This window comes from Hoeflea sp. CAU 1731, assembly GCF_039888615.1.
In the GTDB taxonomy this organism is placed as follows: Bacteria; Pseudomonadota; Alphaproteobacteria; order Rhizobiales; family Rhizobiaceae; genus Flavimaribacter.
In genome coordinates, this window is the sequence record NZ_JBDQQS010000002.1 from 398760 (window position 1) to 454574 (window position 55815).

59 protein-coding genes, 1 tRNA gene and 2 pseudogenes (2 of these 62 running past the window's edge) are annotated in these 55815 nt (G+C 57.3%); 32 read left to right on the forward strand and 30 right to left on the reverse strand.

Features of this window, described 5'->3' with window-relative positions; translation table 11 throughout:
* A protein-coding gene (locus AAFN47_RS05960) for an AEC family transporter (RefSeq protein WP_499808285.1) crosses the window boundary here: on the reverse strand, positions 1-852 show its 5' portion. It extends 84 nt beyond the left edge of the window; only the first 852 of its 936 coding nucleotides appear in the window; the start codon lies at positions 850-852; the stop codon falls past the left edge of the window.
* A gap of 197 nt (positions 853-1049) precedes the next feature.
* Between AAFN47_RS05960 and AAFN47_RS05965 the strand changes: the two genes are divergently transcribed.
* Positions 1050-1379 carry a DUF6105 family protein gene (locus AAFN47_RS05965; protein WP_499808385.1) on the forward strand — a complete coding sequence of 110 codons (330 nt, stop codon included), beginning with the start codon at positions 1050-1052 and terminating at the stop codon, positions 1377-1379.
* Here the strand turns inward: AAFN47_RS05965 and ruvX are convergent.
* A complete protein-coding gene (gene ruvX / locus AAFN47_RS05970) occupies positions 1337-1810 on the reverse strand; it encodes a Holliday junction resolvase RuvX (RefSeq protein ID WP_499808286.1) in 474 nt (157 codons plus the stop codon). The genes AAFN47_RS05965 and ruvX overlap by 43 nt on opposite strands.
* A 108-nt stretch (positions 1811-1918) precedes the next feature.
* Here ruvX and AAFN47_RS05975 point away from each other — a divergent pair, with 108 nt between their 5' ends.
* The 5 genes and pseudogenes from AAFN47_RS05975 to AAFN47_RS05995 all read left to right on the forward strand — a co-directional run bounded on the left by AAFN47_RS05975 (position 1919) and on the right by AAFN47_RS05995 (position 5994).
* Positions 1919-2626: a metal-dependent hydrolase gene (locus AAFN47_RS05975; RefSeq protein WP_499808287.1), complete on the forward strand. Its 708-nt coding sequence runs from the start codon at positions 1919-1921 to the stop codon at positions 2624-2626.
* A 77-nt stretch (positions 2627-2703) separates the two neighbouring features.
* Positions 2704-3577 (forward strand): annotated as a pseudogene (locus AAFN47_RS05980) (IS630 family transposase); the annotation flags it as partial.
* Positions 3578-3865: 288 nt separating this feature from the next.
* Positions 3866-4069 (forward strand): ParD-like family protein, encoded by a 204-nt coding sequence (locus AAFN47_RS05985; RefSeq protein WP_119808568.1) that lies wholly within the window; start codon positions 3866-3868, stop codon positions 4067-4069.
* The gene (locus AAFN47_RS05990) at positions 4070-4510 is read left to right on the forward strand and encodes a DUF6841 family protein (RefSeq protein WP_499808288.1); all 441 of its coding nucleotides are present in this window, start codon (positions 4070-4072) and stop codon (positions 4508-4510) included.
* Positions 4511-4632: 122 nt separating this feature from the next.
* On the forward strand, positions 4633-5994 hold the full coding sequence (locus AAFN47_RS05995; protein ID WP_499808289.1) for a transposase: 1362 nt from the start codon (positions 4633-4635) through the stop codon (positions 5992-5994).
* Positions 5995-6175: 181 nt separating this feature from the next.
* On the opposite strand, the gene AAFN47_RS06000 is transcribed toward AAFN47_RS05995, so the two are convergent.
* Both AAFN47_RS06000 and AAFN47_RS06005 read right to left on the reverse strand, forming a co-directional pair.
* Entirely contained in the window at positions 6176-6772 is a 597-nt protein-coding gene (locus tag AAFN47_RS06000; RefSeq protein ID WP_499808290.1) for a DUF922 domain-containing protein, read from the reverse strand.
* A gap of 46 nt (positions 6773-6818) precedes the next feature.
* Positions 6819-7256, reverse strand: coding sequence for a VOC family protein (locus AAFN47_RS06005; RefSeq protein WP_499808291.1), 438 nt, complete (start codon positions 7254-7256; stop codon positions 6819-6821).
* Between the two features lie 138 nt (positions 7257-7394).
* Between AAFN47_RS06005 and AAFN47_RS06010 the strand changes: the two genes are divergently transcribed.
* From AAFN47_RS06010 to AAFN47_RS06035, 6 genes are all read left to right on the forward strand, one after another.
* The gene (locus AAFN47_RS06010; RefSeq protein WP_499808292.1) at positions 7395-8561 is read left to right on the forward strand and encodes a DNA cytosine methyltransferase; all 1167 of its coding nucleotides are present in this window, start codon (positions 7395-7397) and stop codon (positions 8559-8561) included.
* On the forward strand, positions 8558-8974 hold the full coding sequence (locus AAFN47_RS06015) for a very short patch repair endonuclease (RefSeq protein WP_499808293.1): 417 nt from the start codon (positions 8558-8560) through the stop codon (positions 8972-8974). Before AAFN47_RS06010 ends, AAFN47_RS06015 begins: the two co-directional genes overlap by 4 nt.
* 177 nt (positions 8975-9151) lie before the next feature.
* Positions 9152-9478 carry a hypothetical protein gene (locus AAFN47_RS06020; RefSeq protein ID WP_499808294.1) on the forward strand — a complete coding sequence of 109 codons (327 nt, stop codon included), beginning with the start codon at positions 9152-9154 and terminating at the stop codon, positions 9476-9478.
* 214 nt (positions 9479-9692) lie between these two features.
* Positions 9693-12137, forward strand: a complete 2445-nt coding sequence (locus AAFN47_RS06025) for an ATP-binding protein (RefSeq protein WP_499808295.1) — start codon at positions 9693-9695, stop codon at positions 12135-12137.
* Positions 12134-12844 (forward strand): response regulator, encoded by a 711-nt coding sequence (locus AAFN47_RS06030; RefSeq protein ID WP_499808296.1) that lies wholly within the window; start codon positions 12134-12136, stop codon positions 12842-12844. The genes AAFN47_RS06025 and AAFN47_RS06030 overlap by 4 nt, the downstream gene beginning before the upstream one ends.
* Positions 12845-12911: 67 nt before the next feature.
* The gene (locus AAFN47_RS06035) at positions 12912-13733 is read left to right on the forward strand and encodes an MBL fold metallo-hydrolase (protein WP_499808297.1); all 822 of its coding nucleotides are present in this window, start codon (positions 12912-12914) and stop codon (positions 13731-13733) included.
* Between the two features lie 128 nt (positions 13734-13861).
* Here AAFN47_RS06035 and AAFN47_RS06040 read toward each other — a convergent pair whose 3' ends face one another.
* A complete protein-coding gene (locus AAFN47_RS06040) occupies positions 13862-15619 on the reverse strand; it encodes an adenylate/guanylate cyclase domain-containing protein (protein ID WP_499808298.1) in 1758 nt (585 codons plus the stop codon).
* A 331-nt stretch (positions 15620-15950) separates the two neighbouring features.
* Here AAFN47_RS06040 and AAFN47_RS06045 point away from each other — a divergent pair, with 331 nt between their 5' ends.
* Positions 15951-16493 (forward strand): hypothetical protein, encoded by a 543-nt coding sequence (locus tag AAFN47_RS06045; protein WP_499808299.1) that lies wholly within the window; start codon positions 15951-15953, stop codon positions 16491-16493.
* A gap of 81 nt (positions 16494-16574) precedes the next feature.
* Here AAFN47_RS06045 and AAFN47_RS06050 read toward each other — a convergent pair whose 3' ends face one another.
* The gene (locus AAFN47_RS06050) at positions 16575-16697 is read right to left on the reverse strand and encodes a hypothetical protein (protein ID WP_499808300.1); all 123 of its coding nucleotides are present in this window, start codon (positions 16695-16697) and stop codon (positions 16575-16577) included.
* Positions 16698-17054: 357 nt separating this feature from the next.
* On the opposite strand from AAFN47_RS06050, the gene AAFN47_RS06055 reads away from it, so the two are divergent.
* The 3 genes from AAFN47_RS06055 to AAFN47_RS06065 all read left to right on the forward strand — a co-directional run bounded on the left by AAFN47_RS06055 (position 17055) and on the right by AAFN47_RS06065 (position 20245).
* Positions 17055-18137, forward strand: coding sequence for a Shedu anti-phage system protein SduA domain-containing protein (locus AAFN47_RS06055; protein ID WP_499808301.1), 1083 nt, complete (start codon positions 17055-17057; stop codon positions 18135-18137).
* A gap of 75 nt (positions 18138-18212) precedes the next feature.
* Complete coding sequence (locus tag AAFN47_RS06060) at positions 18213-19310, forward strand: thymidylate synthase (RefSeq protein WP_499808302.1); 1098 nt, start codon at positions 18213-18215, stop codon at positions 19308-19310.
* Positions 19307-20245 (forward strand): alpha-glutamyl/putrescinyl thymine pyrophosphorylase clade 3 protein, encoded by a 939-nt coding sequence (locus AAFN47_RS06065; RefSeq protein ID WP_499808303.1) that lies wholly within the window; start codon positions 19307-19309, stop codon positions 20243-20245. Before AAFN47_RS06060 ends, AAFN47_RS06065 begins: the two co-directional genes overlap by 4 nt.
* On the opposite strand, the gene AAFN47_RS06070 is transcribed toward AAFN47_RS06065, so the two are convergent.
* Positions 20230-21348: an ImmA/IrrE family metallo-endopeptidase gene (locus tag AAFN47_RS06070; RefSeq protein ID WP_499808304.1), complete on the reverse strand. Its 1119-nt coding sequence runs from the start codon at positions 21346-21348 to the stop codon at positions 20230-20232. The two genes, AAFN47_RS06065 and AAFN47_RS06070, sit on opposite strands and share 16 nt — an antisense overlap.
* Before the next feature lie 583 nt (positions 21349-21931).
* Here AAFN47_RS06070 and gatC point away from each other — a divergent pair.
* The 3 genes from gatC (at position 21932) to AAFN47_RS06085 (ending at position 24663) form a co-directional block, all read left to right on the forward strand.
* Entirely contained in the window at positions 21932-22219 is a 288-nt protein-coding gene (gene gatC / locus AAFN47_RS06075) for an Asp-tRNA(Asn)/Glu-tRNA(Gln) amidotransferase subunit GatC (protein WP_499808305.1), read from the forward strand.
* A gap of 45 nt (positions 22220-22264) precedes the next feature.
* Positions 22265-23749, forward strand: a complete 1485-nt coding sequence (gatA, locus tag AAFN47_RS06080) for an Asp-tRNA(Asn)/Glu-tRNA(Gln) amidotransferase subunit GatA (RefSeq protein ID WP_499808306.1) — start codon at positions 22265-22267, stop codon at positions 23747-23749.
* Between the two features lie 197 nt (positions 23750-23946).
* Entirely contained in the window at positions 23947-24663 is a 717-nt protein-coding gene (locus tag AAFN47_RS06085) for a carbonic anhydrase (protein WP_499808307.1), read from the forward strand.
* A 712-nt stretch (positions 24664-25375) separates the two neighbouring features.
* On the opposite strand, the gene cysK is transcribed toward AAFN47_RS06085, so the two are convergent.
* Positions 25376-26365 (reverse strand): cysteine synthase A, encoded by a 990-nt coding sequence (gene cysK, locus AAFN47_RS06090; RefSeq protein ID WP_499808308.1) that lies wholly within the window; start codon positions 26363-26365, stop codon positions 25376-25378.
* Between the two features lie 100 nt (positions 26366-26465).
* Here cysK and AAFN47_RS06095 point away from each other — a divergent pair, with 100 nt between their 5' ends.
* Positions 26466-26939: a hypothetical protein gene (locus AAFN47_RS06095; protein ID WP_499808309.1), complete on the forward strand. Its 474-nt coding sequence runs from the start codon at positions 26466-26468 to the stop codon at positions 26937-26939.
* 57 nt (positions 26940-26996) lie between these two features.
* Here AAFN47_RS06095 and AAFN47_RS06100 read toward each other — a convergent pair whose 3' ends face one another.
* Together AAFN47_RS06100 and AAFN47_RS06105 are read right to left on the reverse strand one after the other, a co-directional pair.
* On the reverse strand, positions 26997-30758 hold the full coding sequence (locus AAFN47_RS06100) for a vitamin B12-dependent ribonucleotide reductase (protein WP_499808310.1): 3762 nt from the start codon (positions 30756-30758) through the stop codon (positions 26997-26999).
* A 617-nt stretch (positions 30759-31375) separates the two neighbouring features.
* Positions 31376-32290 carry a haloalkane dehalogenase gene (locus AAFN47_RS06105; RefSeq protein ID WP_499808311.1) on the reverse strand — a complete coding sequence of 305 codons (915 nt, stop codon included), beginning with the start codon at positions 32288-32290 and terminating at the stop codon, positions 31376-31378.
* A 199-nt stretch (positions 32291-32489) separates the two neighbouring features.
* Here AAFN47_RS06105 and AAFN47_RS06110 point away from each other — a divergent pair, with 199 nt between their 5' ends.
* Positions 32490-33035, forward strand: coding sequence for a class I SAM-dependent methyltransferase (locus AAFN47_RS06110; protein ID WP_499808312.1), 546 nt, complete (start codon positions 32490-32492; stop codon positions 33033-33035).
* Positions 33036-33038: 3 nt separating this feature from the next.
* Here the strand turns inward: AAFN47_RS06110 and gpt are convergent, their stop codons facing one another.
* From gpt to AAFN47_RS06130, 4 genes are all read right to left on the reverse strand, one after another.
* Positions 33039-33530: a xanthine phosphoribosyltransferase gene (gene gpt, locus AAFN47_RS06115; protein ID WP_499808313.1), complete on the reverse strand. Its 492-nt coding sequence runs from the start codon at positions 33528-33530 to the stop codon at positions 33039-33041.
* Between the two features lie 127 nt (positions 33531-33657).
* Positions 33658-34497: a universal stress protein gene (locus AAFN47_RS06120; RefSeq protein WP_499808314.1), complete on the reverse strand. Its 840-nt coding sequence runs from the start codon at positions 34495-34497 to the stop codon at positions 33658-33660.
* A 108-nt stretch (positions 34498-34605) separates the two neighbouring features.
* On the reverse strand, positions 34606-35364 hold the full coding sequence (locus tag AAFN47_RS06125) for a competence/damage-inducible protein A (protein WP_499808315.1): 759 nt from the start codon (positions 35362-35364) through the stop codon (positions 34606-34608).
* A 177-nt stretch (positions 35365-35541) separates the two neighbouring features.
* A complete protein-coding gene (locus AAFN47_RS06130) occupies positions 35542-35814 on the reverse strand; it encodes a hypothetical protein (protein WP_499808316.1) in 273 nt (90 codons plus the stop codon).
* Positions 35815-36389: 575 nt separating this feature from the next.
* Here AAFN47_RS06130 and AAFN47_RS06135 point away from each other — a divergent pair.
* The 6 genes from AAFN47_RS06135 to AAFN47_RS06160 all read left to right on the forward strand — a co-directional run bounded on the left by AAFN47_RS06135 (position 36390) and on the right by AAFN47_RS06160 (position 41728).
* Positions 36390-36977, forward strand: a complete 588-nt coding sequence (locus tag AAFN47_RS06135) for a Dps family protein (RefSeq protein ID WP_499808317.1) — start codon at positions 36390-36392, stop codon at positions 36975-36977.
* 272 nt (positions 36978-37249) lie between these two features.
* A complete protein-coding gene (locus AAFN47_RS06140) occupies positions 37250-38284 on the forward strand; it encodes a PRC-barrel domain-containing protein (protein WP_499808318.1) in 1035 nt (344 codons plus the stop codon).
* Between the two features lie 191 nt (positions 38285-38475).
* Entirely contained in the window at positions 38476-39579 is a 1104-nt protein-coding gene (locus AAFN47_RS06145) for an AI-2E family transporter (RefSeq protein ID WP_499808386.1), read from the forward strand.
* A gap of 139 nt (positions 39580-39718) precedes the next feature.
* Positions 39719-40255, forward strand: a complete 537-nt coding sequence (locus tag AAFN47_RS06150; protein WP_499808319.1) for a histone-like protein — start codon at positions 39719-39721, stop codon at positions 40253-40255.
* Between the two features lie 43 nt (positions 40256-40298).
* Complete coding sequence (locus AAFN47_RS06155; RefSeq protein WP_499808320.1) at positions 40299-40685, forward strand: phage holin family protein; 387 nt, start codon at positions 40299-40301, stop codon at positions 40683-40685.
* The gene (locus AAFN47_RS06160; protein WP_499808321.1) at positions 40682-41728 is read left to right on the forward strand and encodes a hypothetical protein; all 1047 of its coding nucleotides are present in this window, start codon (positions 40682-40684) and stop codon (positions 41726-41728) included. Before AAFN47_RS06155 ends, AAFN47_RS06160 begins: the two co-directional genes overlap by 4 nt.
* Positions 41729-42332: 604 nt before the next feature.
* Here AAFN47_RS06160 and AAFN47_RS06165 read toward each other — a convergent pair.
* Complete coding sequence (locus tag AAFN47_RS06165; protein ID WP_499808322.1) at positions 42333-43421, reverse strand: endonuclease/exonuclease/phosphatase family protein; 1089 nt, start codon at positions 43419-43421, stop codon at positions 42333-42335.
* Between the two features lie 176 nt (positions 43422-43597).
* Between AAFN47_RS06165 and AAFN47_RS06170 the strand changes: the two genes are divergently transcribed.
* The gene (locus AAFN47_RS06170; protein WP_499808323.1) at positions 43598-43846 is read left to right on the forward strand and encodes a hypothetical protein; all 249 of its coding nucleotides are present in this window, start codon (positions 43598-43600) and stop codon (positions 43844-43846) included.
* A gap of 58 nt (positions 43847-43904) precedes the next feature.
* Here the strand turns inward: AAFN47_RS06170 and AAFN47_RS06175 are convergent, their stop codons facing one another.
* The 5 genes from AAFN47_RS06175 to AAFN47_RS06195 are packed head-to-tail and all read right to left on the reverse strand — an operon-like array spanning position 43905 to position 47820.
* Entirely contained in the window at positions 43905-45188 is a 1284-nt protein-coding gene (locus tag AAFN47_RS06175; RefSeq protein WP_499808324.1) for a DUF2254 domain-containing protein, read from the reverse strand.
* The gene (locus tag AAFN47_RS06180) at positions 45185-46123 is read right to left on the reverse strand and encodes a diacylglycerol/lipid kinase family protein (protein WP_499808325.1); all 939 of its coding nucleotides are present in this window, start codon (positions 46121-46123) and stop codon (positions 45185-45187) included. The genes AAFN47_RS06175 and AAFN47_RS06180 overlap by 4 nt, the downstream gene beginning before the upstream one ends.
* A 26-nt stretch (positions 46124-46149) precedes the next feature.
* Positions 46150-46911: a Crp/Fnr family transcriptional regulator gene (locus tag AAFN47_RS06185; RefSeq protein WP_499808326.1), complete on the reverse strand. Its 762-nt coding sequence runs from the start codon at positions 46909-46911 to the stop codon at positions 46150-46152.
* A 25-nt stretch (positions 46912-46936) separates the two neighbouring features.
* Positions 46937-47503, reverse strand: a complete 567-nt coding sequence (locus AAFN47_RS06190; RefSeq protein ID WP_499808327.1) for an RNA polymerase sigma factor — start codon at positions 47501-47503, stop codon at positions 46937-46939.
* Positions 47500-47820: a NepR family anti-sigma factor gene (locus AAFN47_RS06195; protein WP_499808328.1), complete on the reverse strand. Its 321-nt coding sequence runs from the start codon at positions 47818-47820 to the stop codon at positions 47500-47502. The genes AAFN47_RS06190 and AAFN47_RS06195 overlap by 4 nt, the downstream gene beginning before the upstream one ends.
* 37 nt (positions 47821-47857) lie before the next feature.
* Here AAFN47_RS06195 and AAFN47_RS06200 point away from each other — a divergent pair, with 37 nt between their 5' ends.
* A complete protein-coding gene (locus AAFN47_RS06200; RefSeq protein ID WP_499808329.1) occupies positions 47858-48652 on the forward strand; it encodes a response regulator in 795 nt (264 codons plus the stop codon).
* A gap of 213 nt (positions 48653-48865) precedes the next feature.
* Entirely contained in the window at positions 48866-49873 is a 1008-nt protein-coding gene (locus AAFN47_RS06205) for a sensor histidine kinase (RefSeq protein WP_499808330.1), read from the forward strand.
* A 51-nt stretch (positions 49874-49924) separates the two neighbouring features.
* Here AAFN47_RS06205 and AAFN47_RS06210 read toward each other — a convergent pair whose 3' ends face one another.
* Both AAFN47_RS06210 and AAFN47_RS06215 read right to left on the reverse strand, forming a co-directional pair.
* Positions 49925-50122, reverse strand: coding sequence for a CsbD family protein (locus AAFN47_RS06210; protein WP_220227351.1), 198 nt, complete (start codon positions 50120-50122; stop codon positions 49925-49927).
* A gap of 283 nt (positions 50123-50405) precedes the next feature.
* The gene (locus tag AAFN47_RS06215; RefSeq protein WP_499808331.1) at positions 50406-50594 is read right to left on the reverse strand and encodes a hypothetical protein; all 189 of its coding nucleotides are present in this window, start codon (positions 50592-50594) and stop codon (positions 50406-50408) included.
* Between the two features lie 217 nt (positions 50595-50811).
* Here AAFN47_RS06215 and AAFN47_RS06220 point away from each other — a divergent pair, with 217 nt between their 5' ends.
* The gene (locus AAFN47_RS06220) at positions 50812-51060 is read left to right on the forward strand and encodes a hypothetical protein (RefSeq protein ID WP_499808332.1); all 249 of its coding nucleotides are present in this window, start codon (positions 50812-50814) and stop codon (positions 51058-51060) included.
* A gap of 81 nt (positions 51061-51141) precedes the next feature.
* Here the strand turns inward: AAFN47_RS06220 and AAFN47_RS06225 are convergent, their stop codons facing one another.
* From AAFN47_RS06225 to AAFN47_RS06240, 4 genes are all read right to left on the reverse strand, one after another.
* A complete protein-coding gene (locus tag AAFN47_RS06225; RefSeq protein ID WP_499808333.1) occupies positions 51142-51654 on the reverse strand; it encodes an MgtC/SapB family protein in 513 nt (170 codons plus the stop codon).
* A gap of 52 nt (positions 51655-51706) precedes the next feature.
* Positions 51707-51991 carry a hypothetical protein gene (locus tag AAFN47_RS06230; RefSeq protein WP_499808334.1) on the reverse strand — a complete coding sequence of 95 codons (285 nt, stop codon included), beginning with the start codon at positions 51989-51991 and terminating at the stop codon, positions 51707-51709.
* Positions 51992-52043: 52 nt separating this feature from the next.
* Entirely contained in the window at positions 52044-52559 is a 516-nt protein-coding gene (locus AAFN47_RS06235; protein WP_499808335.1) for an HdeD family acid-resistance protein, read from the reverse strand.
* A gap of 75 nt (positions 52560-52634) precedes the next feature.
* Positions 52635-52997 carry a hypothetical protein gene (locus AAFN47_RS06240; protein ID WP_499808391.1) on the reverse strand — a complete coding sequence of 121 codons (363 nt, stop codon included), beginning with the start codon at positions 52995-52997 and terminating at the stop codon, positions 52635-52637.
* A 112-nt stretch (positions 52998-53109) separates the two neighbouring features.
* Between AAFN47_RS06240 and AAFN47_RS06245 the strand changes: the two are divergent.
* Positions 53110-53508: pseudogene (locus AAFN47_RS06245) on the forward strand (hypothetical protein).
* 495 nt (positions 53509-54003) lie between these two features.
* On the opposite strand, the gene AAFN47_RS06250 reads toward AAFN47_RS06245, so the two are convergent.
* From AAFN47_RS06250 to AAFN47_RS06265, 4 genes are all read right to left on the reverse strand, one after another.
* Positions 54004-54195, reverse strand: coding sequence for a hypothetical protein (locus AAFN47_RS06250; protein ID WP_499808336.1), 192 nt, complete (start codon positions 54193-54195; stop codon positions 54004-54006).
* 162 nt (positions 54196-54357) lie between these two features.
* Positions 54358-54444 (reverse strand) — tRNA-Leu (locus AAFN47_RS06255).
* 45 nt (positions 54445-54489) lie between these two features.
* Positions 54490-54807 (reverse strand): nitrate reductase, encoded by a 318-nt coding sequence (locus AAFN47_RS06260; RefSeq protein ID WP_499808337.1) that lies wholly within the window; start codon positions 54805-54807, stop codon positions 54490-54492.
* On the reverse strand, positions 54800-55815 hold the 3' portion of the coding sequence (locus AAFN47_RS06265; RefSeq protein WP_499808338.1) for a CobW family GTP-binding protein. Its footprint extends 427 nt past the window's final position; the window shows 1016 of its 1443 coding nt (coding positions 428-1443); the start codon falls outside the window, past its right edge; it ends in the stop codon at positions 54800-54802. The genes AAFN47_RS06260 and AAFN47_RS06265 overlap by 8 nt, the downstream gene beginning before the upstream one ends.

Genomic DNA, 55815 nt, shown 5'->3' on the forward strand with positions numbered 1-55815 from the left:
GGCGTAGAGTTGGGCGTCGCTGCCCATCTGTTTGGCCAAAAGATAGCCGTTCATCGCCGTCGGCACGCTGCCTATCAGCGTCAGTATTATCAGTTCGTTGCCGCGTAATCCGGCCACGAGGCAAGTTGCGAACATCACCAAGGGATAAATCAGCAGCTTGGCTGCGACCGCGATCAGCGTGATCGGTCGGGGCCGCACCGTGTCGCGAATGCGCAGCGCCGCGCCCACCAGGATCAGGCCTATGCCGAGCGCGGAGGAGGCGACCATTTCCATCGACTTTTCAAATGGCTCATAAATGCGCAGCCCTACATATTGCAGCGTCACTCCCGCAAGGGCTGCGATAATCAGCGGATTGGTCATGAGCCGGCGAAGGAAAGTCAGGAAACTGCGATTGGACGCGTTGAACCAGACGAGCATCGCCACGTTGACGCAGTTGATGGGCAGGATGATCAGCGCCATCACCAGCGCCGTTACCGCCAATCCTTCCTCGCCGAACAGCTTGCCTGAAATCGCGAGCGCCACGAAGCTGTTCCACCGTGTCGCGGTCTGGAAGATCGCCGTATATTCCGCGGCTGACACTCCACTGGCCTTCAGCAAAGGCCACAGCGCGTAGGCCAGCGCGAACATCACAGTCACGCAGGACAGCGCGCCGATGGCGACCCTGGTCAGTTCCATGCCGCTGAAATCGGCGCGATAGAGCGTCAGAAAAAGCAGGCACGGAAACAGCACGAAATAGCCGATTTCTTCCAGTCCGTGCCACACGCCGCGGTCGACCAGCGGCGTGCGCTTGAGCACGATGCCGAGGACGATCAGCAGAAATATGGGCAGGCTGCTTTCGAAAATCGCAATCATGACGGAACGTCAGTTTGAAGACCTTTTGGTGATAGACCCTCGGTGAACCGGCGGCAAGCGGACGCGCTCGCAGATCTGAATCCGCGGCGCGGCCATGTGGATATTAACCTTAACAAATGGTTTACATTGCTTTCGCCACCGAAAATTCCGAGGTTGTCGATGACGAGACAAGGGAAGGGTGCGGACCGGCGATTGCGATGAAGTGGTTTCTGATATTGTGGTTTGTGCCAGTGTCGCTGATTTCGGCCTGGTACGGATTATCCTACTACGATCTGAATTTTGGCGTGTTCATGTTGACGCGGGACGTGCATGACCTCGTTTTCAAGATTTATGGCGATCTTCTTGGCATTCCGCCAACAGATATTCCGCCGCTCCTGTTGCGCGCGCTGATCGTCGACTCGATGATCGTCATGGCGATCGTCGCGTTTCGTTACCGCAAGAAAATCATCGCCTGGTTTCGCGCGCGCCGCGCCGCCTGGGCCGATCAGTCGCGTGAAGCGGAAGAAAGCCTGTCCAGCGCTCCCTGAAGGATGAAAGCTGCGGCGGCGGAATCGATCCGCTCGCTGCGTTTTCGCCGCGATACATCCATCTCGATAAGCGCACGTTCGGCGGCCACCGTCGACAGCCGCTCGTCCCAGAAGGCGAAGGGCGTGTCGGTCACCCCGGCCATGTTGCGCACGAAGGCGCGGGTCGCCTGGGCGCGCGGCCCTTCTGATCCATCCATGTTGACAGGCAGGCCGATCACGCAGCCGCCGACATTTTCCCTTGTCAGGCGCTCCATCAGCACGCCGGCGTCGATAGTGAATTTTTTGCGCCGCAGCACGTCGCGCGGGGTCGCGAGCGTCAGGCCGAGATCGCTGATCGCGACGCCGATGGTCTTCGTTCCCAGGTCGAGACCGGCGAGCACCTTGCCTTTTTCAAGGCCTGCGGCCAGTTCTTCCAGTGCTACAACGGGCATGTCCGCGCCGATCAAAAACTTTTGTAAACGGTCCTTTTCAGGACGCGGGACAATCCATAAGCTGCTTCGCAGAATAATGCGACCAAAACTCTTCGGGAGGCGACAGTTATGAAACTGCAATGGTTCGGACATTCCGCGTTTCGCATCGAAATCGGCGGCGCAACGATCCTCATCGATCCGTTCTTCACCGGCAATCCATCCTTCGAGGGACAGAGCGCGGCGGCCGCCGCCGAAGGCGTTACCCATATCGTGCTGACCCATGGCCATGGCGACCATATCGGCGATACGCCGTCAATCGCACGGGAAACCGGCGCGACCGTGATCGCCAACTACGATCTGTGCATGTGGCTCGGCAAGCATCACGGGCTTGAGAAGATCGATCCGACCAACACCGGCGGAACGGTCCACCATGACGGATTCAGCGTCACCTATGTCAACGCGCTGCATTCGTCCGCCATGATCACCGAAGACGGCGTTTCTCATGCGCTCGGCAATCCCAACGGCGTCGTGCTGCATTTGGACGACGCGCCCACCCTCTATCACATGGGCGACACGGACATTTTCTCCGACATGGCGCTCATCAATGAAATGCACCAGCCGGAGATCGGCATTGTGCCGATCGGCGACCGCTTCACCATGGGCGGCGCCGTGGCGGCGCTCGCCTGCCGGCGCTATTTCGACTTTTCCACGATCATTCCCTGCCACTACGGCACGTTTCCGATCCTGGACCAGAATGCAAAGAAGCTTCTCGCGGCGATGGAAGGGGACGCGGACAAGGTCAAGACGCCGGCGGTCGGCGACATTCTCGATCTCTAGTGGATTGACCCAAACGGAAGAGTCCGATTTGGGATTCCCGTCTGATTGCTTTTGTGCGAATCTGCGGCTTGTGTACGGGGATCGAGGGCCTGCTGAGCGACAAGACCCGGCCGCCGGGCAAGGCGCGGATCTCCATCAGCAAGACTGCCAAGGTGGTCCGGCTGACCCAGGCGCCGCCGCCGCACGACGCCACCCACTGGACAGCGCGGGTGATGGCGAAGGTGGTGGGGTCGGCGTCGCCACTGTGCAGCGGATCTGGGCTGCGCATGGGTTCTCGCCGCATCTCTGGCGTATCTTCAAACTGTCGAAGGGCTCCTCCTTTGTCGTGAAGTTGCGTGACATCGTGGGCTTGTATGTTTCTCCCCCGCACATGCCGTGGTGCTCAGTTTCGATGAGAATTCCCAGATACAGGCGCTGGACCGCACCCAGCCCGGGATGCCGATGAAGAAGGGCCGCGGCGCAACCATGACCCACGACTACAAACGGCATGGAACCACGACGCTGTTCTGGGTGTTGAATCTCCTGACCGGCGAAGTCATTGGACAGGACATGGAGCGCCACCGGCATCAGGAATTCCTCCGCTTCCTCAATGCCATCATCCGCGACACGCCAGCGGGCAAGGACATCCATGTGATCTTGGACAACTACGCCGCCCCACAAGTACGCGAAGGTTCGGGCATGGCTTGAGCGCCATCCACGCTGGACCTTCCACTTCACGCCGACATCGAGTTCATGGCTGAACGCCGTCGAGGGTTTCTTTTCCAAGCTCACCCGCCGACGCCTAAGCATGGCGTCTTTCACTCGGTCGTCGATCTGCAGGCGGCAATCAACCGCTTCGTCGCCGAACACAATGAGGTCGAGGCAAAGCCCTTTGTCTGGCGCGCAGAACAGGAAGCCATCATTGCCAGCCGCAATCGAGGCTTTCAGGCGCTGGAGGTGGTCGACAAATAGTCACGCCGTGCATTTTGGGCTGCCAGTCGGGGCGCGTCTAAGGGCAGCTTCGAGCGTTTCTTGAAACCTTCAGCCTTTCGGGGCAAGCGTCACTCACGGCCCTTAGTTGACCTTTGTGGACGGCGCAGCGAATGGCAGCAAGGAGCCCAGAGTCACCGATGCTGCACCGGCTACGAAGGTCGGCATTCGGTGACATCCTGAAACCCTTGCAGTCATACGATCTAATCAACATTGACAAGTCGCTATATGAAACATATACGTTTCGTATATAGCAAGCGAGGCAAGCTTATGGGACTGGTGAAAATCGACGACGGCCTGCACGAAGATGTTAGGCGCGCGAGCGCTGTCATGTGCCGATCCATCAATGCTCAGGCTGAGTTCTGGATGAAAATCGGTATGCTAGCCGAGGCTAATCCGACACTCGCATTCACCGATATTGTGAAGATGCAGCTTCAGACCGTTGCCATCGAAACCGACGTGGAAGTCGCTTGAATGACTGATAAAGCGACTGACGAAAACTCGACCTTTGAGAGCGAGATTGCAGAGTTTTTTTCTGCCTACCTAAGCGCTTTTCGCCGAGAGGATGCTTCAGCAGTAAGTGAGTTGTGGGACGAGGTCGGCTTGTTCCCCACACCCACAGGGAACTTCTCGATGGATCGCGAGGCGTTTCGCAATCACTGTGTGACGCTGCTGAACTTCTACCGAAACCATGGTGTTGCTGAACCCACTGGTGAACTGCTTTCCGCAGTGGAATTATTCCCGGGCGTTGCCCAGGCACGCATGGCATACTCAATGCTTAGCTCAGATGGAACGCCTATCGCCGATTGGGAGCACGTCTACATCCTACGCAAGGCAGACGGCCAATGGCGAGTGTCGCTGACAATCGCGGATGACGAGATGGCCGCCTGGGGCGCCGCCGCGGCGGAGCTCTAGAAGCCGACCTTCGCAATTTGAAATCGAACGGCGGCAAAGTCCGGATACCGTTGAAAAACTCGCCTTGATTGCAGGCTTGGTTGCTGATTCAGTTTTCCCGTTGATTTGGGAGCTTGATCGCGATGATGGGTCCGAAGAAGGAAGCACAGGCAGCGCTTTTCTATGAGTTCGATCTGGATCGGCACGTGCCAGCTGATCATGTGCTGCGCCAGATAGACCGGTTTGTGGATTTGTCCGGCATTCGCTCGTTGCTGGCTCCGTACTACAGCTCAACAGGCCGACCGTCGATTGATCCCGAACTGATGATTCGCATGCTGCTGGTCGGCTACTGCATGGGTATCCGGTCTGAGCGGCGCTTGTGCGATGAGGTTCACTTGAACCTCGCCTATCGCTGGTTTTGCCGTCTGGATTTGAACGATGCCGTTCCCGATCATTCGACCTTTTCCAAGAACAGGCATGGACGGTTCCGTCAGAGCGACCTGTTCCGCCACCTGTTCAACACGGTTCTGAAGCGCTGTATTGCCGTGGGTCTGGTTGGCGGCGATGACTTCGGCGTCGATGCATCGCTCATCAAAGCCTACGCCAGCCGCTACACGAAGGTGGAGTTGGCCGACTGGAACCTGCCTGATCAGGTCTCTCGGGCCACCCAGGAATATCTCGACACGCTGGACGATGCGGCCTTCGGTGGCGCAACCCCGGTGCAGCCCAAGTCCATCTCTCCGGCTGATCCGGCAGCCCGCTATACCGGAGCCAATGGCGACAGGCCCTTCCTTGCCTATTCCACCAACTATCTGGTCGATCTGGACAACGCCGTCATTGTGGATGTGGATGCGACGGCTCCGATCAGGCAAGCGGAAGTCGAGATCACCAGGGAGATGATCCCGCGAACCAGAGAACGGTTCGGACTGTATCCCGAGAAGCTTGTCGCCGACACGGCCTATGGCTCAGCGCCCATGCTTGGGTGGCTTGTCGAGGAAGAAGGCATCGAACCCTTCATTCCGGTCATCGATAAGTCGCAACGCAGCGACGGCACATTCTCGCGTGATGACTTCACGTACGATAACGACAGCGACAGCTATACCTGTCCCGCTGGCAAGCAGCTTGTCCAGTTCAGGCGCACATACAAGACGCTCCGATTGGGTGTCGATAAGGAAGGCTTGATGCGCTTCCGCGCCAGCAAGAAAGACTGTGAAGTCTGCCCGTTAAGGCAGCGCTGTTGCCCAAAGGAGCCGGCTCGCAAAATCCTGCGATCAATCCATGAAGGCGCGCGCAACATGGCGCGCGACATCACCAAAACCGATGCCTATGTGACAGCCAGCTATGCCCGCAAGAAGGTGGAAATGCTGTTTGCCCACCTCAAACGCATCCTCAGGTTCGACCGCCTGCGTCTCAGGGGACCAAACGGCGCGAAAGACGAGTTCATCATGGCAGCGACAGTCCAAAATCTCCGCAAACTTGCGAAGCTCGTACCAAACCCGGCCTGAAAACCAAAAACAGGCAAATGTGAACCCTGTTGAACGACCGTCAGTCATCCCAGTTTTTCAACGGTATCTGTCGCAAGCCGACGGCGACGAGGTCGATCGCCTGCTCGACAGCGGGCAGGCCTGGCTGATGAATTTCTGCTTCTTCGTCACCCACGCCCGCAAGCCGGGGTAGGCGTTCTCATCAAGGCCCGTTGACGAGCGCGAGGATGAGCTGCTGGATATTGCCGCCGTTGGCCATTTCAGCCTCCTCGAAGGCGCGGTTTCGCGTTTTGTAGCGGATGAAAGCGGCTTTGAGCGGCGTCTGGATCGCCTGACGGATCGCCTTGCAGTTTGGATCGTTCGGCTGGCGGAAACCGACAGTCGTGTCGTAGATCTCCTGCGCCATCTCGGCCACGTATTGGCCGTGAACGGCCTCGTGCGCGCGTATGCCGTCGATGAAGACGCGCCAGCGCGCGGCCACGTCCGCCGGCAGTTTCTGCGACGGCTTCGGCAGGGTGTATGTGATCGTCAGGAACGAGCGCGCGGCTTCAAGCACGCAGTCGTTTCCGTTGCGCACATAGTCGCGTCCCCACTTGAGATCGAAATCGGTCTTGGCGATCGCGCTCGACGCGCCGCCGCGCAACAGCGGTCCGTTCGAGCCCATCGACTGGTAGAGCGCAATGCCGGTCGCGCCCGAAACCGCATAGGCCTTCTCCACGAATTTCGGCTTCACCTCGCCGGCGAGCGACGGCGCGGCGAGAACCAAAAGCGCTGCGGCGAGCGCAAAAAGACGCATCATATCCGTTTCCTTGCTGGCGCCATGTCTCAATGTCGCGTTGCCCGCCTTATTCGAGTTCCTCGGCAAGCCCGATCAGAAGCCCGCCTGGCCCGCGTATATAGCAGAGCCGGTAGGCGTTTTCATAGCGAACGACATCGCCGACCGGCGCAGCGCCGCGTTTTTCGAGTTTCTCAAGCGTTGCGTCGATATCGTCAACGGTGAACATTACGCGCAGATAGCCCAGAGCGTTTACCGGAGCGTTTCGATGATCATCGACGGCGATCGGCGTGATGTAGCGGCACAGTTCCAGCCGGCCTTGACCGTCCGGCGCACGCATCATGGCGATCTCCACGCGCTGGCCGGACAATCCGGTCACCCGTCCGGCCCATTCGCCTTCGACTACGCCGCGTCCTTCGAGTTCGAGGCCCAACTCGGTGAAAAAGTCGATCGACTCTTCGAGGTCTTCGACGACGATGCCCGTATTGTCTATTCGTTTGAGCGCCATGGCGCGTTACCCCCGCGTGTTGTCAGCATTCGCCGCGCAATTCCAACGTTTGGGCCGCCCCTGTCAATCCGGCGCAACAGTGGTAGAGTTCGGGCGAATCCTCACTTTCCCATATCCAACAAGGCACGGAGCACCGGAGTGACCGACGCCGAAAGGCCCACCTTCTACGAATTTTTCGCCGGCGGCGGCATGGTCCGCGCGGGTCTGGGCGAAGGCTGGCAGTGTCTCTTCGCCAATGATTTCGACGCCAGGAAGGCGGCGGCCTACCGCGCCAACTGGGAAAGCGTCGCGCCGTCCGTGCTTGAGGTCATCGACATCCGCGCCGTCGAAACGAACCGGTTGCCGGGCGTCGCCGATCTCGCCTGGGCGTCCTTTCCCTGCCAGGATCTGTCGCTTGCCGGCGGCGGCGCCGGTCTCGGCGGCGCGCGCTCTGGCGCGTTCTATCCGTTCTGGGACATCGTGAAACGGCTGGCGACGGAAGGCCGCGCGCCGCGCATTATCGCGCTCGAAAACGTCACCGGCGCGCTTACCAGCCATGGCGGCGCGGATTTCGAAGCCATTTGCCGGGCTTTTGCCGACAACGGCTATCGCTACGGCGCTTTGATCATCGACGCAGCGCTTTTCGTGCCGCAGTCCCGACCGCGTCTGTTCGTCGTCGGCGTTCGCGATGATATCCCGCTGGAGGTGACGTCTCTCTCGGCAAGCCCCATGGAGCCGTTCCACACCCGCGCCCTGCAGACGGCGCACGCCCGTATCGGCGCGACTGCCCGGGCACGCTGGCTGTGGTGGAACCTGCCTGCGCCTCCGCGCCGCAACACCGTCTTTGCCGATCTCATTGAAGACGATCCGCAAAGCGTGCGCTGGCACGACCCGTCCGAAACGACGAAGATCCTCGGCCAGATGTCGCCGTCAAACCGCGCAAAGGTGGACGCCGCACGGCGGGCAGGGCGGCGCATGGTCGGCGCGGTCTACCGGCGCACCCGCGTCGAGAACGGCGAAAAGCGCCAGCGCGCCGAGGTGCGTTTCGATGATCTGGCGGGTTGCCTGCGCACGCCGGCCGGCGGCTCGTCGCGCCAGCTCATTCTGGTGGTCGACGGCGATCGCATCCGCTCGCGTCTGATTTCCGCGCGTGAGACCGCGCGCCTCATGGGGCTCGACGAGACTTACCAGCTGCCGCAAAACTACAACGCGGCCTATCACCTCACCGGCGACGGCGTTGCAGCCCCCGTGGTGCGGCATCTGGCGCAGCATCTCTTCGAGCCGATCCTCAAGCGCCGCATGCCCGGCGCCGTTGAAGCCGCGTGAAAACGGCGCAGACCACGGATCCCGCGCGCAGCGCCGTCATGCGCGCCGTCAAGTCCCGCGACACCGCGCCGGAAATGGTCGTGCGCCGGCTCGTCCATGCGCTGGGCTACCGTTACCGCCTCCACAGGCGCGATCTGCCCGGCGCTCCTGATCTCGTCTTCCCCGGTCGCCGCAAGGTGGTGTTCGTGCATGGCTGCTTCTGGCACGGCCACGATTGCCCGCGCGGCGCGCGCGCGCCCAAGACCAACGCCGACTACTGGCGCGCCAAGATCGCCCGCAACACAGCCCGCGACGCCCGCAACGCGCAGGCGCTCGCCGACGCCGGCTGGCGCGTGCTCACCGTCTGGGAATGCGAAACCCCGAAAGCCAAACGCGCCGCGCTGGAGGTGAAGCTGAAGGCGTTTCTGGGGTAATAGGGCCAGGCTCGGACAGTGTTTCGATTGTTTCCGACCTTCGGCGGATCCGAAACAATTGAGACATTCGGCGACATCATACCCATACATGCCCCAGTCAGATTTCCCTCCATAGGAAACAGCCGGCCGAGGTGGTCGGACACTCCGCTAAATCCTGATTGGAAAGGAAACCTGACAATGAGTAACTTGACACGCAGCGCCGGCGTCGCCGGCTTATTCGCCGTAGCCGCCATCGCCGTAACGGCGCTGGGCGCCGCCCCGGCTTCGGCCTATGAGTGCAAGAACAGTCACCACTACCAGACCGGCGCAGGCAATCATCCCCAGGTGACTGTCGCCCAGATGATTGCCAAGAAGAGCTGGCAGGGCAAAATCAAGAGTGAGTACGGCCTGCCATGGTCGGTATGGGATATTGCCAAGGGCAAGCAGGTCAACTGTACACCTGCTGGAGGCGGACAGACGATCTGCGTCGCCCGCGCGCGGCCCTGCAAATACGTCACCGGCTAACAGATTATCCGTGGCTGAAAGCAATGACAAGGCGCATACTGCCGGCGGCCGGAACACATCCGGTTCGCCGGCGAAGCCCGTTTGCAAGCGCGGGGATGCGCCGGCCTGATACAATTGATACATTTGGCGATACCGAACAGATATGCTTGCAATGCATTATGGAATGCGCCGCGGCGTAGCGCCTGCGGACGTCGGAGATGAAGGGAGCCATCCATTGTCCGCGAAGCTGCACGATCGGGACAACTTCCTTTCGGCCGACGAAAAGACCCAACTTGTGCTTGAGGGTCTGCGTTCTCCCGAAAGCGCCGATCGACTATGCAAAGAGGCCGGGCTTTCGAAAAGCGCTTTCGAGAAGTGGCGTGACGCATTCATCGCGGGAGGCCGGAGCCGGCTGGCGCGCGAAGCGGATGCTCCGTCCGGCGCGGTCGGGTTGGATGACGCCTTGCTGAGAAAAGTCGTCGAGTCCTTTCCCGCAAATCTCCTCATATCAAGACTGGACGACGGCGAAATCATTTTCCGGTCCGCCTCGACCGAAGCTGTTTTCGGCCGCAGGGATCGTACGCGCGAGCACTGGATCGACCAGGACGAACGGCGCAAATTCGTCGAGGAAATGCAGACAACGGGCCGGGTCGACAAGATGCTGTTCAGAGGGCGCGGTTTTGACGGGGCGGAGTTTCCCGCTCAGTTGTCGGGCCGGCTGATCGAACATGGCGATGAAAACATCAGCGTGACGAGCTCCACGGACCTGGGCGCCTTTTACGAGATAAGCGAGCGACTGGAGCAGAACATCGCCCGTTTCCAGGATGCGCTTGAGGCGCTGGACGAGGGGATCATGCTTTATGATTCCGATCTGAAGCTCGAACTTTTCAACGGACGAGCGAACGAGATGTTCTTCCAGGGTGAGGGCCGGTTCGAGCTCGGCAAGACGTTCTATGAACTGTGCGAATATTTTGCCGTTACGGGATTGCTCGTCATGCCTCCCATGCTTGCAAAAGAGGACTGGGCGCGGTTTGCCGAGGAGGACGTGCGCGGCCTTGCGAAGAATTCGGAAATCACCACGGCCAACGGGCGTCTCCTGCTCGGATCGTCTCACCGCACCGATCAGGGCGGCTACCTTCTCACGTTCAGGGACATCACCGGGCAGCGCCAGGCGGAAAACGCACAGCAGGAATCGGATGCGCTTCTCAGGCTGATCGTGGAGACATGTCCCGTCAATTTCATGGTGTCGCGTCTGGACGACGGAAAAATCATCTACTCCTCGCAAGCCATGAAGGCCCGCTTCGGAGAAGTGGATTCGACGCATTCGTACTTTCTCAACCCGGAAGACCGACTGAAATACCTCGACAGGCTGCTGCCGACGGGCGCGGTGGACGACTATCCCGTCAAGCTGCGCCAGGGCGACGGCGCGGTCATGGACGGCCTGACGTCCGCGCGCATGACGGTCTACAAGGGTGAGGACGTGATCGTCTCCTCGACCCGCGACGTCACGGATTTCCTGAACCTGCAGGAAGAACTTCGCCACCAGCGGGAGATCGCCCATCAGAACGAGAAGCTTTCAGCCCTTGGCGAACTCCTCGCAGGCGTCGCCCATGAGCTGAACAATCCGCTGTCCGTGGTGGTCGGCTACTCTCTCATGCTGAAGGAAAAGGTTGAGAATCCCGTGCACCGGGAGCGGATCGACCGGATCGGACAGGCGGCCGAACGCTGCGCCCGCATCGTGAAGGTGTTTCTGGCGATGGCCCGGCAGAGGCCCGTCAATCCGCAGCCCCTGTCTCTCAACGACATCGTCGAGGCGGCCGCCGATGGCGCCGCCATTTCCGTGCGCTCCAAGGGCGCCCGCATCGTCTTCGACCTGGACGCGACCCTGCCGCTGGTCGACGCCGACGAGGACCAGCTCATCCAGGTCTTCACCAATCTCATCTCCAACGCCGGGCACGCGCTCGCCGGCAAGAAGAAGGACGGCGTGCTGACGCTGAGAACCTATTTCGACGACAGGCTGGACCGGGTCGTGGCCGAGGTCATAGACAACGGGCCGGGTGTCCCCAAAGAACTCCAGTCGCGCATCTTCGAGCCGTTCTTCACGACCAAGGAAGCGGGCGAGGGCACCGGGATCGGTCTGGCATTCTGTCACCGCATCATCGCGACCTATGGCGGGCGGTTGTCCCTGAAATCCTCTCTCTCGAAAGGCGCGCGCTTCATCGTGCGGCTGCCTGAATCCGCGCAGCGGACCGGCTATCGATCGCTGTCGGTCGACATTCGCGAAAAGGCGCGCGACGCGTGCAGGGTTCTGGTGGTGGACGACGAGATCAACGTCACCGACATGCTGGTCGATCTTCTCGAGGAACGCGGATGCGAAGTCGTCGCCAGAAACGACGTCGAATCCGCCCTTCAACTGCTCGAACGCAAGACCTTCGACGTCATTGTCAGCGACATCCGGATGCCCGGGCTCGGCGGCGAGGCGTTTCTGGAAAGGCTGAAAACGTCGTTTCCCGCCTATGCCGGCCGGCTCGCCTTCGTCACCGGTGACATGCTGAGCCCGGACGTGGCGGATTTCCTGGCCCGCGCCAATGTTCCCTTCCTTGAAAAACCGGTCGTTCCGGAAGATCTGCAGTCCCTGATCATGGATATCTGCAAAGCCAACAGAGACGTCTCGTCATGAGTTCCACGCCGTTCCACATTCTTGTCTGCGACGACGAAATCCACCTGCGGGAGATGGTCGGCGAATATCTGTCCGACCGCGGCTACCGAGTCACGGAGGCGCAAGACGCCTCCTGCCTGCACGAGGCCATGAAGAAAGACCCCGCGGACCTCATCGTGCTGGACATCAACATGCCTGGCGAGGACGGGCTAACGGCCCTGCGCACGCTGCGCAGGGAATCGACCGTCCCGGTCATCATGCTCACCGCCGCTGCCGACGTCGTCGACCGCGTGGTCGGCCTCGAATTGGGCGCGGACGACTATGTCGGCAAGCCCGTGGATCTGCGCGAGTTGGAGGCGCGCATCAAGGCCACCCTGCGCCGCCAGGTCGTCAATGAGGAAGCCGCCAAACGCCGCGACATCATGACCGGCACGGTGCCGTTCGGCGATTGCCGCCTCGATCTCGACGCAGCGAAGCTCTACGGTTCCGGCGGCGACGAGATCGCGCTCACGGCCATGGAGTTCAGCCTGCTGCGGGTCTTCGCCTCCAATCGCGGCCGCATCCTCAACCGGGATCAGCTGCTGGAACAGGCGCATGACAAGGGATGGGAGCCTTTCGACCGGTCGATCGACTTGCGCATTTCCCGCATTCGAAAAAAAGTGGAAAAGAACCCGGCCAAGCCGGAATATATCCGCACCATCAGGGGCATCGGCTACATCTTCGACTGAGCGACTGTCGCGGCGCCGCGCCTCCACCCGAATCTGCTAAAAGCCCCACCCAAACAGGAGATCTCCCATGCCTGACGATTTCAAGATTTGCCGCGCCTGCGGCGTCGAGCATCCTCTGTCCGCCGTCGTCTGTGACATCTGCCTGGACGAGCGGCAATATGTGCCGCGCGGCGGCCAGGCCTGGGCGACGCATGCGGAGCTGGCGGCGGAAGGCGTGTGCACGCAGATCCGGGAGGTCGAGGAAAACCTCTTTGAAATCTCCACGGCGCCGTCCATCGCCATCGGCCATCGCGCGCTTCTGGCGGTGACGCCGGAAGGCAACCTGTTGTGGGAGCCCATCGGCTTTCTCGACGAGGCCGCGGTGAGCCGCATCCAGGCGCTCGGCGGCGTGCGCTTCATCGCCGCCAGCCACCCGCACATGTTCGGCGCGCAGGTCGCCTGGAGCCGCGCTCTGGGTGACGCGGCCGTGCTGGTCGCAAGCCTCGACCGCGAATGGCTGGCGCGGCCCGATCCTGTGATCGAATTCTGGGAGGACGACGTCGAACTGCTGCCCGGCGTCACGCTCGCGCGCGTCGGCGGGCATTTCCCGGGCAGCGCGGTCGTCCACGTCGCGGCCGGCGCCGGCGGAAAAGGCGTGCTGCTCGCGGGCGATTCCATCATGGCGAACCCGGACGGCAAGACCGTCTCCTTCATGCGCAGCTTTCCAAACCGCATTCCGCTGTCGGTCAAGGCGGTGGAGACGATCCTGCAGCGGATCGATCGCTTCGCCTACGACCGGCTTTATTCCAATGTCGCGACGGCGGTGGAGGAGGGCGCGGACGCCGCGGTGCGCGCCTCGGCCAGGCGCCATATCGACTGGATCACCGGCGCGCACGACGACCTGATCTGAGGCGACGTCCGCCGGGCGATACTGACAACGCCTCCGACATCTGCGATCCTGTCAGCGGCAACTGACATTCGGGGAACGGAAATGCTGACGCGCGTCGGGAATGTCAGGTCGGAAAAAGCCGGCGCCGCTCAGTCTTCAAGCCCCGCCCGGGCGTATCCTTCCCTGATCCTTTCCCTGTCCGCCGGATTTTCGAACGGCAGGCGTCCAATATGGGCGGTGAAGGAATAGGCGGGATTGATCTTCCGCAGATCCTCGCGGACCTGCCGCGCCTCGTCCGCGCGGCCGAGCATTCCGAGCGCCGCGATCATCAATCCGCGGCTCAGATCCGTGTTTGGCGAGGCCGTGATGCGCTCCTTGAAGCTCGCGACCGCATTGTCATAGTCGCCCGCCATCAGATAGGCGGTGCCGATGAAATGCCGGAACTGGTGCCCCATGATCGGTTCGAGGCGCAGCGCCAGCTTCAGGTCCGGCACGCCCTCGAGCGGCCTGCCGCGGTAGATCTTGTCGAGCGCCCGCATGCCGATCGCCGGCGCGAAGTTCGGATTGAGCGAAAGCGCCCGCTCGATCGACGCGGCCGACGCCGCCATGTCCCCCGCCCAGAAATGGTTCAGGCCGGCCACGTAATGGGCGTAGGGAAGGTCCGGATCCTTTTCCAGCGCCATGCCGCAATAGCGTTGCGACAGCGCCATGCTGTCGTCCCGCCCCAGCCAGTTGTTCTGGAAGTCGCGGTTGTAGGCGTGCGCGAGACCCGCATAGGGCTCGGCGTAGTCCGGGTCGAGTTCGATCGCCCGGTGGAAAGACTGCAGCGCCACGTCGAACATGTCGCGGGTGTTGGCGCTGCTCAGGAGCGCTTCCCGGCCGCGCAGAAACAGGTCGTGCGCCTCGATGTTGCGGGTCGGAGCCTGGCCGATGCGGCCGTCTTCCGCCGGCGTCAGCTTCACCTTCAGCGCGTCCACGATGCGCCGCGTCACGTCGTCCTGAACGGCGAAGATGTCGGTCAGCTCGCGGTCGTAGCGCTCCGCCCACACATGCGCGCCGTCGCCGGCGTCGATCAGCTGCGCGGTGATGCGCAGGCGGGCGCCGGCCCGGCGGACGGAGCCTTCCAGCACATGCGCCACGCCCAGCTCGCGGCCGACCACCCGGATGTCCGGCGTCTTGCCCTTGTAGGCGAAACTCGAGTTGCGGGCGATCACCAGCAGGCCGCCGATCTTCGACAGGTCGGTGATGATGTCCTCGGTCATGCCGTCGGAAAAATACTCCTGTTCGGGGTCGCCGGACAGGTTGTCGAAGGCGAGCACGGCGATCGACGCCTTCTCGGCCCGGCGCGGCTGTTCGTCGGGCGCCGCGCGGGGCGGCGGCGCGTCGTCAGCCGGGCGCCATTTCCATATCCTGATCGGTTGATCGATATTCTTCACCGTCACGTCGCCGCCGTCCGTGAAGACAATGTCGGCCCGCGCGCCCACGCTGTCGTTGACGATCGACGACACGCACACGCCGCCGGGCTCGGCCACGGCTTCCAGGCGCGCGGCGATATTCACCCCGTCGCCGTAGATGTCGTCGCCGTCTATGATGACGTCGCCTATGTTGACGCCGATCCGCAGCGTCAGGCCGGGGCCGTCGGCGGCCGCCTCATGCGTCATGCGCTGCACGGCGACCGCGCAGTTCACGGCGTCGACAGCGCTTGCGAACTCCACCAGCGCGCCGTCGCCCATCAGTTTCACGATCCTGCCGCGATGCGCTTCCACCGCCGGGTCGAAGATCTCCCGCCGGTGCCGCTTCAGCGCCGACAGCGTGCCGGACTCGTCATCGCGCATCATGCGGGAGTAACCCACCACATCCGCGGCCAGAATGGCTGCCAGTCGTCTTGTGTCTGCGGGCGCGGCCATGGGTGTCCTCGGGGCGTGATGGTGCGTCGCGGCGGACCTTACAGCGTTTCGCCTCGCAAGAGGAGATGAAAGCCGGGCGCGCGGAGAAGATATCCTCACCACGGCGCCGCACGCCGCCGCCGCCGCGTACCCAATTCCCTCTCTCCCTCATTGCGGGCTCGACCCGCAATCCAGCAGCGCCGCTTCGGCGGCGCGCAAGAAGGAGAGGCTGCGCAAACCGCCCGCTACTACGCCCTGATCCGCCCGCGACCATTCCCCTCTCTCCCGCATCCCGGGCTTGACCCGGGATCCATACGGCGGCACATCCCGGAAGGAAGGAGATGAGTTGCGCATGACAGAAATCTTCATGCAGACAACCGTCGAAACGCAACTGGGCCGCGTCGCTGCTTCAGCGCAGCTCATATCGCCTGATCTTGCCGAGGAGGCTGTTTCCCTGAAGGTCGTTCCGTTCAAACCGAAACTGCCACCCGGTATGAGCGTGCGCACATGCACGGCGATCCTGCTGGTGATCGACGGCTCCGTGGAGATCGAACGCCTGTCCTTCGGCCTGACGCTCGAAAGCCCCTTACAAGGTGATCTCAACCCCGGACAGCATCTCGTCGCCGAGAAATGGGCGGATGGCGCAAATCTGGTGATGATCGGCACGGAAGACGGCGAAGCCCTCGACCTTCGATTTCCGATCCTGGGTTTTACCGAAGACACACCTGTTATCACCTGCACGGCGCATGCCATGACTCTTGAACTCACCGGTTTGCCGAAACTCGACAATCCGTCCTTCCACTTCGTGATCGCGGAAAAAGAAGACCCGAAGCCGTTTGACGCATCCGCCTGGTTCGCGGTCGACCAGAACCACCGGTTCCTTCTGGGGCAATGACGCACGGCACTGCCCTTCGATAACGGTTCGCAGATCGGCATGAGACGTGGTTGACTATGCGGAAACCTTTCCCCCAATCCCTCATTGCGGGCTCGACCCGCAATCCAGCAGCGCCGCGTCGGCGGCGCGCAAGGAGAAGAAGCTGCGCAAACCGCCCGCTGCAACGCCCTGATCCGCTAGCGCCCATTTCCCTCTCTCCCTCATTCCGGCTCCGAGCCGGAATCCATACGGCGGCGCGCTACGGCAACCGCCTTTGCGGTGTGCGCAAACTAGAGGTTATCCATTCGGGCTTTGGACCCGAGATATCCGCCGTGATGGCGCAGACGATATTACTGTCGTGAAGATCCGCGTCGCTCCATGATGATCAGCGCAGTCGCGTATGCGATCGCTGACATAACCGCAATACTATCATTCAAGCGAACTGCAGAAAGCGCTATAGTGCTGATCTAAACAAGTACAATCTAGTGAGCAAGTATTGCACAAAATTGCTGTTCCACTGATGCCCTGGTCACGTTAGCATTGCCAATGCTCTGTTCAGCAATAGAGCAGGGAGAAAACAGATTGTTAGAAGAAGCGATCAAGAAATTCTATTCTTCGAGTATGAACTTGAGTGTGCTTCACGAGTTTCTGAGCGTTTGCATTCAAGACCGTGGGTTAACCGCTCGAGATCATGTTCGAAACTTATTTTCTAACAACTACGGCGGCCATACGTTCAAGTGGGAGTTCAAGCAACCAGCAGGCTTGGCGCTTCTGGCATGGGGAGATGCTGGAATAGCTGAAATGAAGCGCGTCTTCCTTGAGGATGATAACTTTTCCAATCGGAGACTTGTATTCGAAATTCTCTCTGCTTTGGCGGCAGGAGAGAGTCCTATCCAATTCAATAGTGCATCCTCTGAAGTCTGGGCGCAGGTTACTGATTGCGGTAGGCTACCACCTGCGATTCAAGTGTCTGCGAGAAGAACACTGGTTGACTTAGTACTATCCATCGAGGCTACTGATGATGTTGCTGGCCTGATTGGTGGCGCGCTTCAACAACAGCAGTTCAGAAAAGATGGAGCTGCAGTTGAACTCATTCGGGCGGCATCAAGTAGATGGCTGGCTATTGGAGATTCCGTACTAAACGATTTTCAGAAGCTCATTGTTGCCAATGCGGATGATGAGCCTTCATTCCAAAATTTCTTCGAAGCCAACCCGCAACTTTTAGACCCGATGGCGATTGAAGTCTGGCCGCAACCAAACCTGTTCGGCTCAAAAAAACCAGACTTTGTGGTTAAACGTTCTGACGGCAGCTATCTTATTGTGGAGATCGAATGCCCAGGAAAAAGCCTGATAACAAAAGCCGGACACCCTTCGGCAGCCGTTACCCACGCTGAACACCAAGCTATTGATTATAGGAACTATATGTTAAAACACGTTGGAAATGCAAAAACTGTATTTCCTGGCTTTTCTGACCCAGATTGTTTGGTCGTTGTAGGTTTGGAAAGCACATTGTCTGATGACAATAAGATTGCTCTTGCGTCACTTAATGGCAATCGTCATCGATTTAGGGTGGTGGGGTTTGATTGGCTACTGGAACGCGCTCAAAGGGTTTCCCAAAACGTTACCGAACACGGTGTTATTGTAAGCGTGCAGCGTATGACTTGAATTGCAGAGATATCCTCAACTTTCACTTGAAAATATAATTTGGAGTACAGAGATTCAACCAAAAGAAGAGGTTGAATGAAAGTGTTCCATGCAAGTGAAGAGAGTTTAGATGACCTTCTGCGGACCGTATTCAAGCAATTGCTCACAGGGCGAGGAAATTTTCAGGTTGAGTCTGGCAAAGGTAAAAGCACTGAAATTTTCAGCGCTCTTCTAGAACTGAAGAATCCTCGAGCTCGGCTTAGTCGGTCTTTTTCGAAGTCTAAAGCCTTCAGCCCACTTGGCGAGTTGTTCTGGTATCTCTCCGGAAGTGATCGCGTTGAGTTCATCAAACACTATATCCCGAACTACCCGAAGCTGATTAAAGATGAGGTCAAAGCCAATGGTGCCTATGGACCGAGAATCTTTGGAATCAATGCGCAGGCAAAGAGTGAGGGTAAAAGTGAATGGGACAGAGTGATACATACTTTGCGAGAGCGGGAGGGTTCAAGAAACGCTCTAATTCAGATTTACGACAACTCCGACGCAAATCCTGAAAACGGGGATAAGCCATGCACATGTACGATTCAATTTGCGGTCAGGAACGGGCAGTTATTGATGCATACCCATATGCGCTCAAACGATGCGTTCTTTGGTCTTCCACATGACGTCTTCACTTTTACAATGCTGCAAGAGATTGCCGCTCGTGAACTAGGTTTTGGATTAGGCCGATATACTCATTCTGTGACAAGCTTACATCTGTACCATGACTGGGAAGCAACACAGGATCGTCCTGCGAACAAATCTATGTCTGGTGCTAAAATCTACTTTGATGAAGGGCTTCACGATTTCTCGCCAATGCCCAAAATGCCTTCTGGCGATCCTTGGTCAAGCATTGAAAAAGTAAAGGTCGCCGAGAAAGAAATTCGTACAGGAAATGTCGATTATTCTCCACCAACCAACTTGGACCCCTACTGGTGCGACTTCATTGAGATATTCAGGATTCATAAAATTTTTGAAGAGATGAAAAATCGCGACAATGCTTTGAAAGAAGATATACCGGAGTTGAGGAGAGTTGTGCATTTGATGCGCGGAATATCTCCAGTTTACAGAATATACATACTAGGCAGGCTTGAACGGAAACAAGCTACTGTTCGAGACCTTTTCGAGTATGCCAATAGAGGGGGTGAACGATGAGAGGTATACACAAAGATAGAGTAGATGAGTTTGTTGAGAAAATTGGAGAGATACAGCTAAGGTTTGGGCCTCTTCCGGGTATAATAGCTGATCAAAGAATACATTGCTGGGCACAACAGATCGTGTCTAGCCTTCGCAGAATTTCCTACACGGACACCTTGCTTGGGCGAGAGGTGGATCCGTCCAGGTGCATACCGTTCTCCGGCATTTTTGACCCAATAAGAGGAGCTCTTTTCTTCTATCGGAATAGGCAATTGGACGACGCGGTTTGGCTTACGTTCATCTTGACCCACTTCGGCAAGCATGCGGTTGACGAATGGAAGCTTGCCGAGAACGTCTATGGATCATTTGGTGCAGGACCTACTTGGACTTTCGCTGAATATAGCGCCAATGCAGCTACGTTCGAGAACATGCTTGCTGAAAACCAAAACAATCTAGCTATGGTCAATGTATCCGGTCGATTTTCAAACCATCGGAAGTTTGAAAGTAAAAAGCCACAAGCGATAGCAAAGACATTTCGCACTTTTCATGAATGGCAGATGGAGTTTGGAGGCTTTCGAGAAAGGCTGCTCGCAACGCACAAGAAAGTCGGGCAAGAGCCACAAGCTACTTTCGATGAGCTTTACAAATCAATGAAAAGTGTTTCCCGCTTCGGTGGGGGACGCCTAGGCCGTTTTGATTTTCTTACTATGCTTGGAAAGCTTCAAATTGCACCGATCCTACCCGGTAGTGTGTATTTAGATAAAGCATCAGGGCCACTCGATGGAGCAAGGCTATTGTTCTTTGGTGATCGGAATCACAACATCACGGGTAAAGCTTTGGAGCCTCGCGTTGATGCTCTGGACGAGATTCTTGATGTGGGGAAGCAGGTGATTGAAGACAGCCTGTGCAATTGGCAGAAAAGCCCAAATGTCTACGTTTATTTTCGCGGTTGAGAAAGGATAGGTAACTTGGTGTCGCTATTCCATTTATAGCGGCGCTTCAAGTCATTGAATCGGTGAGGTTGCAACACCCCAAATTTTTGAAGCTGCCCAACAATAATACCTGGCGTAACGCCGGCTCTACGCGCAATCCGGCGGGAATGTAGACGTGTCGGCACGGCATTTAACATCTCGTCCCGTAAAGCTGCCGGGACAAGGGTGTTTTGCGCAAAAATATCAGCTTCTTCCTCGTATTTTGATCCACCCAGTGGTGATGGATCGCTTCCATCTACCGAAATGTGGTCGGTGCCGTGTAGAAGAATGTGTCCCGCTTCATGAAAAAAGGTGAACCAAAAATGGTCTTCGCTAAGATGGCGAAAACTTAGCATGATGATCGGGTTGCCCTTTTTGTTCGTCCAAGTAGCACCGCTTGCTCGGCAACCCTTCGGGGTTTTCGAACTCACCAGACCAACGCCATAGTTTGCACAGGCTCGCTGTAGTTTGGGAAAGAAGGTGTCAGGACGCTTATAGGCACAAAGTTTTTTCAGCTGAGGCAGGTGTTTATTAAAGTCGTGCGCAGAAAATCTCGCAAGTGGTAGGTTCTCGCTTTGCACCTCGCCGACACGCAACCAAGCCAAAGTCGCCATTTCATCGGTCTCAAACGAAAATGATGTTCGAAAAGCAACTTGGCCGATCCCTGCAGAGTATCGTTCATTCCAACTGCCTAAACTAGTACATCCAAAAAATCGCAGGATATCCTCATTCAACTGTTCGCCTCGCGATTCCTTTGGGAGCCAGCCGAGATCGCGCATCGCTCGAACTGGGAACAACTTACCCCAGTTAGAAGGCAACCTTGCGAGCGCTGCACCATCAACCCTTTCTTTGTCCATGAGAAATTGGTTGTAGCGTTCACTCCAAAACTTTCGCGACGCACCGAGTTCCGCTGAGAGTGCATCCGCGATTTCATCGTTAATTTGGACACGCCCTTCCATTATCCCAGCAAACACATCTTCTTCGAAGCCCATGCGCTCAGCTAATTCGTGTATCGGAACATTATCGGCTGCCGCAAGCCGAGAGATCGTGTCCCCTGGAGGGGAAGCCCAGTTTGGTTCAAACATTAAGCCAACACCTCCCCGTTAAGAATAATAGCCTTCAGGTGGATTCTATATGCGTCTTTCCACGCGTCGTCGCCGTCGCCGGATGCTGCTATCACTGTTTGCAATGTGCAAATTGTAGAGACAAACCAACTAAGTTCAAAGTTCTCTCCGTGTCTTCTAAATGATCTTGGACCACCTGGCACCTCAGCCGCAAATAGAGCAGCTCTGAAGTCTGCCACCAAACCGATGAAAGCCTGGCCGCTTTCAATTCCGAGATTATGGTAAGCTTGCGTGGGTTCCGTTGCCAAGTCCCTCATTAATTTGCTCGAAAACGTCGGTTCCAAGGACTCTGCATCCTACCGTCAGGCAAATTCGTTTCACTCCGGGCACGAAGCCGAATCAATCGAGGATAATAATAACAGAACAGACAAACAATTAGGAAAGGGCACTCTTCGCCGGCCATTACAAATGGGATTTTCTTTCCTCACGAACATTGATCGTAAGCAAACGCTCTTTTCTACCCCACCACCACCACACTTGCCCTCGCGCATCCCGGCCGCTATAGCCAGCAGCATCAATCACCGATCACCCGGAGCCGATCCCGATGTCCGTCGATCTTGCCACCGTCAAGCGTGTCGCCCATCTCGCCCGCATTGCCGTCACCGATGAGGAGGCGGCGAAAATGGAAGGCGAGCTCAATGCGATTCTCGGCTTCGTGGAGCAGCTCAACGAGGTCGATATCGACGGCGTCGAGCCGATGACCTCGGTCACGCCCATGCAGATGAAAAAGCGCCAGGATGTGGTGACCGACGGCGACAAGGCCGCCGATATCGTCGCCAACGCGCCGCTCAGCGACGAGAATTTCTTCCTCGTGCCCAAGGTCGTCGAATAGCAGCCCGCCGTTCCGCTCCCGCTCACACCGACAAACGATAATAAAATGACCGAACTCACAAGCCTCACCATCGCCGAAGCGCGCGAAAAGCTGCGCAGCCGCGACATCACGTCAACAGAGCTCACAGACGCCTATCTCGCGGCCATTGAAGCGGCCAATTCGCAGCTCAACGCCTATGTGGCCGTCACGCCGGAGATCGCGCGCAAACAGGCGGCCGCGTCCGACGAGCGGCTGGCCAGGGGTGAGGGCGGCGCGCTGGAGGGCATCCCGCTCGGCATCAAGGATCTGTTCGGCACCGAAGGCGTCCACACCCAGGCCTGCAGCCATATCCTCGACGGTTTCAAGCCGCGCTATGAATCGACCGTCACGGCGAACCTCTTCGCCGACGGCGCCGTCATGCTCGGCAAGCTCAACATGGACGAGTTCGCCATGGGCTCTTCCAACGAGACGTCGTATTACGGGCCGGTGACAAACCCCTGGCGGCGCAAGGGCGACAACAAGGCGCTGGTGCCGGGCGGCTCGTCCGGCGGCTCGGCCGCTTCTGTCGCCGCGCACTTGTGCGCCGGCGCCACGGCCACGGACACCGGCGGCTCCATCCGCCAGCCGGCGGCTTTCACCGGCACTGTCGGCGTCAAGCCCACCTATGGCCGCTGCTCGCGCTGGGGCGTCGTGGCGTTCGCCTCCTCGCTCGACCAGGCGGGCCCGATCACGCGCGACGTGCGCGACGCCGCCATCATGCTGAAATCCATGGCCTCGGTCGACGCTAAGGACACCACCTCGGCCGATATCCCGGTGCCGGATTACGAGGCCAGCATCGGCCAGTCCATCAAGGGCATGAAGATCGGCATCCCGAAGGAATATCGCGTCGAAGGCATGCCGCAGGAGATCGAGGATCTCTGGCATAAGGGCGTGGAATGGCTGCGCGACGCCGGCGCCGAGATCGTCGACATCACCCTGCCGCACACGAAATATGCGCTGCCGGCCTATTACATCGTCGCGCCGGCGGAAGCCTCGTCCAACCTCGCGCGCTACGACGGCGTGCGCTACGGCCTGCGCGAAGAGGGTAAAAACATCATCGAGATGTACGAAAAGACCCGCGCCGCCGGCTTCGGGCCGGAGGTCAAGCGCCGCGTCATGATCGGCACCTATGTGCTGTCGGCCGGCTATTACGACGCCTATTACCTGCGCGCCCAGAAGGTGCGCACCCTGATCAAGCGCGATTTCGAGACCGTGTTTCATGATGGCGTCGACGCGATCCTCACGCCCGCGACGCCCTCCGCCGCCTTTGGCGTCGCCGATCAGGACATGGCCGCCGATCCGGTCAGGATGTATCTCAACGACATCTTCACCGTCACCGTCAACATGGCCGGCCTGCCGGGCATTGCGGTGCCCGCCGGCTTGGACGGGCAGGGCCTGCCGCTCGGCCTTCAGCTCATCGGCAAGCCCTTCGACGAGAAAACCCTGTTCCGCACGGGCCATGTTATCGAGCAGGCCGCCGGCCGCTTCACGCCTGAAAAGTGGTGGAGTTGATCCCGGTTCTTTCGAAGTATAGCTGGTTAACTATCTTGCGGGTCGAAGCAATTAGCGATAGCGCGCCAGAATTGCGAAGCCTATAGTGCCTCTGCTTGAAAGCCGTTGCTCTTGGAGCATACGTAAAGTCGGCCTGTGAACCGGGTCTTCTACACTAAAATCGCATATTGCCCGGTCGCACAATGGAGAGGTTAAATATGTGTCAGGATCACCCTAAGGAAACTATCAGTCGCCGCGGTCTGCTGGGCGGCGGTCTCGCTCTGTCCGTGGCGGCGGCGGCGGCGGTTTCCGCGTCTCCCGCCATTGCCCAGACCAGCGATGCGCCGCCGGCCACGCCCGAAGAGGCGCTGCAACGGCTGAAAGAAGGCAACGCGCGCTATGTCGCCAACACGCCGCGCAATGCAGATCATTCCGCCGGCCGGTCGAGCCGGGCGGAAGGGCAGGCGCCCTTCGCCGCGATCGTCGCCTGTGCCGATTCCCGGGTGGTGCCCGAGCTTGTATTCGATCAGGGGCCGGGCGATCTCTTTGTCGTGCGGGTAGCCGGCAATTTCATCAGTGAAAACGGGCTTGCGAGCCTGGAATTCGGCGCCGCCGTTCTTGGCGTCAAGACGATCGTCGTTCTCGGCCATGAAAATTGCGGCGCGGTCTACGCCACGATCGATTCCATCAAGGACAGGGTGCTGCCGCCGGGCCATCTGCCGAGCCTGGTCAACGCCATCCGGCCCGCCGTCTACGACGTGATGGCCGAAAATCCGGAAAACCTGCTGGAGGCCGCCACCGCCCGCAACGCCGAGCTCAACGCTCAATTCGCGGCGGAAGCCGATCCGATCCTGTCGGAAATGCACGCCGCCGGAAAGATAAGCTCCGTCGCCGCCGTCTACGAGATCGCCACCGGCGAGGTGAAGTTCCTCTAGGCGACAGCCGAAGACACGAAAAGGCCGGCGTCTGCGATCCCCGCTGCGCCGGCCTTTTTCTTGCCCGCCCCACCACCGCCCATAACGGCCACGCCACTGCATGGCGTGACATCATTTCCTGAGGGTAAGGGCGCAAGAACATAACGCGAACATTTCTGCTGCGTTCCAGCGCATTCTGTGCTATAAGAAGAGCCGTGAAATCCGCGCAACCGGGCGTCCGAGATGTGAAAACGCGGATTCCCGAAACAAAGCCAGACGGTGCAAATTCCAGAATCCCGAAACAAAGCCAGATCGTGAAACAACCTCTCCACCACCCCTCCTGCCGGACTTGATCCGGCATCCAGCAGCCACGCGTCTGCGTGGCGGAAGATGAAGCAGCGAACGCCCATAATCCAGATTCCCGAAACGAACCCAAACACGCGAAATGGCGAATTCCCGAAACAAAGCCAAAGCCTCGAAAAGCCGAATTCCCGAAACAAAGCCAGATTGTGAAACAAGCCCAACCACCCTCATTCCGGCCTTGAGCCGGAATCCAGTCGCCACGCGTCCGCGTGGCGGAAGGTGAAGCAGCGAAGGCCAGAAATCCGGATTCCCGAAACGAACCCAAACACGCGAAACAGCCAATTCCCGAAACAAACCCAGATGCGACGCAGAGCTGAATCATGTTGCGAGAATCGTTTAAGTTGTCGCTCTAATGAGCGGTAATGATTACCTATTCCTCCCCATACCCATCAAACAGAGCCGTGGAGATATAGCGTTCCGAACTGCTGGCGAGGACCGTCACCACCGTCTTGCCGGCCATGTCGTCGCGGGCGGCCAGCCGCATCGCGCAGGCCAGCGCCGCGCCCGAGGAGATGCCGCCGGCGATGCCTTCCTCGGCCGCCAGCTTGCGCGCGGTGGTCATCGCCTCCTCGTTGCTCACCAGCATCACCTCGTCGATCAGGTCGGTGTTGAGGATCGGCGGAACGAAGCCCGCGCCGATGCCCTGGATCATGTGCGGCGAGTGGGTTCCGCCCGAAAGCACGGGGCTGTTTTCCGGCTCCACGGCGATCATCTTCACCTCCGGCTTGCGGGCCTTCAAGACCTCGCCGACGCCGGTCAGCGTGCCGCCGGTGCCGACGCCCAGCACCACCGCGTCAACCTTGCCGTCGGTGTCGCGCCAGATTTCCTCGGCCGTCGTGCGGCGGTGGATTTCCGGGTTCGCCGGGTTGCCGAACTGCCAGGGCATGGCCGCGCCCGGCGTCGCGTCGATGATCTCCTGCGCCTTGTCGATTGCGCCCTTGATGCCCTTTTCCTTCGGCGTCAGCACCAGCTCCGCGCCCAGGAATTTCATCAGCTTGCGCCGTTCGATCGAAAAGCTGTCGGGCATGGTGAGGATACAGCGATACCCCTTGGCCGCGCAGACGAAGGCCAGCGCAATGCCGGTGTTGCCGGAGGTCGGCTCCACCACCGTCCCGCCGGGCTTCAGCGTGCCGTCGGCCTCCATCGCCTCCACCATGGCGACGCCGATGCGGTCCTTGACGCTCGACATCGGGTTGAAGAATTCGAGCTTGGCGAGCACGTCCGCCTTGCAGCCGGCCTCCGCCGTCAGCTTATTTATCCGGACCAGCGGCGAGTTGCCGATCGTCTCCAGGACGCCGTCATACACCCGGCCGCGGCCGGGATCGTCCAGCTTCAGCGTTGAAGAGGTTTTCTGGTCCATCACGCATTCCTCCATGTTCGATTGAGGAAATCTAGCAGGCTTTTGCGACATTTGCACTCGGCTGTCGCCAAGAGAGCAAATGATGATAGGAGTATTGGCAATGTCTTTGTTTGACGGAGGAAAGTACAAGATGCGTGTTTCATTTCTTATTGTTGTCGCGGCGCTGTTTTTTGGCAACGGTCCGGCATGGGCTGATTGCGGCGATCCGGCCGGGCCCTGCGATGGCGTCGACGAGCGGCTGGACATGGCCGGGGTCGACTCGCCGGCCGAAGCCCGCGCCTTCCTGGCCGATCTGAAACAGGCGGCGAAGGCCGACGACAAGGCGAAGCTCGTTGCCATGGTCCGCTATCCGTTCAGCCTCTACGAGACCGGAAAGCTCGTAAAGACCTACGACGACGCGGCGGACCTGCAGACCGATTTTTCAAAGGTGTTCACGCCGGCGGTGCTGGCGGCGATCGAAAAGGCGACCTACGGTTCGCTCTTCATCCGCGACCAGGGCGCGATGATCGGCGACGGCGAGGTCTGGTTCACCGGCGGGCCGGACGGCGTGAAGATCTCCGCCATCAACCCATAAAAAATCTCCGGGCGCTTGCGCGTCCGGAGACTTGATGTCAGCCGGTCGTGTGATCGGTCAGCTGCAGCCGCTGGTCGATCCGCAGGTGTCGCACTTCAGGCAGGTTCCATTGCGCACCATCGTGAAATTCGAGCACTCGGAGCAGGCGTCGCCCGTGTAGCCCTGCATGATCGCCTTGGCGCGGCGGCTCGCCTCGATCTTCTCCTCGTGCGCCTCGATCTTGGCTTCGGTGTTGTCGAACAGCGTGTCGGTCGCAGCTTCCTCGACGCCCGTCTCTTCGCCCAGCTCCCGAGCGCGCTCTTCGTAGTCGCGCTTGAAGGCCTGGGCCTCTTCCGGATCGATCGCGGAAACCGAGCGGGCCACGACCGCGCCGCCGGCGATCGCCGTGACATTGTGCGAGACGCCGCCGTCGCCCTTGGGCTTCGCGCCCATCGGCTGGCCGCCGTGGGCGACGAGCTCCAGCTTGTGGCCGCGGGTCCAGCCCTTGGAGACCGGCGCCGTCTTGCCTTCCTGGATGCCCTTGCCAAGCGCCGTGTTGGAGAAGTCCGACGTGTCGACATGCGACAGGTCGTGGCGCTCCAGATAGGAGACCGCAAGCTCGCGGAACACGTAGTCGAGGATCGACGTCGCGTTCTTGATCGCGTCGTTGCCCGTCACGATGCCGGCCGGCTCGAACTTGGTGAAGGTGAAGGCCTCCACATATTCCTCCAGCGGCACGCCGTACTGCAGGCCGAGCGAGATGGCGATGGCGAAGTTGTTCATCATCGCGCGGAAGGCTGCGCCTTCCTTGTGCATGTCGATGAAGATCTCGCCGATGCGTCCGTCGTCGAACTCGCCGGTCCTCAAGTACACCTTGTGCCCGCCAACGACGGCCTTCTGGGTGTAGCCCTTGCGGCGGTTCGGCAGTTTCTCGCGGTCACGGACCACCTTCTCGATTACCCGCTCGACGATCTTCTCGGTCACCGTTACCGCGCGGGCGGCCGTCGGCGCCTCGATCAGTTCCTCGATGACGTCGTCCTCGTCGTCCTCGTCCTCGATCAGCGAGGCGTTGAGGGGCTGCGACAGCTTGGAACCGTCGCGGTAGAGGGCGTTGGCCTTGAGCGCCAGCTTCCACGACAGCATGTAGGCCGACTTGCAGTCCTCGATGCTCGCGTCGTTCGGCATGTTGATCGTCTTGGAGATCGCGCCGGAAATGAAGGGTTGGGCTGCCGCCATCATCCGGATATGGCTCTCGGTCGACAGATACCGCTTGCCGATCTTGCCGCAGGGGTTGGCGCAGTCGAACACCGGCAGGTGCTCGTCACGCAGGCCCGGCGCGCCTTCCAGCGTCATCGATCCGCAGACATGGATGTTGGCCGCCCCGATCTCCTTCTTCGAGAAGCCCAGATGCTCCAGCATGTTGAACTCGAGGTCGTTCAGCTGCTCGTCGCTGACGCCCAGCGCGTCACGGCAGAAGTCGGCGCCGAGCGTCCACTGGTTAAACACGAATTTCATGTCGAAGGCCGCCGCCAGAGCCGCGTTCAGCGCCTCGATCTTCTCGTCGGTGAAGCCCTTGGCCTTCAGCGAGCCGGGATTGATCGCCGGCGCCTGGTTCATGTTGCCATGGCCGACCGCGTAGGCCTCGATCTCGGCGATCGCGCTTTCCGAATAGCCGAGCGTGCGAAGCGCCGCCGGCACCGCGCGGTTGATGATCTTGAAGTAGCCGCCGCCGGCGAGCTTCTTGAACTTGACGAGCGCGAAGTCCGGCTCGATGCCGGTCGTGTCGCAGTCCATCACAAGGCCGATCGTGCCGGTCGGCGCGATCACCGTTGACTGCGCGTTTCGGTAGCCGTGCTTCTCGCCGAGTTCGACGGCCCGGTCCCAGGCGGCCTTGGCGTGGTCGACCAGGTCCTGGTCCGGGCAGTCGTCATGGACGAGCGCGACGGGCAGGGTGGACAGGTCTTCATAGCCGGTCGTCTCGCCATAAGCGGCCTGACGGTGGTTGCGCATTACGCGCAACATGTTGTCGCGGTTGGGCTCGAAACCGGGGAAGGGGCCGAGCTCGCCCGACATCTCCGCCGAGGTGGCGTAGGCGACGCCGGTCATGATCGCGGTGATCGCCCCGCAGATCGCGCGGCCGGCGTCGGAGTCGTACGGGATGCCCGACGTCATCAGCATGCCGCCGATATTGGCGTAGCCGAGCCCGAGCGTGCGGTACTTGTAGGACAGCTCCGCGATCTGCTTCGACGGGAACTGCGCCATCATCACCGAGATTTCCAGCACCATGGTCCACAGGCGCACGGCGTGTTCGAACTCGCCGATGCGGAACTTGTTGACCTTGCCTTCCATGAACTGCAGCAGGTTCAGCGAGGCGAGGTTGCAGGCCGTGTCGTCCAGGAACATGTATTCCGAGCACGGATTGGACGCGCGGATCGGGCCGGCGGCCGGGCAGGTGTGCCAGTCGTTCATGGTCGTGTTGAAATGCAGGCCCGGATCGGCTGACGCCCAGGCGGCGTGGCCGATGTCGTCCCACAGCTTGCGCGCCTTGATCGTCTTCATGACCTTGCCGTCGATGCGCCCGGTCAGGTCCCAGTCGCCGTCGGTTTCGACGGCGTTCAGGAAGTCGTCGCGGATCGAGACAGAGTTGTTCGAGTTCTGGCCGGACACCGTCAGATAGGCTTCCGAGTCCCAGTCCGTGTTATAGGTCGGAAATTCGATGTCCTTATAGCCCTGGCGGGCGAACTGGATCACGCGCTTGACGTAGTTTTCGGGAACGAAAGCCTTCTTCGCCGCGCGGATCTCGCGCTTCAGCGCCGGGTTCTTGGCAGGATCAAAGCAGTCTCCGTCCGGTCCCTCGCAGTTCACGCAGACCTTGAGAATCGCCTTCAGGTGCTGCGAAACCGTCTTCGAACCGGTGACGAGGGCAGCCACCTTCTGCTCCTCCTTGACCTTCCAGTTGATGTAGTCCTCGATATCCGGATGGTCGATGTCGACGACCACCATCTTGGCGGCGCGTCGCGTCGTGCCGCCCGACTTGATGGCGCCGGCGGCGCGGTCGCCGATTTTCAGGAAGGACATGAGGCCCGACGACTTGCCGCCGCCGGAGAGCTTTTCACCTTCGCCGCGCAGATACGAGAAGTTGGAGCCTGTGCCCGATCCGTATTTGAAGAGCCGCGCCTCGCGCACCCACAGATCCATGATTCCGTTCTCGTTGACGAGATCATCTCCGACCGACTGGATGAAGCAGGCGTGCGGCTGCGGATGCTCGTAGGAGGATTTCGAGCGGGTGAGCTTGCCGGTGAACGGGTCGACATAGAAATGGCCCTGGCCAGGGCCGTCGATGCCATAGGCCCAGTGCAGGCCGGTGTTGAACCATTGCGGGCTGTTGGGCGCGACGCGCTGGGTCGCCAGCATGTAGGCAATCTCATCATGGAAGGCGCGGGCGTCTTCCTCGCTGTCGAAATAGCCGCCTTTCCAGCCCCAGTAGGTCCAGGTGCCGGCCAGCCGCGAGAAAACCTGGCGCGCATCGGTTTCGGAACCGTATCGCTCATCCTCAGGCAGTTCTTTCAATGCCTTCGCGTCGGCCTCCGAGCGCCAAAGCCAGGAAGGTACGGAATTCTCCTCGACCTTTTTCAGGCGCGCGGGAACACCGGCCTTGCGGAAATACTTCTGTGCAAGAATGTCGCTCGCGACCTGCGAGAACTGGGCGGGTACGTCGATGTTTTCCAGACGGAACACGATGGAGCCGTCGGGATTCCTGATCTCGCTTGTGGCCTTGCGGAATTCGATTTCCGCATAGGGAGAGTGTCCTTCTTTCGTGAATTTTCGCTCGATGCGCATTCTTTCCCTCGTTTTCTGAAAGTCCCGCCGACGCGCCGTCGCCAACAGGCACCACCCCACATTCGCAACCATTCCGAGAAGGACGGCTGCGTGTCTCGATTAGCGTTTCGGTGTTGAGTGCTTCCTCACCACAAGCGCTATATCTTGTGTCATTCTCGGCCGCAAACACTAAAGATAGTATTAACAGCTTCTTTTTACCAATCACTTTTTTAGCCGGATTTCCGAAAAAAAGCGCGCAAAAACCCCGGTTGCAAAGACTGTATTCCAGTCGCCACAACCTGCAAGAACACCGCACAAACAACTGATATAGGCCTGATTGAAGAACGCCCAGGCCGCGCTGTCACTACAACGTTGGCACAGTACAACGCGACTCGTTTTGGACCGTCAAGGGCTTGTTCAAGACAGATTTATGAACACTAGATATTGTGTGTCATCATTGTGGAAAATGGGGAAAGGGAAGGCCTTGAAATCCCCGCACTTGCCGCTTCGTCAACCCCGAAAATAGGCTTCGTCAAATTTTTCCTGTTTTCGCCGAGAACCTTTCACGCGCGTCGTGAGTCGGCCGACGTCAAGGTGCTTCGGGCGTTCTTTTTCGCGAATCAGAACCTGCCTGCTGCTCAAGTCGAGCGGATGAACTCAATCATCTTTTCGGCCAGGAACGGACCGGCGTCTTCCTGCAGGAAATGGCCAGCGTCCTGCGTAATGAAATGATCTTGTCCTGCTGCTCCCGGAACCAGCTTCTTGAAGACGGCCTCTCCGCCTTTCATGATGGGATCCTTGTCCGAGAAGCAAGTGAGAAAAGGCTTGTCGAATCGCATCAGGCTGGCCCAGGCGTCCTTTTGGGCTGACGCTGCAGGATCGTCCGGCGAAATTGGAACCAGAGAAGGAAAGGCGCGCGCGCCGGCCTTGTAACTCTCGTCGGGGTAGGGGGCATCATAGGCCGCGACTTCCGCGTCGCTCAGACCGTTCACGGTCCCGCGCGCCACCACGCCGCCAATTCTGAATGTTGGCGAGGACTGACTATACTCCCGCCAGTCGAGAAAGGCCTGCCCCGGATGATGGCCGCCGGTCGGCAGCGCCGTATTGCCGGTCATCACCCTGTCGAAAGAGGCAGGCATTTCTGCGACCAGGCGCAGGCCGATCAGTCCGCCCCAGTCCTGTGCGAAAAGCGTCATGGCGCCGGGCGCAACAGCCGAAAGCCACTGTTTCATCCAACCGACGTGCCCGCCATAGCTGTAGGCCGCGCGATCCGTCGGTTTGTCTGACTTGCCGAAACCGATGAAATCAGGCGCAAGAACGCGAAACCCATCTGCGGCGAGTACGGGGATCATTTTCCGATAGAGATAGGACCATGTCGGCTCTCCATGCAGAAGCAGGACAACGGGGCCATCGGACGGTCCCTCGTCCAGGTAATGCATCCGCATGCGTCCAAGCGTTTCGTCGCGTATGTCGAGGTAATTCGGGCGAAATGCGTAATCCGGAAGATTCGCAAATCGATCGTCGGGTGTTCTTAAAACCTGATTGTCAGCCAAAATATCCTCCCGCCATTGACCGGGACCAATCAAGCCGCTGCCGCCAGTGCTGTCAATCTACAGATATTGACAATAATGTTGTCAATTCACATCTGAGACGTATTGACCGCCACGAGGAGTGCAGGATGACACTGCGTAGCGTTATTGTTAAGCAGTTCGGCAGACCCCATGGCCACTGGGTAGAATCGTCGGTTATATATTGGCGAACCGGCCATCGGGCGCCGAGCGAAGCCGCTGGACCGTCGATCTGCTCAAATTGCAGGAGGGGCAGGATATTCTGGAAATCGGCTGCGGGCCGGGGCTTGCTCTTGAGAATTGTCTCGCGGTGCTTTCTGCAGGCCGCATTGTTGGTATCGATCACTCGGAACTGATGATCCGCCAAGCCAGGCGCCGTCTTCATTCTGATATTGAGTCTGGCCGCCTCGAACTTCGGAATGGTGGTCTCGAGAGACTAGCTGATGAAACTGATGCTTACGACCGGATTTTCTCGATAAACGTTATCCAGTTTTTGGGAGATATGGACCAGACCTTTGCGCTTTTACACAATCGACTGAAGCCTGGCGGCGTGTGCGCCACAACCCTGCAGCCCCGCAACCAAGGGGCGACACGCGAGTCAGCGCTGAAAGCCGCCCGGAGCATGAGTTGTGCAATGGAAAAAGCCGGCTTTGACGATGTCGCCAGCCACGAATTGCCGATGGAGCCGACACCCGCGATCTGCGTCACCGGGGTGAAGGCAGACCACTAGCGCTCAGCTATCCCTTGCTATCGGTTCCTGATAGGTAAAGCCCATATCCCACGGAAAATAGATCCAGGTGTCCTGGCTCACTTCCGTAATGTACGTATCGACCATCGGGCGACCGGTCGGCTTGGCGTACACAGTTGCGAAATGCGCCTTGGGCAACATTTCCCGGACAATGCGCGCCGTCTTGCCGGTGTCTGTCAAGTCGTCGACGATCAAGATGCGCTCACCTTCGGTCGCCAGCATCTCGTCGTTGATCGGTTTGAGAACCAGCATATCGCCCTGGTTCTTGTAGTCGTGATATGACGCCACGCAGACGGATTCGATTTTTCGGATGTTCAGTTCCCTCGCCACGATCGCCGCCGGCACAAGGCCGCCCCGGGTGATGCAAACGATTCCGTCGAGCTCAAGATTTAGCCCTGCAATGCGCCAGGCGAGGGCCCGCGCATCGCGATGAAATTGATCCCAGGATACGGGGAAAGATTTATCCGGCAGCGACATGTCCATCCATCCTCATGGCCGGCGCGGTGGTTCGCGGCGCCGGCGTTAATCGTGAATGGACTGTCTTAGTGCCGAAGGAAACACTTGCGCAACCCATCGCCGGATGATGGCTATAGGAACGAAGCCTTCAGCGCGACATCAGCGTCAGATTCGTCATCGAATCGAGAAGCGTGTGGGTTACGCCGCCGAACAGGAATTCCTTGATCCTGGAATGGCTGTATGCGCCCATAACCAGCAGATCCGCCTGGGTGTCCGACATGCGGTTCTCGATGATCGAAGCTGCAGGCACGCCGCCAGAGGACTGTGAACTGACCGTGACATTGATCCCGTGCCGACTAAGGGTCGCTGCAATCTCCGCGCCTGCCATAGAGGCGCTTTGTTCCAGCGTGTCCTTTGGATCGACGATGAAAATCTCGACCTTTTCCGCCGCCATGAGAAGCGGCAATGCGTCGAAGACGGCGCGGGTGGATTCCCGGGTTGCGTTCCACGCGACCAGCACAGATTTGACTGGCTTGCCTGAATGCCCGGTGTAGGGAACAAACAGGACGGGCCGGCCGCTCTCGAAAACGAGCGATTCGAGATCGGCGTAATCGTTGGTGTTGTCCGGGTTGCGCTGCAGCAGCACAACGATGTCCGCGCAATGCGCGCTGGATACGGCGGAAACCGCTCCATCACCCGTCGGGGACCTTACCGAACGCCACTCGAAGGATACGCCCTCTGCATTGCAGCGATCCCTGAACTTTTTTTCCACGAGAGAGGAACGTTTCTGTATTTCTTCCTCGTCCAGCTGGTAGATCGTGGGATCGGGAATTTCCATTGGAGCAGTGTAAGCTACACGCATCGTCGGCTCCGCATGAATTCCGATAAGATGGGCGCCGTTCTGGCTGCACAGAGAAATTGAGGCGTTCAAAACGGGTTCGCAATCGCTCTCACTCCGCAATACGGCAACGATAGTCTTGTAGCTCATAGTCGGCTCCCTAATATGTTCAGCGCATTGGTCTGTTTTCCAATGGCGCCGTTTATTCAATATTATCGTAACCTCTTGCGCCTTGACCGGGATCAATACCAGTCAGCGTCAACGCGCTGTCTTTTCCCGTTTCGACTGCAATAGGGTCAGCATTTGCCGGACCTGCAATGCCGCCGCCTCGATAGCGGCGGCGTCGCGGCCTCTAATGACAATTTGCGTGGAAAAGGTCGTTCCGTCAAACTGCGGATAGGAACCAATCACCGTTTCGCGGTTCTCGTTCTGTATGGCCGCCAGAGGATCTCCGATCGTTCCCTCGCCGAACGGGCAATGCACAGCGACGGACTGGATCTTGGTTCCGGTTTTTAAAGTCGGAAGCAGACTGTCCAACATCGCCTGAAAGACCGACGGAACGCCCGCCATCACGTGGACATTGCCTATCGTGAAACCCGGCGCGACGGATACAGGATTGACGATATGCTTGGCGCCTTTCGGCATTCGGGCCATGCGCTTGCGCGATTCGGTGAATTCCATGTCGCGGCTTCGATAGACCGCCCCCATCAATTCCAGCGCCGTTTCGTCGTGCTCGCAGGGAACGCCGAAGGCCACGGAAATTGCATCGGCGGTAATGTCGTCATGGGTCGGGCCTATGCCACCGGAGGTGAAAACGTAGGTGTGGACGCTTCGAAGCTCGTTGACTGCCTTGACTATCGCGCTTTCTTCGTCGCCAACGATGCGAACTTCTTCAAGATCTATGCCTACCGCCGTCAGCATGTCGGCGAGATGGCCGATATTCTTGTCTTTTGTGCGCCCCGACAGCAATTCATCGCCGATTGCGACCATTGCAGCTGTAACTATCGCTTTCGACATGCAGTCTCCTCGTATTTCAATTGCGAATACGTAACGCGTGGGCCATCAGGCTGCAAGCGCCGGGGGACTTTCGAAAAATGTCTGGATGTTCGTCAACGCGCGGACTGAACCGTTTGTCCTTGGCAATCTGCCAAAGGCGGTCGAGAGCACGTTTTTCTACCGCTCACAGCGGCCGGATCATTTGTAGGTAACTGCAGCGAGTTTGTGCAGAAGATGGGCCTTCAGAAGGTTTTCGATCCGCTTCTTGACCTGCCCGACAAGTTGGGCGTTTTCCGCGCGCACCACAAGCGTATCGATCGCTTTGTCGACGGTCTTCAGTCCTCCGACGTCGCCTAGTCCACGACTTTCTATTTCCCGCCACAAATCTTCTCCGAGATTTCTGATACGGGTGGTCAGGTGGCCGTCCTTGTTCGACGGGAAGAATATGGTTGCTATCTTTTGTCCAGGCATCGATTTCTACCTTTTCGTTCTCCAATCCGTTCGTGTCCCAAACCCTGCTCACTTTGAGGTCAATACAACCCGTTCTGGATTTAAATATGTTCGCCTTCGCACTGTTTCCAGTGTTGCGGCACATATCAAATGAATACCGAAATACGAATGTCGAGCATTCTAGTTCGGAGCCATACGCGGTCAAGGATCTGGTTGGCCATATTGAACGTTCTTGCACCATGCAACAATGTTGCCGTTTGACTTGAAGTGCAAGAAGTTTTGAAGGAAAATCGTGGACCGGTGACTAATGGCGAAGTCACCGGTCCGAAACGCATTCTCTCAGGGCGACTATGAGAAATGCGTCAGCTCGTTTGGCTAGGCCAGTGACGAACACGTTTTGCTTATACATTATATTTACGAGACTTATAACTAAAAAATGGAATTTGGAGTACAGATCGGACATTTTTTTTAATTCAACTTGTTTTCTTTTTCGCAATGGTTGCATATTCTTGTCGATGCACCTGAAAAATCTGGCGCCGCTTCAGTTGCGAAAGAAAAACAATTTCATGAAAGTACACTTTTCCTGATCGTTGCTGATGGAACTGAAGCCATGCTCTTACGTTATAAGTGGGAGTGCGTGTGTGGACACTGCTCTTCAGTTTGAAACGGAAGGACTCCTATTTATGCAAAGCCATATACTCAAGGTGCGCGCTGACATCCAAGACCCGGAAACCGGAATAGACAACCGGAAAAAAGTCGCCGCCAATATGGCGTCCTGTGTGTCAGACAGCTATCTGTTGATGGTCAAGACGCAAGGTTATCACTGGAATGTCGTTGGTCCATTGTTTCGGTCCATTCATCTTCTGACCGAAGATCACTACAATAATCTTTTTCAAGCAATCGACGAATTGGCTGAGCGCATCAGGGCGCTTGGATATCCGTCACCCTCCAGCTTTACGGAGATGATTGCTCTGAGCGCTATCGAAGAAGATACCGAGAATCCGACTGCAGAGGAGATGATCGATAATCTTGTTAGAGACCATGGAATCCTGGCGCGGCGATTCCGCGAGTGCATTTCGCGCGCCGAAATGGCCGACGACGTCGTATCCGCCGACATGTTGACGAGGCGCATAGAGTTTCACGAAAAAGCGATCTGGATGCTGAGCGCAGTAAAGTCCGAATAGGAAGATCTCGGAGGGCCGTTGCAATTGTCGCAGACGCCCTGGAAGACCGAAAAAACATCAATTGGCATTCCGCTCAATCGGCTTTTTGCTCGTCAAAAAGCCGATTGTTTTGTTGTATTTGAAGGAAGTTGTGGTCCATGCAAATGGGCTCCGCAGAAAGATTAATCTGAGTGGAACCCATTTGCCGTTTGGTCGTTTTGTTTACGAACGCCGAGGCAGTCGGATGCTTGATCGGCTGTTCTCAAAACTGCCAGACGAAAAGGAGTATAACAATGAAACGGATTATCGCAACAACTGCAGTTGCCTTGATGCTTGGCACGTCCGCCTTTGCGAGCGACGCCAATAGGTCCGCCAACACGATGCTCAACACTTATGCTGCTGAACAGCCCGGCGACGTTTTCGCCTCTGAATTCATCGGCATGCGCATTTACTCTGCTGAAAATGAGTGGAATTCTTGGGATGACGGCGCCCGTGTAGAGCCCGGCGCAAATGCCGAATGGGACGACATCGGCGAGGTTGACGACGTCATCTTCGGTAAAGACGGTCAGGTCAAGGCAGTCATCCTTGGTGTCGGCGGATTCATCGGAATTGGCGAAAAGGATATCGCCGTTCCAATGGACCAGATCAAAACCGTTTATGAAAGCGAAGGCGACGACTACTTCCTCGTTGTCAGCACCAACAAGGAAACGTTGACCAACGCCGAGCCGTTCCAGCGCGCCGAAGACAAGGAAATGGCTGCAGCCGAGACGGAATCCATGGATAATTCCGCCGACATGACAGCTGAATCAGTTGCTGAGCCGGAAGCCGACGGTGTTACTACGGACGCCGGGGAGCCGATGACCAAAAAGCAGCGCGCAGAGACGGCGGAAGCAGAGAATACCGACCGTGTCGTGACCTCGAAAACGGCTGACTCGTCCATGACCGCAAAGGACGAAATGACCACGGGCAGTGTTTCCGACGATGAAGCTGCTTGGGCTGACCGCGATATGCTGACGCGTCCCGAGATGACACGTGATGGCTTCAACGAAGCGAGTTACGAAGAACTGACGGCTGAGCAGCTGGAAGGCGCTCGCGTGTACGGCCTTAACGACGAAGACGTCGGCGAGATTGATCGCCTTGTGCTCAGTGAAGATGGACAAATCCAGACGGTCGTCATCGACGTTGGTGGTTTCCTCGGCCTCGGTGAACACCCTGTCGGTGTGACCATGGACGAATTGCAGATCCTGCACGATCCGAATGGATCGGTGCGTGTCTATATCGACTCGACCGAGGAAGCTCTCGAAGGACAGCCTGCATATCGCAGCTAATCGCTTCGAACAGCTTCAAATCGGGAACAGGCCGCCTCGAGCGGCCTGTTTTCGTTTGGTTTGCAACCAAAGGGCCGGTTCCACGTTAATCAGGCCATGGAATGGGTCCAAACTGGCGGCATGTAATTCTATAGCGACGGGAAAAGACGGTGTCGAAAACGATAAAACAAGATGAAACTGACGCGAAGTCGGTGTTGGTCGCTTCCGGTGGGCTCTCCACGCGACTAATTGCCATAATAGCTGGATGCGCTGCGCTCTACCTTGGCAAGAATTTTCTGTTGCCAATTACGCTTGCGGTCATCATCGCCCTGACACTGGGACCATTGGTTTATACGGCGCGGAGGCTACACATTCCGTCGCCCCTGACGGCGGCGCTGCTCCTGTTTCTTTGCGGGGCCGGATTTCTCGCAGGGGCTGTTACTCTGGCCGGTCCGTTGGCCGATTTCATGGCAGATGCTCCGAGGATCGGAGCCGAATTGAAGGACAAATTGAAGAGCATTCGGGAGCCGGTGGAATCGATCAACTCTGTCGGAGAAGAAGTGGAGAAACTTGCAGGATCGGGAGATGACTCAACCGCGAATGAAGTCGTCGTCAAGGGGCCCGGGCTCATGACCCGGGCGGCGGACGATATCATGATCGTTTCGGCGACGGTCGTTCTGACGCTTGTCCTGAGCTTTTTCCTTCTGATTTCGAGGGACATGTTTCTCAAGAAAGCCATCCGCATTTTCCCGCGCCTCAGCGACAAGAAGCGCATTTTCGCGCTGATCACCGATATTGAGCATGACGTCTCTCACTATCTGCTTACTGTCGCAGTCATAAATGGCGGCCTTGGAATATGCGTCGGAATCTCTTTCTATGTTCTGGGAGTTCCGACCCCGCACCTGTGGGCAGTGCTCGCCGCCCTGTTGAACTTCCTGCCCTATATCGGCGCGCTCACGGGCGTTCTGCTAGCATTCGGTGTATCTCTGCTGACCTTCGACACGATCTCCCACGCGCTCGTGCCTGCTTTGACCTATCTGGTCTTCACCACGATAGAAGGGCAGTTCGTGACCCCGATGGTTCTTGGTCGCCGTTTCTCCATGAATACCGTCGGGATATTAATCTCGATTGCGTTTTTCGGCTTTATCTGGGGGCCTATCGGAGTGCTGGTCGCGGTTCCGCTGCTGATTATCTTCAAGGGAATTTGCGAACGGATCGAAAGCCTTCGTCATATCGGCGAGTTTTTGTCCGGAGAGCAATTGCCGCCGGATGAAACGGAAGATGGCGCCGCCGAAAAGCAAGCGGCAAATCGTTAGTCAGGGATCCGGCTTCGGAGTACGCTGTTTGCTGCAGGTACAGGGTCGAAACCTGTCAACCATAGATTTTGGGAACAAATCAAGATTTGTTCGGTTATCTGATCGAGATTGAAAGCAGATGCTTTGCGGGAGAGTAAAGATGGAAAAACAGCATAACAACGAAACGATAGGGCAGGGAGCCACAACCGCCAAACCGGCGAAAGCGAGCTCTCAAGCGGCCGATTTCGTAAAGCAGACCGCCGATCGGGCGGGGGCAGTGGCTTCTGACGTCAAGGATACGATTTCAGAGGCGGCGTCGGAATTCGGCGACACTGTGGCGCAACGTGCCGAAAAAACGCAGCATGAAGCCCTGAAGAAGGTCGCAGAAGGAACAGAAAGGACGGTCGAAAAAGGCAAGTCCTTTACCCAGGATCTTTTGTTGTCTCTCAGTCGCGCCTTCGAGGTTGGAAGCCGTAGTCTCGAAAGCGATGGTATGGCGTCTACCGCGAGCTACGCCCGCGCCACAGGGAAAGGCCTGGAGACCGCGGCCGATGAGATCGACGGTCTCGACTCCGCCCACGTCGCGCACCGCGTCGAAACCTTTGTCAGAGAGCGCCCGTTCCAGACTGTTGGTCTTTTTGCGCTCGCGGGGTTCACGCTCGCTACAGTGGTGAAGGCTTCGATGAGGAAATCGTAAGACTGACTGGCTGCGAACGTGATGAACGGAAGGAATGCATACAATGAACAACAACAATAGCATCATCCAGACAATTCGGGAGTTGATCGCAGACGCGACATTGCTGGTGCGTCAGGAGATAAATCTTGCGAAAGCCGAGGCGGCAGAGAAACTCGGGCAGATCCAGGCGGGCGTCGCAGCTGTTGCTGTCGGTTTGCTGATTGCGCTCACGGCGTTGCTTGTGCTGGTTCAGGCGTTGGTCGTTGCTCTTGGCAACATCATGCCGCCAGCGCTCGCGGCGCTGATCGTGGGCGTAGTGCTCGCGCTCATCGCGTTTGTTCTTGTGATGAACGGCGCCAATCAACTCAAGCCGGAAAACCTCGCGCCAAAGCGGACAATACGCTCAGTCCGTGAAAACGCCGAGAAAATGAAGGAGGGTAGATCATCATGACCAGCGATGCTGAACGAATTGAAGAAGAAATCAGAAACACAAGGGCTCGTATCGATATGAAAATGAACGATCTTGAAAACAAATTTTCGCCTTCGAGCTTCCTGAACGCCGCGCTTGGAGACGGTAACGAACAGGTCGCCGATCTTGGCAATGCGATGGTCAAGAAAGCGAAGGAAAATCCTTTGTCCGCGCTGCTGATTGGAGCAGGCTTTGCAGGATTGTATCTTGCTTCCCGGTCGCAGAACACAAAAGGCGCCAATGACGAGACAGCCGAATTTGCAGCTGAGTCGATTGCGCAACCGAAGCCGACTGATCCGGCCGAGCGCATCGCACAGAACGCCGAGAGTATCCGCAACGAACTGAACGAGCTGCGCGACAGCGTTGCCCAAAGCGTAGATGAGTTCAGTGCGGCCGCCAGCAAGGGCAGCGATGCGGCTCGCGAATCTGTGCGCAACGCCAGCGAACGCGTTCGTCAGGCCAGTGATCGCGTGGCCGAATACGCCAACTCCGCGACGCGCGCGCTCGGAGATGCTCCGGATCAGGCTCGTGAAATCGGCCACAACGTCGCCGACTCCGTGCGCTCCGGCGTTGATTCGGCAGGACAGTTTGCGAGCAAACAGGCGAGGGCGACCCGTCATCGCGCCGATTCAGCCGCAGATTGGGTGCGTGAGAATCCTGTTTCGGCAGGGCTCGTCGCGCTGGCGGTGGGAGCCGCCGCGGCCTCGATATTCACGGCGCGAAAACCTTCAGCAAGTGTCGAGGCAAGTCGCAAGCTTCATTACGCGTCGCGTGAGCGAGAAGGTCACGATGCACCAAAGGGCCGCGAGCGGTTCGAAAATTTCCAGAAGGCAGCCGAGTCCCGCGCTACTAAAAGCGCACCGAGGAAGGGGTCTGTGACCAAATCTGCAAAGGGTCCGAAAGCGGCTTCCGTCAAGACTTCGGCCAAGCCTCTGAAAAACGGCCCCGCCTACAAGAAGGCGCCGACCGCAAAATCCGCCGCTTCGACCAAGACCATGGGAACTGAGAAAACGGATCAGGCGTAGTCCGCCTTTTCGCGGCATGATCTAGGTCCGATCTACAGGACGTCCAGCCGGCCCAGATAATCTGGGCCGGCTGGAGTCACATTAACAAGTCCGTTTGCTCTATTTTTTCTGGCTTTGCGTCGGCGGCGCTCATTTTAGTCGTTGTGACGTCTCGCGATTGTTGTTTGTTTCTTGGGTAGCCTTGCGGCATCCTCACCAATCGTGCTCCCCGGCCGGGCCGCGTGAAGACGATCCAGCTATTCGTTCCCTCGTCCATGTTTGAGTTCCTGCGGGAGCGCCTGGAGATTGTGCTGCGGCAGCCGGTGACTAGGCAGGGACACGTATTTGCCAACCTCGTTCGGCTTTGCCTTTTGAAGCAAAGTACGTGGTGTCTACGTGTTCATCATCGCCAGGCGCAGCGCCTACTACGGCAGTGGGCGCCTCAAAGCCCATATTGGAGCGCGGCGCTTCGGTAGCTGACATTTTACCGGAACAAAATTTGTAGCGGGACGTTTCCGAACAGTGAAAACGACAAAGAGGTGTCCCATGCACAATATCTTCTATATCATCGGCGTTGTAGTGGTTGTCATTGCGATCCTGTCTTTCCTGGGACTGGCTTGATCGCTTAACCGCCTTCCCAATCTTCTCCGATCGGCTTGCGATCCCGTTTCTTCTCGGTGTCAATAAGATCCTTGGCTTCCTCGATATCGTCCTCGGTCGCGTCCTCGCTCTCGGATTCGAGATCTGCGCTTCGGCGCAGGAGGGCCAATTCGAAGAACATTGGAAAGTGGTCCGAGCCCACGAAAGCGAGCCGCTTCATTCGAACCATTCGAAAATGCGCCGAATGGAAAATATGGTCGAGCGGCCATCGCAGGAAGAACCACCGCGCATCGAATGAATTAAACTGGCCGCGCCCTTCGCGCGGGTCCAGCAATCCCGACAATCTTAGAAAACGCCTGGTCGTTCGCGACCAGGCGACATCGTTTAGATCCCCCGTGACGATAACCGGAATGTCCGTGTCGCGCACATCAAGGCCGACAAGGGAAATTTCCGCGTCGCGTCCGATCGTGGCATCGGTGGGGACGGGGGGCTCTGGATGCACCGTTATGAGGCGACATTTTTCGCCGCCTGGCAGCGCGACGGTGCAATCGAAACTTGGAATTCTCTCGTTGAGCAGAAAGCGTACAGACTTTTTCTGAAATTCAAGCTTTGAGAACAGCGCCATACCGTAGGAATTGTCCAGCGGACATTCAACAGAGTCGACAAATTGGTTCAAGGCGACCTTCAACGCGGCAAGCCAATCATTATCCACCTCCATGAACAGCGCCAGATCGGGATCATGTTCGCGGATTTCCCTGACTAGTCGATCATAGTCGCGGTTGCTTTGCTTCACGTTTGAGACAAGCACCTTGAAGATTTGCGCGTCGGACGGGGCGCCCCTGAACGTGTTGACGCTCCGGGGCCAGACCGCTGTAAACCGGGCAATGTGGATAAGCTGTATCACCATTGCCGACAGCAGCATCACGCCGGGGAGGGCGATTGTGGCGTTCAGCGGAAGCAACAGCAGCATTGCGACGGCGACAGCCAAGGTCAGCGTGAGCAGTTGTGTTCTCGGGAAGTCGAAAATCCGCACCAATCCGTGAGATACGGGAAGAACCGGGATGAGTGCGGCCAGCAGACACAATGCCGCCAGAATGAAGATCAGCCAGTACACCAAAACGCGCCTTTCTGTCCGTAGTATCGCAAGTCTAAAACCAGCGTCCAGCCATTCGGTTCCCGGCGCTCCTGCCAGGGCAGGTCAGATGGAACGGGTGGGTTTCGTGTGCGTTTACCATAAGCGTTGGGTTTTCGACGCGTCGTTGGACATATATCTACACTGAAGGCAGAGAGATGAAAAAAGGCACGACAAAAACTCAGATCCAGGAAATAGTCACAGACCGCACCAAATCGCCGGATGAACAACTGCAGCTTCTCGAGAAAATGCGGCAAGAGGTCAGAGCCGAAATGCGGGCGGCCACCGAGAGCCCCATGGTCGACGACAATGATATAGGAGCGGAGCTGAAACTCGTTGAAGAGGCGATCGAGAGCATCGATCCGGACGCCGAAAGCACGCACGAGACGGGCGCAGCCACTCTTTAAAATCGTTACGAAACATTTTTGACAGAGATCGCAACGCGCTGGCGTCGGTCGCAGGAGATCAGTTCTCCTCGTTCGACGCCTTTTCTTCATCCAAGTCGATTTCGCGCACACTTCCGGGCAGATTGGAGCGGACGCTGTCGATATCATGGTCGAAATGGCCCGATCGCTTCAGCTCCATGATCAGCAGTTGCGCGTGTTCGGCAAGCACTTCGTTATTTTTTTCGCTTCCAAGGCCGTGCAGTCTAGAAAGGGCTCTCGCAAGCGCCTGGGCGACCGGCAGATTGTCCGCTGAGGCCCGCCGCAACGGATGGAAGGCCTGACCGAGCAAGTCGCTAAATGACAATTCCGGAAGAACGACGCGAACCTTGTCATTATCGTCGCAGAGGAAAAGGGGTCGGGTTTTTCGATCGGCAATTCGAGCCAGAGCGCTGGAAAGGCTGTCGACCGCGGCGATTGCGGTGTAGGCGTCGTTGACGCCGGGAGAGAGCGCACGAAGCGCGATTTCGACAAGCAGGTGTATATTGAATTCGATCGGGCGGCTTTGCGAGCGAGAGGGCTCGATGTGAACAAATTTTCGTATTTCGTCTGCGATATCATCGCCGACCTCATTTGAAATCGCCAAAAGTGTTTCGTCGCTGAGAACAAAACCGCCGGGTGACATGACCACGCGCACGACGATGTCTTCCCGATTTGCAAGCGCGACTAGATCCTCTTCAGCTATTGCGCCGATATAACCGGCCGAACCCGCGTCAAGCCCCTCTTCGCAATGAATGTCAGTCGCGTCTCCGGCCTCGTCCACCCTGTTCATGTGTTTTGTCAGGGCTTCACCCAACCGCATGGTTATCTTGGCTATTTCATCGTCTATCGACACACTCTCCGAGACGTGACGAACGAAAAAGATGAGCTGGAAAACGCATAGCATTGAAAGCAGTACGGCTCCGCCGACTGTAATGCGTGGAACGAAGTTCGGATGCACGAAGGCCAGGGCGACAAGCGCATAGAGGAACGTCCCGCCGAACAGGCCGGCCGTTACCTGGTTCACCGTCTCGGTGCTGAAGCGTTTTAGCAACCGTGGTCCGATATTGCCCGCGGCCAGCGTAAATACGACGAGCACAAGGGAATAGGTCAGACTGAGCGTCGTGATTGCAGCGCCGGCAATTGCCGAGAGAACGCTTCGGGCGCTTTCATCGTTGAAATTCAGAATGAAGTATCCGGACACGCCAAGATCAAACCGACTCTCAATAACAACAAGAATTGGCGCCAGTGCGCCTATTGAAAAAGCGATGATGGCTGGAATCGTGAACAGCACGACAACCGGATATCTGAAGATAAAAGACTTCATCGGGACGCAAGCAGGCCGCCGTCGTCGCAGCGATCGGCGGTTTCCTGTGGCGCCAGAACTGTCAAAGCGCCGGGATGGGATTCAATCGTCACGCGGCTTTCCAGATCAAGAAGTTCTCCGTCGATGAGGGCGACGCCGCTGTCCTCTACCTCCGGGAACTGCAGTTCGACCTTGTCTGCCAGTTCCTCCTGTATATCCGCATTCGATCGCCATGAGCCGGCGGCAAGATCGGCCGCGAGAGACAGGTAGCTGGCGACGTCCAGCACGCCCGCCGTATAGATGCCGAGTTTGCCGCTGCTGGGGTCGTCGAAATAGGGCAGGTGTCCGTCGCCGTAGGGGTTGTTGGATACGGACAAGTTGCTCAGCAACTCATCACGCTCTCCACTTACGGTTTTGACTATTGTCCGAACCGTCGGCGGATTGGCGACCTGAGAGGTAAAGGCTCGGAAACTCGCAAAGATTTTCGTCAGCCTGGAATCAAAATTGTATTGATTGCGCTCCTCGACGAGTTGCGGATGCATGCCGATTGAATATTGATGAATGAAGGGTCTGCCGTTGGCTGTCGCCAGATCGCAAGCGATAGGGCGTCCGCCGGCAAGGGCCTGTATGGCTTCGTTGAGGTCCAGTGGTATGCGCAATCCCCGCGCAAAAAGATTCATTGTTCCGGCCGGCAGCACCGCCAGAGTCTTGCGGTTCTCCCAACATTGAGCGGCGGCAGATGAAATGGAGCCGTCGCCGCCTCCAACCAGAACGACATCAGCGTCGGATTTTACTGCCTCATCAAGTTTACTTTGAAAATGTTCGCCGGACGTCACGCATCCGGTGACGCCGTATCCCGCTTGAGAGAATTGTGTTTCGATGACCTCGAGTAATTCGTCCGGTTCCAGTGTCTTCAGCGTACCGCTTCCACTGTTGAGTATAGCCGCCAATTTCATGGGTCACCTGTCAGATTGAGCTGTATTCAGATGTATGGTCTGTCAGTCGTCGACGAAGGCGCCCAGTTGGCGATCGTCGAGAGTTTGTTTTCGTCTCGCACCCTGCACTGCCCACCCGTCCATTCGATGAGGTCGCGCGATACAAGTTTCCGAAGCGTCTTGTTCGTATGAACGACAGACAGGCCAAGGGTGTCGGCGACATGCTGCTGGGTGATAGGGATGGCCGCGTTCGACGAGACGAGCGCCTGAACAGCCTTGGCCCGTTTGTGCAAAAACAGAAGCAGATATGCGGCCCGCTCAAGCGCGTTACGTTGCCCGACGCTTAACAGATGTTCGTCGAGTATCGACTCTTCGCGCGCTGCTATCCATGTCAGATCGTAACTGAGTGAAGGAAATGACTGGAACAACTCGGACAGGCGTTCGCGTTCGAAGACACACATGACCATTGGAGTGAGCGCCTCGATTGAGTGCTGCATCTCTCCCATGAGAGTTCCCTGCAGACCGATCATGTCGCCAGGCAAGATATAGTTCAAGATTTGACGGCGTCCGTCGTCGAGCATCTTATAGCGGAAACCCCAACCACTGAGGAGGGTATAGAGATGGGCGCTGTGAGACCCCTCAACGAGTAGGGTCGAGCCCCTGTCGGAGATCAACTCTCCGGTTTTGAAACGCTCGACGAAGTCCAGTTCCTTGTCGTTAAAATTTCGAAATAGCTCGAACTTCTTCAGAGGGCACCGAGTGCATGGCGTCCAGGCCGTCTTGAGCTTTCCGCTGGTCTTACCTGTCATCTCGCTCAGTATCTCCGACAGGCGGTCAGCTCTTGGCGAAGGCGCGATTGGTCGTCGCCATGGAATTCGCATCCGGACCGTAAGCGCCTTCATCATCGATGCTAAGGGCGACCAGAAGGCTGCTTCGAGCCCGGCTCACTCGGCTTTTGATGGTGCCAATGGCGCATTCGCAGATATTCGCAGCTTCTTCATAGGAAAACCCTGAAGCGCCAACAAGAATAATGGCTTCACGTTGGTCATCGGGCAGCTTTTCTAGAGCCTTTCTGAAATCCTGCAGATCCAGAGAACCATATTGTTCCGGATGGACAGCCAGGCGTTCCGTCAATATGCCGTCACGATCTTCCACCTCGCGTCCGCTTTTCCGCATCTGGCTATAAAAAGCGTTACGCAAAATTGTAAAAAGCCAGGCTTTCATGTTTGTGCCGGGCTCGAAGGATTCCTGTTTCGCCCAAGCCTTCAGGATCGTGTCCTGTACAAGGTCGTCTGCGCTGCTCGCATCTCCGATGAGAGACATGGCGAATGCGCGAAGGCTGGGCAGAGCAGACAACAATTCCCTCTTGAAACTGTAGTCAAGATCTTCAGTTGTGCTCACTTGCGATTTCCATCTTTTTGCGATGCTTCTGCAGCGTCGAGTTTCTCAAGGAGATCCAGAAAACGGTCCGGAATTGTTTCCGTTTCGACCTCGCGATAGATCGTTCGCAATTGCCGTGCAATTTCGCTGTTGGGATCAATTTCTTCGGAACCTCGACTCCGTGCATCTCCAGATGGTCTGTTTTTACTCATCAATCTGCGTCTCTCCTGCGCTGCGTAACCCGCAAAAACCCCAGTTTCGAATCGATAGGTAACGTCGTACCCGGAAATTTGTTCCTTCCCCGGGAACTTTTTTCTGCTTTCCTCGTTGATACTCATCGTAAAGACCAATTACCCTTCATCAGGAGAGTCAAATATGTCATTGTCCACCCGCATCGCTCCCCACTTGCCGTTGCTGCGCCGCTTTGCGCGGGCGTTTACCGGCTCGCAGACGTCTGGCGATGCTTACGTGGAAGCAACGCTGGAAACGCTCATTACGGACATTTCCGTTTTTCCGGACGCTTCGAGCGATCGCGTTTCGCTTTATAAACTTTTCTGTCAGGCCTTTGGTTCCCTCGACGTGCAACTGGAGCCCAAAGCATCGCCATTTGGTTGGGAACGGCGTGCGGCGGCCAATCTCGCAGCGGTGCAGCCACTTGCCCGGCAGGCGTTTCTTCTCGTGGCGGTTGAAGGATTTGGCGAAAGCGAAGCCGCGGAAATCATGGACACGGACGAGGCGGGAATTGAAAAGTATCTCGATGAAGCTTCAGGGGAAATCTCACGGCAGATTGCAACCGACGTTATGATAATCGAGGACGAACCTCTCATTGCCGTCGATATCGAACAGATCGTCCTCGAACTCGGACATTCCGTAACAGGAATCGCTCGGACCAAGGACGAGGCGATGAGCCTTTATCACAGGAGCAAGCCGAAGCTTGTGCTTGCAGATATTCAGCTTGCGGACGGGAGTTCGGGTATCGACGCAGTCAACGAAATTTTGGCGGACGAGAGCATACCGGTTATATTCATTACAGCTTTCCCGGAACGCCTTTTGACCGGCGAGCGCCCGGAACCTGCATTCGTTGTAACGAAACCGTTCAGTCCTTCCATGGTAAAGGCGCTTATCAGCCAGGCGCTTTTCTTCGATGAAAGAGCGGAATCCGCAGCGTGATCAAACAGTGATGCAATGGTTGGAACCATTCCTTGTCGCCACGGTTTAACGTGCAAGATGTGCGTCAGTCGGAAAGCGATGAGTTGTTCACCAGTCTGCCGGGCGTAGTTACGGTTTCTCAGCGATTTGTATCGCTTGAGAGCCCTATCATGATGGATCTTGTCAGTTGTACTGACGGACCGAACATATTGTAACACCCGGATGGACGAGCCTTTGACCCGCTGGCGGAAATCAAACCAGGAAGACAGCACCGTTCAAGGCTATCTTGTCGCGGCTATGGAAGAGTCGGGGCTATGCATCGCCATTCAGAATCAGGACCTTCAATATCTTCAAATAATGAATATGCCGCGCCGCTGGAAAACGGCTCCCGACCGAGAACCGGACGACGCCTCGATTTTCGGCGCGGAATTCGCCGCTCGGTTGGCCAAGGTCAAGGCCGAGGCCTTGCAAGGTGGAGAAACAAAAAAGCTGGAGATGATGCTTGAGGGAGATCTCGCCTATGAGTTCGAGATCAAGCCGTTTGTCGCCGGTGACAGTTCAACCTATCTGCAGACGATCATTCGCGACATATCGCTGAAAAAGTCGACGGAACGCATAACGGTTTCCTTGCTTCGCGAAGTCAGCCACAGGTCAAAGAATTTGCTGGCGATCATTCAGAGTATAGCCACACAAACGGCCAGGCACAGCGATACGCTCGACACATATCTGCGCCGGTTTCGCGGTCGGCTGTATTCACTGGCGCGTGCTCAGGATCTGATTACGGATTCAGACTGGAAAGGCGCCTTGCTGAAGGATCTCATTCGCAACCAGGCGCAGAGTTACTTTCCCGATGACGACAAGGCTATAGTGTTCACCGGCGAAAACATATTGCTGCCGCCAAGCGCTTCTCTTTACCTTGGATTGGCGTTGCATGAACTTATCGTTCAAGCTGCCACCCGCCGCTTCATCTCGAATGGCGCGCAGAATATCGCTGTGAAGCTGGAGCGTTGTACGAGCAAAACCGCAGAGACCGCGCCGCAGGCCCATCTCGTCTGGCGTGAAAATTACCTGAGCATTCCTCACCTCGGTATGGTGAGCGAGCAGCCATCGGATCTGATGGAGTTCGAACGAATGCTATTGGAGAAGATCGTTCCCGCCTCCCTGAACGGCACGGCGTCTTACGATGCCGATGAAAGCTCAGTCGAATACGAAATTACATTCCCGGTGAGTAGCCAGAAATAGAAACAGCGCCGCTCGTGGGAGCAGCGCTGTTGTTTGAAGTCGCTGTTTTGGTCAGGCGCGTGTGAGCCAGGTTTCGATCTCACGATCGATCTCGTCAACCGACTTGCCATAACGCTCCTGGAGTTTGCCCTGAAGTTGTTTACGGTTGCCTGCGATATAGTCGATATCGCTGTCAGTGAGCTTGCCCCATTCCTTCTGGACCTTACCCTTGACCTGTTCCCAATTACCTTCGATCTGGTTCCAGTTCATTTTTCATCTCCTTTCTTGAAAGACCATTTACAAAAGACGCTGGCGTCTGATGCGTCCGATTTGTAAACGCGTGCGCAGCGTGTTCCGTTCCACAGCAAGCTTGATCGAGTCACACATTTTGACGGCGTGTTTCAGCATTTTGGGGAGTGAAAGACTTTCGGAAGCGCCTCGCAAAAAAAAATGCCCCGCTGCAATATGCAACGGGGCGAAGACCGGGAAGTTGGGGTAGGAGAGGGATTTGGGGTATCTTCCCGGGATCAGTAACTTGACGTGATCGTCTCGCCTACGCCAATCCGTATATGAGCAGTATCAGCAAGACGACAATGATTGCGCCTGCGACGCCCACCGTCCTCCAGTAATTGGGACCGGGATGCGGGCTGTGGGCGGTGTTCGGCAACGCGTTTGGAAGACTGGTTTCCTGAGTTTGTTTCAGGTCGTTTTCCGCTTCCGGGACATTCCTTACATCACTCAAAACATCCTCCATCATTGTTATGCATTATGAAAACGCGTGGTCTTGAGAAGGGTTCCATAAACGACGTTGAAGTCACCACGGGGAGAGAAAGCGAACAAGGGACGGCGCCATCGAGTGAAGTTGATTGCGGGAGCAAGCGGTGCTGGCATTCGTTCTTTTGCGGAACTTCAGAGCCTTCCTGGCGTTTTCCCAGAGAACTTAAACATAAGGATATGACATGTCTGAGAAATTGACCGGACGCCAAGTAAAACAGGGTGACCAAAGCCCCAGTCTCGCCAAGGCCCTATTATTTGGTTTGGCGGCGGCCGCCCTCGTTTGGGTTGGCGTGGAAATTTACGGATACGCATTGAAGGGCGACACTGAGCAGCTCGAAGAACTTACCGATGAGCAAAGCGTCGGCTCCGATAACATGTCAACCGGAAGCGTCGAGCGCACATCGCCGGATACGCAAACTCAGACTGACTGACATTCATCAATGTCAATTAGCTGCATAGATCGCATGTTATATCCGCCCAACCGGGCGGATTTGTGATTCTTATTCATGTTATCAATTGGTTCGTTCGCCATCTGAGTGTTTATTCCCGTTATTGGGAATGATGCGATGTTCGACGATCCGCAGCAACGCCAGAACGAAAAGGGCAAACAGCGTGGCGATCATTGCGATTGTCACGTAACCCAAGCCCGTTGCAAGTCCTATGGCGCCGGCCAGCCATAAGCCTGCGCCAGTTGTCAGTCCGTGAATCTCGCCGCGTGCAAAGATGATGACGCCGGCCGCCAAGAACGCCACACCACTGGTGACCGCCTCGATCAGTCTGAGCGGATCAATACGGATAGATTTTTGATCGAAAACGGAATGATGCGTAATCTCGATTGTTAGCAGAGCAACAGTGCATGCAGCCAGACAGACAAGAATATGGGTTCTCAACCCTGCCGGCCTGTTGCGCCACTCTCTCTCGAATCCAACCAAGGCTCCGAAAAAGGTAGCCAGCGCGAGCCTGACGGCAATGACCGAAAGCGGCAGCCATGTTTCCGTGAAAAGCGAAGTGTCTGCGAAGTCCATTGAACGAAACGTGTGACCTGAGGTTTTGTTCCGTTTCGAATAGTCGCGAACACTACCCTTCAGCGGGCTGCGTTGGAATGTCTTCAGGTGAAATGACAGGCGTTTCGCCCACGTCCGGCGCCGGTTCTACAATTTCCGGGTCGCTGGATAATTCGGGCTTGAGAACGCCGTCGCAACGCCCCATGGTTTTTGTCAGGGAGTCCTTGTCGCCTGTTGTCTCCTCGAGATTGTTCGGGTCGACGACACAATCGTTCTGCGATTGCGCCACGGCGGTCTCTGACGACGCCATCATAATGATGGCGGTCACCACAAAGCGGAATGTTTTCCCTGAGGTCATGATGACATAACCGGCAAGGCGGATATTTTGTTCCGGAAACTGTGTCGGTCGGTTAGGCCGCCGGTTTGCGGAACAGGCTGAGCGCGATCAGACTGACGCCGTTTGAAATGAGTTCGATCGCCAGCATTACGCCGAGTAGAACCGTCGCCGCTTCCTGGAAATTCGTGAAAATCAGAATCGCCAGCACAATCGAAACTAGACCGGAAATCAGCACCAGCGGGAAGTAGCGCGCCCGCCTGATCTTGTATGCGGTGATCAGCTTGGAGACGCCCGCCGCCGCGATCAGAATGCTGAGGACCAGCGTAAGGGAGATAATGCCTGAAAACGGATTGCTGAGCAGAGAAACCCCTGCCAGCAACGCCAGCACGCCGATCAGTCCGGCCCACAACGCCGCCCCGCGACCTTGCTCGCGAAAGGCCGACATAACCTGCAAGACGCCGACGATAATGAAAATCCAGCCGATCAGCCTTTCGGCGGCGACAGTGGCCGCGAGAGGATTAAGCAGGGCGACAAGACCCCCGATGATAGAAATTAAGCCGACAATCAACCAAAGCATCCAGTTTTTCATCGCTTTTCCCCCGAATGACCAGATTCGTTCAAGAGTAGCATTTCGAGCGGGATGCAGGAAGAAGCAGCGAAGCTGTCAGATTTTCGGAACGCCTTTTGGTCGCGAGCGACGCTTCTGTGCGGCAATCCGGAACTGGGCGTTTGCCGCGCCGTAGCCGCCTCGACGTTCCACGATTTCTCCCATCCTCGCAACGGGGCCAGTTATGTATTGTTCAATAAAATTTTCAATCCTTTGTACTATGTAGTTAAAACAAACTGGTGGCGAAGCGCGGCAAAAGTCTATTGAAGACGGGATATGGAAACACAGCGGCAAGCCGAAACCGGGAAAACAATTCAGCGTCAGGGCTGGAAACAGGATCCGGAGGGCGTTCGGGCGAACATTCTCGAGGTCGCCCTTAAAGAATTCGCTGACCGTGGCTTGTCCGGCGCCCGCCGCCAAGACGCGGACGTCGAAGCGGATGATTCGCTACTATTTCGACGACAAGGACGGCCTGTACCGAAAGGGACTGAAACAGACCTATCGCGAAGTGCGCACTGGTGGGAAGGAACTGATGCTCGATCACCTCGCGCCGAAAGAGGCGCTGCGCCGTCTGACGGAATTCACTTTCGATCATTACAGCGAGAACCCGGATTTCATCCGCATCGTGATGATCGAGAACATTCATCACGGCAAATATCTCAAACATTCAGACTTGATAGGTTAATTGAACCAGGAGGCGATTTCCCAGATTGAAGCGATCTATGACAAGGGTCTTGAGCAGGGCGTGTTCCAAAACGGCTGTTCGCCGCTTGCCATTCACTGGCTCATTTGCGCGCTGAGTTTCCTTAATGTTTCCAACAGAGTTACTTTCTCACTGCTGTTTGGCGATGCGTTGCATGATCACGACGGGCAACTCGACCTGCTTTCCCAGGTGTCCGACGCCGTTCTGAAGTTCGTCGCGGAAGAATAGGGTGTATCGACGAGGATGGGCGCGCTGCTACCGTCTGGATTTACGAACGCACTGGCGCACGTGACATTTCTCGGTGTCGCGCGCTGTCACGAATGCGGGCTTTGACATGTTCGATGAACGACAATCCCTGCTTGACGCCACGAACGTGTCATAAAGGGGTATGCCCCGATTTCGAGGTGACGCATAGTGCAGTTGAGCGCTCCCGTCACGCTTGAGCGCCGACTGTACCTGCGCGCAGGTCATCCCGCGCGTATTGTACGTGTTCATCGCGAAGGCAGACGCAGTAACCATGCTTATGATGGCGGCAAGAAGAAGCGTTTTCATCGCTGTATCTCCGCTGAAACTGGTATCGAAAGAATAGGACAGAATAGTCCAGGATAACAGTCCGAACTTGGAAAGCAGGCAATCTCCTTGCTTCAGTCAGGGCGTCTTAACGCGCCTGCTGTTGTGTATTCAGCCAGGGAAGGAGTGATGAAAACGGGTGTCCGCAGTATATCAAACGTCGCAAATGACGATATCGGCGGCTTCAGGTTTTATGCGCTGCGCGATGTCGTAGGCGTCGATATAATCCTGTGCTGCGACCTTGCATTCTCCGATCGGTTTGTCATCTGTGTCGAAGAACGCTACGTCGAACATGGCCAGTCCGGCGGGGGCGTTGTAGGCTGAGGTGACTGCATCGTGTTTCATTGGAGATAGGGCTCCCTGTTATGGTTAATAAACAGTGTTTATACTTATTATTAACCATAATTAATAGCCGCCAGTTGTGATTCCACTGTGAAATACACCCAAATTACCGAAATTTAATGTTTTGGCGGGGTTTTTGAGCCGAAAATCGGGCTTTTAGGTCACTGGTGCCCCCTGCCGGACTTGAACCGGCACGCCCGAAAGGGCCACAGATTTTAAGTCTGTTGCGTATACCAATTTCGCCAAGGGGGCACGCGCCGCTACTGGTAAATATCCGGAAGCAGATTGCAAGTTTTTTCAGGCGACGCCACGTTCGCTGTGAACCGAAGCAATTTCGTTGAAATCGTCTTTGGTAATATCGGAAATCGGCAAATGGATGCGCAATGTTTCAATCGGCTTGCCCGGCCGCATCACGCCGACAACCGTCTCAATATCGGGGCAGCCCTCATCGCGGCAGGCAAGTTCAGTTACGGAGACAGCCACGTCGGGTTCGAGTTTGAGAACCTCTCTTGTCCATTCCTTGATCCCTCGTGTCTTTTCAGGAACGCCGCGTCGCGGGGCGAGGGGATTCGCGAGAGCCTTGATTGTCGATCTCGGGCGGGTGATATCAACCATGATGATGTCCTTGCCTGTCTGTCGCGTATAGTTTCCAGACACGAGCCCTCTGGATGGCTGCGAATCGAAATACTCTTATTGTGTCTTTCCTGATCCCGGTCAAAGCCCGTTGGATCAGGGTTGGCCGGCTATTAAGCGACGCCTCGAACAACTTCTTCACCGGATCGGATTCGACACCGTCCGTGATGAATACGAGACGTGTTCGACGGTCATCGTCCGGCCAACGTTCGAGAACGGTGTGCGGATAGACCACATGTTGAACGGCATGGACGATGCGTGGTCTATCCGGATCTCCCTCAACACTGATAATTCCCTTGACCCTGAGAAGGCTCGGGCCGGCTGACTTGCTGAGAAGCTTGAGAAATTGGTGGAATGCTGCGGCTTCAACCGGTTCATCCCGGACGATGGCGAATGTTCGGATCCGTGCGCCGTGGCGTGTGAGCCGCGCGTTGTCGTCATCCTGTTTGGTCTTGTCTTTGTTATCAGAGGAGATCGCGCCTTCCAAGGCGAGCCATAATGTCACATCGTCTCCGAGATCCGTTGGCCGGTAACGACGCGGTAGGAACAGTTCCGCAGCGTCGAAATCATTTTTGCGCCAATCTATGATCGGAGCAGATGGATTAATAATTGAGAGTTGGGCGCGCAGTCTTTCGATATCTGTCTTTGTCGCTGGCTCGCGGGCGAGATCGGTTTTGGCGAGAACAAGGCGATCCGCAAACGCAATCTGCTTGGAAGCTTCAAACTGATTCTCTATGGCAAGTTCGGCTGTCAGAATATCCACAAGGGTGACAATTCCGGCGAGTTCGAAGTTGCGCGCCACGACATGATCGGCAAGGCCAAAGGCCGCGACGCCGCCTGGCAATAACTGGTTGACGACCGGGGCAGGGTCGGCAAGTCCAGTGGTTTCTATGATGACGCGACTGAATGCGATTTCTCCGGCGTCAACCATCGTCTGCAATTCGTACAGAGTTGTACGTACGTCGCTCCCCAAGGTGCAGCACAAACATC

Coding starts and splice junctions, on each gene's coding strand:
- AAFN47_RS06135 (WP_499808317.1), top strand. CDS start 36,390: ATGGAACTGAAGCCATGCTCTTACGTTATAAGTGGGAGTGCGTGTGTG.
- AAFN47_RS06160 (WP_499808321.1), top strand. CDS start 40,682: ATGACCAGCGATGCTGAACGAATTGAAGAAGAAATCAGAAACACAAGG.
- AAFN47_RS06085 (WP_499808307.1), top strand. CDS start 23,947: ATGTGTCAGGATCACCCTAAGGAAACTATCAGTCGCCGCGGTCTGCTG.
- gatC (WP_499808305.1), top strand. CDS start 21,932: ATGTCCGTCGATCTTGCCACCGTCAAGCGTGTCGCCCATCTCGCCCGC.
- AAFN47_RS06210 (WP_220227351.1), bottom strand. CDS start 50,122: ATGAACTGGAACCAGATCGAAGGTAATTGGGAACAGGTCAAGGGTAAG.
- ruvX (WP_499808286.1), bottom strand. CDS start 1,810: ATGCCCGTTGTAGCACTGGAAGAACTGGCCGCAGGCCTTGAAAAAGGC.
- AAFN47_RS06065 (WP_499808303.1), top strand. CDS start 19,307: ATGAGAGGTATACACAAAGATAGAGTAGATGAGTTTGTTGAGAAAATT.
- AAFN47_RS06225 (WP_499808333.1), bottom strand. CDS start 51,654: ATGGACTTCGCAGACACTTCGCTTTTCACGGAAACATGGCTGCCGCTT.
- gatA (WP_499808306.1), top strand. CDS start 22,265: ATGACCGAACTCACAAGCCTCACCATCGCCGAAGCGCGCGAAAAGCTG.
- AAFN47_RS06060 (WP_499808302.1), top strand. CDS start 18,213: ATGAAAGTGTTCCATGCAAGTGAAGAGAGTTTAGATGACCTTCTGCGG.
- AAFN47_RS06230 (WP_499808334.1), bottom strand. CDS start 51,991: ATGACCTCAGGGAAAACATTCCGCTTTGTGGTGACCGCCATCATTATG.
- AAFN47_RS06175 (WP_499808324.1), bottom strand. CDS start 45,188: ATGAAGTCTTTTATCTTCAGATATCCGGTTGTCGTGCTGTTCACGATT.
- AAFN47_RS06155 (WP_499808320.1), top strand. CDS start 40,299: ATGAACAACAACAATAGCATCATCCAGACAATTCGGGAGTTGATCGCA.
- AAFN47_RS05995 (WP_499808289.1), top strand. CDS start 4,633: ATGATGGGTCCGAAGAAGGAAGCACAGGCAGCGCTTTTCTATGAGTTC.
- AAFN47_RS05975 (WP_499808287.1), top strand. CDS start 1,919: ATGAAACTGCAATGGTTCGGACATTCCGCGTTTCGCATCGAAATCGGC.
- AAFN47_RS05990 (WP_499808288.1), top strand. CDS start 4,070: ATGACTGATAAAGCGACTGACGAAAACTCGACCTTTGAGAGCGAGATT.
- AAFN47_RS05965 (WP_499808385.1), top strand. CDS start 1,050: ATGAAGTGGTTTCTGATATTGTGGTTTGTGCCAGTGTCGCTGATTTCG.
- AAFN47_RS06100 (WP_499808310.1), bottom strand. CDS start 30,758: ATGCGCATCGAGCGAAAATTCACGAAAGAAGGACACTCTCCCTATGCG.
- AAFN47_RS06195 (WP_499808328.1), bottom strand. CDS start 47,820: ATGAGTATCAACGAGGAAAGCAGAAAAAAGTTCCCGGGGAAGGAACAA.
- AAFN47_RS06035 (WP_499808297.1), top strand. CDS start 12,912: ATGCCTGACGATTTCAAGATTTGCCGCGCCTGCGGCGTCGAGCATCCT.
- AAFN47_RS06180 (WP_499808325.1), bottom strand. CDS start 46,123: ATGAAATTGGCGGCTATACTCAACAGTGGAAGCGGTACGCTGAAGACA.
- AAFN47_RS06235 (WP_499808335.1), bottom strand. CDS start 52,559: ATGAAAAACTGGATGCTTTGGTTGATTGTCGGCTTAATTTCTATCATC.
- AAFN47_RS06140 (WP_499808318.1), top strand. CDS start 37,250: ATGAAACGGATTATCGCAACAACTGCAGTTGCCTTGATGCTTGGCACG.
- AAFN47_RS06130 (WP_499808316.1), bottom strand. CDS start 35,814: ATGCCTGGACAAAAGATAGCAACCATATTCTTCCCGTCGAACAAGGAC.
- AAFN47_RS06095 (WP_499808309.1), top strand. CDS start 26,466: ATGTCTTTGTTTGACGGAGGAAAGTACAAGATGCGTGTTTCATTTCTT.
- AAFN47_RS06220 (WP_499808332.1), top strand. CDS start 50,812: ATGTCTGAGAAATTGACCGGACGCCAAGTAAAACAGGGTGACCAAAGC.
- AAFN47_RS06005 (WP_499808291.1), bottom strand. CDS start 7,256: ATGGCGCTCAAACGAATAGACAATACGGGCATCGTCGTCGAAGACCTC.
- cysK (WP_499808308.1), bottom strand. CDS start 26,365: ATGGACCAGAAAACCTCTTCAACGCTGAAGCTGGACGATCCCGGCCGC.
- AAFN47_RS06185 (WP_499808326.1), bottom strand. CDS start 46,911: ATGACAGGTAAGACCAGCGGAAAGCTCAAGACGGCCTGGACGCCATGC.
- AAFN47_RS06125 (WP_499808315.1), bottom strand. CDS start 35,364: ATGTCGAAAGCGATAGTTACAGCTGCAATGGTCGCAATCGGCGATGAA.
- AAFN47_RS06040 (WP_499808298.1), bottom strand. CDS start 15,619: ATGGCCGCGCCCGCAGACACAAGACGACTGGCAGCCATTCTGGCCGCG.
- AAFN47_RS06150 (WP_499808319.1), top strand. CDS start 39,719: ATGGAAAAACAGCATAACAACGAAACGATAGGGCAGGGAGCCACAACC.
- AAFN47_RS06000 (WP_499808290.1), bottom strand. CDS start 6,772: ATGATGCGTCTTTTTGCGCTCGCCGCAGCGCTTTTGGTTCTCGCCGCG.
- AAFN47_RS05985 (WP_119808568.1), top strand. CDS start 3,866: ATGGGACTGGTGAAAATCGACGACGGCCTGCACGAAGATGTTAGGCGC.
- AAFN47_RS06070 (WP_499808304.1), bottom strand. CDS start 21,348: ATGTTTGAACCAAACTGGGCTTCCCCTCCAGGGGACACGATCTCTCGG.
- AAFN47_RS06170 (WP_499808323.1), top strand. CDS start 43,598: ATGAAAAAAGGCACGACAAAAACTCAGATCCAGGAAATAGTCACAGAC.
- AAFN47_RS06050 (WP_499808300.1), bottom strand. CDS start 16,697: ATGAGGGAGAGAGGGAAATGGGCGCTAGCGGATCAGGGCGTTGCAGCG.
- AAFN47_RS06260 (WP_499808337.1), bottom strand. CDS start 54,807: ATGGTTGATATCACCCGCCCGAGATCGACAATCAAGGCTCTCGCGAAT.
- AAFN47_RS06020 (WP_499808294.1), top strand. CDS start 9,152: ATGAGTAACTTGACACGCAGCGCCGGCGTCGCCGGCTTATTCGCCGTA.
- gpt (WP_499808313.1), bottom strand. CDS start 33,530: ATGTCGCTGCCGGATAAATCTTTCCCCGTATCCTGGGATCAATTTCAT.
- AAFN47_RS06250 (WP_499808336.1), bottom strand. CDS start 54,195: ATGAAACACGATGCAGTCACCTCAGCCTACAACGCCCCCGCCGGACTG.
- AAFN47_RS06120 (WP_499808314.1), bottom strand. CDS start 34,497: ATGAGCTACAAGACTATCGTTGCCGTATTGCGGAGTGAGAGCGATTGC.
- AAFN47_RS06030 (WP_499808296.1), top strand. CDS start 12,134: ATGAGTTCCACGCCGTTCCACATTCTTGTCTGCGACGACGAAATCCAC.
- AAFN47_RS06045 (WP_499808299.1), top strand. CDS start 15,951: ATGACAGAAATCTTCATGCAGACAACCGTCGAAACGCAACTGGGCCGC.
- AAFN47_RS06200 (WP_499808329.1), top strand. CDS start 47,858: ATGTCATTGTCCACCCGCATCGCTCCCCACTTGCCGTTGCTGCGCCGC.